This is a genomic window from Salmonirosea aquatica (genome assembly GCF_009296315.1).
Taxonomy (GTDB): domain Bacteria; phylum Bacteroidota; class Bacteroidia; order Cytophagales; family Spirosomataceae; genus Salmonirosea; species Salmonirosea aquatica.
The window spans coordinates 1,842,152-1,899,822 of record NZ_WHLY01000002.1 but is presented as its reverse complement, the minus strand read 5'-3'; the positions used below and the strand labels follow the sequence as shown (position 1 = coordinate 1,899,822).

General features: G+C 48.3%; 51 protein-coding genes and 1 pseudogene (2 of these 52 running past the window's edge). 23 read left to right on the top strand and 29 right to left on the bottom strand.

Translation table 11 applies throughout. The annotated features are described in order from the left end of the window. The 3 genes from GBK04_RS09020 to GBK04_RS09010 all read left to right on the top strand — a co-directional run. Window positions 1–709, top strand: the 3' portion of a protein-coding gene (locus GBK04_RS09020) for an OmpA family protein (protein ID WP_152758796.1). Its footprint begins 1,778 nt before the window's first position; the window shows 709 of its 2,487 coding nt (coding positions 1,779–2,487); its start codon lies beyond the left edge, outside the window; it ends in the stop codon at window positions 707–709. Between the two features lie 88 nt (window positions 710–797). Then, window positions 798–1,607, top strand: a complete 810-nt coding sequence (ispE, locus tag GBK04_RS09015) for a 4-(cytidine 5'-diphospho)-2-C-methyl-D-erythritol kinase (protein WP_152758794.1) — start codon at window positions 798–800, stop codon at window positions 1,605–1,607. An 87-nt stretch (window positions 1,608–1,694) separates the two neighbouring features. Next, window positions 1,695–2,312, top strand: coding sequence for a cytochrome c oxidase subunit 3 (locus tag GBK04_RS09010; RefSeq protein WP_152758793.1), 618 nt, complete (start codon window positions 1,695–1,697; stop codon window positions 2,310–2,312). A gap of 22 nt (window positions 2,313–2,334) precedes the next feature. Here the strand turns inward: GBK04_RS09010 and GBK04_RS09005 are convergent. Then, window positions 2,335–3,548 (bottom strand): annotated as a pseudogene (locus tag GBK04_RS09005) (TCR/Tet family MFS transporter). A 152-nt stretch (window positions 3,549–3,700) separates the two neighbouring features. Here GBK04_RS09005 and GBK04_RS09000 point away from each other — a divergent pair. Together GBK04_RS09000 and GBK04_RS08995 are read left to right on the top strand one after the other, a co-directional pair. Next, window positions 3,701–5,416: a GMC oxidoreductase gene (locus tag GBK04_RS09000; RefSeq protein ID WP_152758791.1), complete on the top strand. Its 1,716-nt coding sequence runs from the start codon at window positions 3,701–3,703 to the stop codon at window positions 5,414–5,416. 162 nt (window positions 5,417–5,578) lie between these two features. Continuing rightward, window positions 5,579–6,052 (top strand): Dps family protein, encoded by a 474-nt coding sequence (locus GBK04_RS08995; protein ID WP_152758789.1) that lies wholly within the window; start codon window positions 5,579–5,581, stop codon window positions 6,050–6,052. A gap of 77 nt (window positions 6,053–6,129) precedes the next feature. Here GBK04_RS08995 and GBK04_RS08990 read toward each other — a convergent pair whose 3' ends face one another. Then, a complete protein-coding gene (locus tag GBK04_RS08990; protein ID WP_152758788.1) occupies window positions 6,130–6,768 on the bottom strand; it encodes an NAD(P)-dependent oxidoreductase in 639 nt (212 codons plus the stop codon). A 267-nt stretch (window positions 6,769–7,035) separates the two neighbouring features. Here GBK04_RS08990 and treS point away from each other — a divergent pair, with 267 nt between their 5' ends. The 3 genes from treS (at window position 7,036) to GBK04_RS08975 (ending at window position 11,237) form a co-directional block, all read left to right on the top strand. Continuing rightward, window positions 7,036–10,377 (top strand): maltose alpha-D-glucosyltransferase, encoded by a 3,342-nt coding sequence (treS, locus tag GBK04_RS08985; RefSeq protein ID WP_152758786.1) that lies wholly within the window; start codon window positions 7,036–7,038, stop codon window positions 10,375–10,377. Window positions 10,378–10,488: 111 nt separating this feature from the next. Then, window positions 10,489–10,755, top strand: coding sequence for a UPF0175 family protein (locus GBK04_RS08980; RefSeq protein WP_152758784.1), 267 nt, complete (start codon window positions 10,489–10,491; stop codon window positions 10,753–10,755). Between the two features lie 41 nt (window positions 10,756–10,796). Further along, on the top strand, window positions 10,797–11,237 hold the full coding sequence (locus GBK04_RS08975; RefSeq protein ID WP_152758782.1) for a PIN domain-containing protein: 441 nt from the start codon (window positions 10,797–10,799) through the stop codon (window positions 11,235–11,237). Between the two features lie 196 nt (window positions 11,238–11,433). On the opposite strand, the gene GBK04_RS08970 is transcribed toward GBK04_RS08975, so the two are convergent. The 4 genes from GBK04_RS08970 to GBK04_RS08955 all read right to left on the bottom strand — a co-directional run bounded on the left by GBK04_RS08970 (window position 11,434) and on the right by GBK04_RS08955 (window position 15,858). Next, entirely contained in the window at window positions 11,434–12,708 is a 1,275-nt protein-coding gene (locus GBK04_RS08970; RefSeq protein WP_152758780.1) for an erythromycin esterase family protein, read from the bottom strand. Window positions 12,709–12,830: 122 nt separating this feature from the next. Further along, the gene (locus GBK04_RS08965) at window positions 12,831–13,301 is read right to left on the bottom strand and encodes a nuclear transport factor 2 family protein (RefSeq protein ID WP_152758778.1); all 471 of its coding nucleotides are present in this window, start codon (window positions 13,299–13,301) and stop codon (window positions 12,831–12,833) included. Between the two features lie 11 nt (window positions 13,302–13,312). Then, on the bottom strand, window positions 13,313–14,089 hold the full coding sequence (locus GBK04_RS08960; protein ID WP_152758777.1) for a hypothetical protein: 777 nt from the start codon (window positions 14,087–14,089) through the stop codon (window positions 13,313–13,315). A gap of 44 nt (window positions 14,090–14,133) precedes the next feature. After that, entirely contained in the window at window positions 14,134–15,858 is a 1,725-nt protein-coding gene (locus GBK04_RS08955) for an arylsulfatase (RefSeq protein WP_373330845.1), read from the bottom strand. Window positions 15,859–16,100: 242 nt separating this feature from the next. Between GBK04_RS08955 and GBK04_RS08950 the strand changes: the two genes are divergently transcribed. Continuing rightward, complete coding sequence (locus tag GBK04_RS08950) at window positions 16,101–16,742, top strand: hypothetical protein (RefSeq protein WP_152758774.1); 642 nt, start codon at window positions 16,101–16,103, stop codon at window positions 16,740–16,742. Window positions 16,743–16,897: 155 nt separating this feature from the next. On the opposite strand, the gene GBK04_RS08945 is transcribed toward GBK04_RS08950, so the two are convergent. The 10 genes from GBK04_RS08945 to GBK04_RS08900 all read right to left on the bottom strand — a co-directional run bounded on the left by GBK04_RS08945 (window position 16,898) and on the right by GBK04_RS08900 (window position 29,186). Beyond that, complete coding sequence (locus GBK04_RS08945; RefSeq protein ID WP_152758772.1) at window positions 16,898–19,516, bottom strand: valine--tRNA ligase; 2,619 nt, start codon at window positions 19,514–19,516, stop codon at window positions 16,898–16,900. A 179-nt stretch (window positions 19,517–19,695) separates the two neighbouring features. Further along, window positions 19,696–20,208, bottom strand: a complete 513-nt coding sequence (locus tag GBK04_RS08940; RefSeq protein ID WP_152758771.1) for a hypothetical protein — start codon at window positions 20,206–20,208, stop codon at window positions 19,696–19,698. Between the two features lie 106 nt (window positions 20,209–20,314). Beyond that, on the bottom strand, window positions 20,315–20,890 hold the full coding sequence (locus tag GBK04_RS08935; RefSeq protein ID WP_152758769.1) for a hypothetical protein: 576 nt from the start codon (window positions 20,888–20,890) through the stop codon (window positions 20,315–20,317). A 668-nt stretch (window positions 20,891–21,558) separates the two neighbouring features. After that, a complete protein-coding gene (locus tag GBK04_RS08930) occupies window positions 21,559–22,350 on the bottom strand; it encodes a PKD domain-containing protein (RefSeq protein WP_373330844.1) in 792 nt (263 codons plus the stop codon). A 142-nt stretch (window positions 22,351–22,492) separates the two neighbouring features. Then, window positions 22,493–23,077, bottom strand: a complete 585-nt coding sequence (locus GBK04_RS08925; protein WP_152758766.1) for a hypothetical protein — start codon at window positions 23,075–23,077, stop codon at window positions 22,493–22,495. A 249-nt stretch (window positions 23,078–23,326) separates the two neighbouring features. Continuing rightward, complete coding sequence (locus tag GBK04_RS08920; protein ID WP_152758764.1) at window positions 23,327–24,928, bottom strand: hypothetical protein; 1,602 nt, start codon at window positions 24,926–24,928, stop codon at window positions 23,327–23,329. Between the two features lie 40 nt (window positions 24,929–24,968). Beyond that, complete coding sequence (locus tag GBK04_RS08915; RefSeq protein ID WP_152758762.1) at window positions 24,969–25,751, bottom strand: hypothetical protein; 783 nt, start codon at window positions 25,749–25,751, stop codon at window positions 24,969–24,971. A gap of 1,189 nt (window positions 25,752–26,940) precedes the next feature. Then, entirely contained in the window at window positions 26,941–27,960 is a 1,020-nt protein-coding gene (locus tag GBK04_RS08910; RefSeq protein WP_152758760.1) for a tetratricopeptide repeat protein, read from the bottom strand. A gap of 241 nt (window positions 27,961–28,201) precedes the next feature. Then, the gene (locus GBK04_RS08905) at window positions 28,202–28,567 is read right to left on the bottom strand and encodes a hypothetical protein (protein ID WP_152758758.1); all 366 of its coding nucleotides are present in this window, start codon (window positions 28,565–28,567) and stop codon (window positions 28,202–28,204) included. 271 nt (window positions 28,568–28,838) lie between these two features. After that, complete coding sequence (locus GBK04_RS08900) at window positions 28,839–29,186, bottom strand: LytR/AlgR family response regulator transcription factor (protein WP_152758756.1); 348 nt, start codon at window positions 29,184–29,186, stop codon at window positions 28,839–28,841. Window positions 29,187–29,484: 298 nt separating this feature from the next. On the opposite strand from GBK04_RS08900, the gene GBK04_RS08895 reads away from it, so the two are divergent. Both GBK04_RS08895 and GBK04_RS08890 read left to right on the top strand, forming a co-directional pair. After that, window positions 29,485–31,230 (top strand): sensor histidine kinase, encoded by a 1,746-nt coding sequence (locus tag GBK04_RS08895; protein ID WP_152758754.1) that lies wholly within the window; start codon window positions 29,485–29,487, stop codon window positions 31,228–31,230. Between the two features lie 44 nt (window positions 31,231–31,274). After that, window positions 31,275–32,015, top strand: a complete 741-nt coding sequence (locus GBK04_RS08890; protein ID WP_152758752.1) for a response regulator transcription factor — start codon at window positions 31,275–31,277, stop codon at window positions 32,013–32,015. A gap of 133 nt (window positions 32,016–32,148) precedes the next feature. Here GBK04_RS08890 and GBK04_RS08885 read toward each other — a convergent pair whose 3' ends face one another. The 9 genes from GBK04_RS08885 to GBK04_RS08845 form a co-directional block, all read right to left on the bottom strand. Beyond that, on the bottom strand, window positions 32,149–35,565 hold the full coding sequence (locus GBK04_RS08885) for a PVC-type heme-binding CxxCH protein (RefSeq protein ID WP_373330843.1): 3,417 nt from the start codon (window positions 35,563–35,565) through the stop codon (window positions 32,149–32,151). Between the two features lie 100 nt (window positions 35,566–35,665). Then, window positions 35,666–36,991: an SGNH/GDSL hydrolase family protein gene (locus GBK04_RS08880; protein WP_373330842.1), complete on the bottom strand. Its 1,326-nt coding sequence runs from the start codon at window positions 36,989–36,991 to the stop codon at window positions 35,666–35,668. A 208-nt stretch (window positions 36,992–37,199) separates the two neighbouring features. Then, window positions 37,200–37,895 carry a YjjG family noncanonical pyrimidine nucleotidase gene (locus GBK04_RS08875; RefSeq protein WP_152758748.1) on the bottom strand — a complete coding sequence of 232 codons (696 nt, stop codon included), beginning with the start codon at window positions 37,893–37,895 and terminating at the stop codon, window positions 37,200–37,202. Window positions 37,896–37,917: 22 nt separating this feature from the next. Beyond that, window positions 37,918–39,210, bottom strand: a complete 1,293-nt coding sequence (locus tag GBK04_RS08870; RefSeq protein WP_152758746.1) for a sensor histidine kinase — start codon at window positions 39,208–39,210, stop codon at window positions 37,918–37,920. A 5-nt stretch (window positions 39,211–39,215) separates the two neighbouring features. Beyond that, window positions 39,216–39,533 carry a circadian clock KaiB family protein gene (locus tag GBK04_RS08865; protein WP_152758744.1) on the bottom strand — a complete coding sequence of 106 codons (318 nt, stop codon included), beginning with the start codon at window positions 39,531–39,533 and terminating at the stop codon, window positions 39,216–39,218. Next, window positions 39,530–39,829, bottom strand: coding sequence for a circadian clock KaiB family protein (locus tag GBK04_RS08860; protein ID WP_152758742.1), 300 nt, complete (start codon window positions 39,827–39,829; stop codon window positions 39,530–39,532). Before GBK04_RS08860 ends, GBK04_RS08865 begins: the two co-directional genes overlap by 4 nt. Before the next feature lie 28 nt (window positions 39,830–39,857). Then, window positions 39,858–41,561 (bottom strand): circadian clock protein KaiC, encoded by a 1,704-nt coding sequence (kaiC, locus tag GBK04_RS08855; protein WP_152758740.1) that lies wholly within the window; start codon window positions 41,559–41,561, stop codon window positions 39,858–39,860. Between the two features lie 115 nt (window positions 41,562–41,676). Next, entirely contained in the window at window positions 41,677–42,081 is a 405-nt protein-coding gene (locus GBK04_RS08850; protein ID WP_152758739.1) for a response regulator, read from the bottom strand. 197 nt (window positions 42,082–42,278) lie between these two features. Further along, entirely contained in the window at window positions 42,279–42,584 is a 306-nt protein-coding gene (locus GBK04_RS08845; protein WP_152758737.1) for a (2Fe-2S) ferredoxin domain-containing protein, read from the bottom strand. A gap of 394 nt (window positions 42,585–42,978) precedes the next feature. Here GBK04_RS08845 and GBK04_RS08840 point away from each other — a divergent pair, with 394 nt between their 5' ends. The 4 genes from GBK04_RS08840 to GBK04_RS08825 all read left to right on the top strand — a co-directional run bounded on the left by GBK04_RS08840 (window position 42,979) and on the right by GBK04_RS08825 (window position 45,662). Next, complete coding sequence (locus GBK04_RS08840) at window positions 42,979–43,578, top strand: RNA polymerase sigma factor (protein ID WP_152758735.1); 600 nt, start codon at window positions 42,979–42,981, stop codon at window positions 43,576–43,578. Further along, entirely contained in the window at window positions 43,553–43,801 is a 249-nt protein-coding gene (locus GBK04_RS08835) for a hypothetical protein (protein ID WP_152758733.1), read from the top strand. Before GBK04_RS08840 ends, GBK04_RS08835 begins: the two co-directional genes overlap by 26 nt. A gap of 138 nt (window positions 43,802–43,939) precedes the next feature. Next, the gene (nth, locus tag GBK04_RS08830; RefSeq protein ID WP_152758731.1) at window positions 43,940–44,593 is read left to right on the top strand and encodes an endonuclease III; all 654 of its coding nucleotides are present in this window, start codon (window positions 43,940–43,942) and stop codon (window positions 44,591–44,593) included. Between the two features lie 193 nt (window positions 44,594–44,786). Beyond that, complete coding sequence (locus tag GBK04_RS08825) at window positions 44,787–45,662, top strand: FKBP-type peptidyl-prolyl cis-trans isomerase (RefSeq protein WP_152758729.1); 876 nt, start codon at window positions 44,787–44,789, stop codon at window positions 45,660–45,662. 72 nt (window positions 45,663–45,734) lie between these two features. Here GBK04_RS08825 and GBK04_RS08820 read toward each other — a convergent pair whose 3' ends face one another. Continuing rightward, window positions 45,735–46,202 (bottom strand): DinB family protein, encoded by a 468-nt coding sequence (locus GBK04_RS08820; RefSeq protein WP_152758727.1) that lies wholly within the window; start codon window positions 46,200–46,202, stop codon window positions 45,735–45,737. Window positions 46,203–46,398: 196 nt separating this feature from the next. Here GBK04_RS08820 and dnaG point away from each other — a divergent pair, with 196 nt between their 5' ends. The 4 genes from dnaG (at window position 46,399) to GBK04_RS08800 (ending at window position 50,083) form a co-directional block, all read left to right on the top strand. Continuing rightward, entirely contained in the window at window positions 46,399–48,378 is a 1,980-nt protein-coding gene (gene dnaG / locus GBK04_RS08815) for a DNA primase (protein ID WP_152758725.1), read from the top strand. Between the two features lie 62 nt (window positions 48,379–48,440). Next, complete coding sequence (locus GBK04_RS08810; protein WP_152758724.1) at window positions 48,441–49,541, top strand: WD40/YVTN/BNR-like repeat-containing protein; 1,101 nt, start codon at window positions 48,441–48,443, stop codon at window positions 49,539–49,541. Window positions 49,542–49,598: 57 nt separating this feature from the next. After that, a complete protein-coding gene (locus GBK04_RS08805) occupies window positions 49,599–49,865 on the top strand; it encodes a type II toxin-antitoxin system HicB family antitoxin (protein WP_152758722.1) in 267 nt (88 codons plus the stop codon). 14 nt (window positions 49,866–49,879) lie between these two features. Further along, on the top strand, window positions 49,880–50,083 hold the full coding sequence (locus GBK04_RS08800) for a type II toxin-antitoxin system HicA family toxin (RefSeq protein WP_152758720.1): 204 nt from the start codon (window positions 49,880–49,882) through the stop codon (window positions 50,081–50,083). A gap of 65 nt (window positions 50,084–50,148) precedes the next feature. On the opposite strand, the gene GBK04_RS08795 is transcribed toward GBK04_RS08800, so the two are convergent. Continuing rightward, the gene (locus GBK04_RS08795) at window positions 50,149–51,156 is read right to left on the bottom strand and encodes a YpdA family putative bacillithiol disulfide reductase (protein ID WP_152758718.1); all 1,008 of its coding nucleotides are present in this window, start codon (window positions 51,154–51,156) and stop codon (window positions 50,149–50,151) included. Window positions 51,157–51,266: 110 nt separating this feature from the next. Between GBK04_RS08795 and GBK04_RS08790 the strand changes: the two genes are divergently transcribed. Together GBK04_RS08790 and GBK04_RS08785 are read left to right on the top strand one after the other, a co-directional pair. Next, a complete protein-coding gene (locus tag GBK04_RS08790; protein ID WP_373330841.1) occupies window positions 51,267–52,319 on the top strand; it encodes an aminodeoxychorismate synthase component I in 1,053 nt (350 codons plus the stop codon). Then, entirely contained in the window at window positions 52,261–52,872 is a 612-nt protein-coding gene (locus GBK04_RS08785; RefSeq protein WP_152758716.1) for an aminotransferase class IV family protein, read from the top strand. Before GBK04_RS08790 ends, GBK04_RS08785 begins: the two co-directional genes overlap by 59 nt. 6 nt (window positions 52,873–52,878) lie before the next feature. Here the strand turns inward: GBK04_RS08785 and GBK04_RS08780 are convergent, their stop codons facing one another. After that, complete coding sequence (locus GBK04_RS08780; RefSeq protein WP_152758714.1) at window positions 52,879–53,277, bottom strand: type II toxin-antitoxin system VapC family toxin; 399 nt, start codon at window positions 53,275–53,277, stop codon at window positions 52,879–52,881. Continuing rightward, window positions 53,277–53,495 (bottom strand): DUF2281 domain-containing protein, encoded by a 219-nt coding sequence (locus GBK04_RS08775; protein ID WP_152758712.1) that lies wholly within the window; start codon window positions 53,493–53,495, stop codon window positions 53,277–53,279. The genes GBK04_RS08780 and GBK04_RS08775 overlap by 1 nt, the downstream gene beginning before the upstream one ends. A 198-nt stretch (window positions 53,496–53,693) precedes the next feature. On the opposite strand from GBK04_RS08775, the gene priA reads away from it, so the two are divergent. Beyond that, the gene (priA, locus tag GBK04_RS08770) at window positions 53,694–56,201 is read left to right on the top strand and encodes a replication restart helicase PriA (protein WP_152758710.1); all 2,508 of its coding nucleotides are present in this window, start codon (window positions 53,694–53,696) and stop codon (window positions 56,199–56,201) included. A gap of 90 nt (window positions 56,202–56,291) precedes the next feature. After that, window positions 56,292–57,671, top strand: the 5' portion of a protein-coding gene (gene pyk, locus GBK04_RS08765; RefSeq protein WP_152758708.1) for a pyruvate kinase. It continues 57 nt past the right edge of the window; only the first 1,380 of its 1,437 coding nucleotides appear in the window; its start codon is at window positions 56,292–56,294; its stop codon lies beyond the right edge, outside the window.

Sequence of the window (57,671 nt, the reverse complement as noted above, 5' to 3'; positions counted from 1 at the left end):
CACTGCTCCAAGTGCGCCCTCGCGCATCACAATGGGCTCCGATGACGGCGACTGGGAAAGCGAAGATGCCATTACCGCTTCTACGCTGCGCGGTACCGTGACGGGCGAGGCGGACAAGAAACCGTTGGATGGCGTGCGAATCACACTGAAAAACGAATGTGACGGACAAATCAAACAAACCGTGACCGGTCCGTCCGGTCGGTTTCGGTTCGAACTTGTGGAAGGCTGCGATTATACACTGGTAGCCTCCAAACCGCTGTATGGTACCAATACCAGCGCAATCAGGAAAATTCCGGAAAAATCGATCCCAAAATTAGTTTCGGCTAACCTGATGATGATCAAGGCGGGGGACTTGGTGACGTTGGATAATATCAACTACGATTCGGGAAAATGGGAGGTAAGGCCGGATGCTGCCCGGGAACTGGACAAAATGGTGGCTACCATGCAAAAGTACCCCTCCCTGAGAATAGAGATCGGCTCCCATACGGATAGCCAGGGCGATGCAAAGACAAACCAAATCCTCTCGGAACGCCGGGCCAAAGCTGCCCTGAACTATATGGCTTCCAAGGGAATTGCCCGCAACCGGCTAACGGCCATTGGATACGGAGAAACCCAATTGCTCAATAATTGTAAAGACGGGGTACTATGTACTGAAGAAGAACACCAGCGCAACCGCCGTACCGAATTCAAAGTATTGTATATTAAATGAGTAAGTATAAGGGCATAAATTGGATTTCATGGCCAGTGCAAGCTGAAAAACTGCTAAGAATCGTTACCAATCGTCTGTTCACAAAATAATGGTTCTCTTTCCCAATGCTAAGATCAACATCGGGCTCAACATCCTGGAGAAGCGTTCCGATGGCTTTCACAACCTCGCCTCCTGCTTTTATCCCGTTGGTTGGGCCGATGCGCTGGAAATTTTGCCCGCCCAGCAAGTAATGTTCGAGGCCTCGGGCCTACCTATTCCGGGAGCGGAAGGAACCAATCTATGCCTGAGGGCCTATCATCTGCTGGCGGAGGAGTATGATCTGCCTCCGGTACACATCCACCTGCTCAAGGCTGTTCCGATCGGGGCCGGTCTGGGTGGAGGTTCGGCGGATGCCGCATTCACCATCAGGGCCCTGAACCAGCAATTCTCCCTGAATTTATCCACCGGGCAGCAGCAGGATTACGCCCGTACCCTCGGAAGCGACTGTGCTTTTTTTATTGAAAACAAACCGATGTACTGCTTCGGCAAGGGCGATCAATTTGAAGAAATTGCCCTGCGACTGACCGGGAAATGGGTCGTCCTGGTCAATCCGGGCCTGCATATCTCCACGGCCGAAGCTTACGCAGGCATAACGCCCCGAAAGCCTGACACGGATTTGCGGAAGCTCCTGCAGCAACCACTCGATCAGTGGAAAGGGCAGGTCGTAAATGATTTTGAAGAAAGCCTGTTTCCGAAGTACCCCGTTCTGGATGAATATAAGCAAAAGCTCTACGGTTTGGGGGCGCATTACGCCAGCATGAGCGGGTCGGGCTCTACGCTGTACGGAATATTCGATGAGCCGATCGATACCTCGAACAATTTCGGGAATTCCACCGTTTGGGAAGGAGAGCTTTCTTAGCCAGACAGGGTACCTATACAGAAAATCAGGTATGGTACGTTTTTAGTGCGACCCTCGCTTGGATAAGGAGTGAGAAAAAATATTGCCATGCCTACGAGACCGACCACCCGTTCCGGGGAAAATCTATTCACCAAGCGCCGTGAACCCCTGCACTTTTTGTTGTGGTTGGGCATTGTGGGCAGCGTACTCATTTTTACAGTACTGCTGGGGATTTACATCGTCCGCAAAGTAGGTCCCAATTGGTACGAAACACCCCTACCGGGCATTTTCTGGTTTAGCACGGTGGTTATCATCCTGAGCAGCATCAGCCTGCACGAGGCAAAAGAAGCTTTCCAAAAGGAGCGCTTCGCGCTTTATCGTATCTGCCTGGGTATTACGCTTTTTCTGGGGATGGCGTTTGTGGGCATGCAGGGCTATGGCTGGCTGCACATGATCGAGCAGGGTTTTCATCTGCGGGGCAATCCATCCGCAGGCTTTGTGTACCTACTTACCGGACTGCACGTTGTGCACATTCTGGGCGGGCTGATTTTTATGGGGGTACTTTTTCGGGAGGCTACCAAAAATCAATCGTACATTGACTCCTTCGTCTACAGTGTCAATCCGCCTAACCAGTTGAAGATAAAACTCATGACCACCTACTGGCACTTTGTGGATGTGCTGTGGCTGTATCTGTTTCTCTTCCTGCTCTACCACCACACGGCCTGAGATTTCGGAGATTTTTCTGGCACTACTGGCTGACTGGCCTAAAACTTCGCCAGGCCAGAATCGTACTGACCAGCGTCATGATCGCTCCCAGCAGCAGGGGTGCTCCCGGAAAGTACAGCGCCGTATCGTGCCGCGTGAAGTATGCAAACAACCCGGTCATCAACGGCGGGCCGATGATGGAGGTCACGCTCTGCAAGCTCGTGAGCCCACCCTGTAATTCACCCTGTTCATTGGCGGGTACCTCTGTCGAAATCAGTCCCTGAATGGCCGGGCCGGCGATACCCCCAGAATGTAAGGTACCATGAAGACGTACATCATCCATCCTTTTGAGGCAAAAGCGAATAGCGTAAAACCGATCGAATAGAGCAGGAGTCCTATATACACACTGCGCTCGCGGCCCAGTTTCGGAATAATGACCCGGATCAGGCCTCCCTGCACGATGGCACTCAACAGACCTACTGCACCCAGCGAGTAGCCTACCTGCGCCTCGTGCCAAGTGAATTTTTCCATCGTATAGTACGACCACACACTTTGTACCGCGTGCGAGGCGATGTACACCAATACCAGAGAGATGATCAGCCCCGATATGACCGGAAATTTGCGCAGATGCCGCAGGGAACCCGCCGGATTGGCGCGTTTCCAGCTGAATGGACGACGATTTTCGGGTTTGAGCGACTCGGGTAGGATAAAAAATCCGTACAGCCAGTTGAGCAACGAGAGCGCCGCCGCCGCGAGGAAGGGTACCCTCGAACCATACTGCCCCAGCAAACCCCCGATTACGGGGCCAATGATAAAGCCTAAGCCAAAGGCCGCGCCTAACAATCCGAAGTTCTGGGCGCGTTTCTCAGGAGTACTTACATCGGCGATGTAGGCAGCCCCCGTAGTGAAGCTGGCCCCCATGATGCCCGCGATGATTCGCCCGACGAATAACCAGGCAATAGTAGGTGCATAGGCCAGAAACAGATAATCCAGCCCAAAACCAAACAGAGAAGCCAACAGCACCGGACGCCGTCCGTACTGGTCGCTCAGTCCGCCAATGATGGGCGCGCACAGAAACTGCACGAAAGCGTAAGAAAAAAGCAGCCATCCCCCGTAGCGGGCGGCCTGGCTCATGGTACCCCCGATGAGTTCGGCAATGAGCGTGGGAAGTACCGGGATGATAATACCAATGCCCGTAATATCAATGAGAAGAGTAACGAAAATGAAGCCGAGGGCAGCGGAACGTTTGGCAGCCATATTTTAACAGAAATTTTCCAAAAGTACGGTTAATTCCCGGGCAACCGAACTGGAATCGCCGGGATTTTCAACTACTTCCGGATAACAAAAGTTTAGCCGACAATAGAGTAGCTTGTCTTTCCGTTGCCTTTTTTACAAAAAACATAGCAAGAATGTCTTTTCTGAATATAGATTCCGCTAAAGCGCGTACGTTCGACGCCATCGTCATAGGCACAGGCATCAGCGGAGGCTGGGCGGCCAAAGAACTTACCGAAAAAGGACTGCGTACCCTTGTGCTGGAACGGGGCCGCGATGTGAAGCACAATGTGGACTACCCCACCACCAACATGATGCCCTGGGAATTTGAGCATCTCGGCCAACCTACCCTGGCCCAGCGCCAGGAAAACCCAATCGCCAGCAAGCACTATATTTTCAGGGAGGACGCCATGCACTTCGTAATGAAGGATAAAGTGCATCCCTATGTGCAGGATAAGCCCTTCGACTGGATGCGTGGCTATCAGGTAGGCGGACGCTCACTACTGTGGGCGCGGCAAACCCAGCGTTGGTCCGACTACGATTTTGAAGGCCCCGCCCGCGATGGCTTCGCCATCGACTGGCCCATTCGCTATGCCGATCTGGCACCGTGGTACAGCTACGTGGAAAAATTTGCGGGGATAGCCGGCAACAAGGACGGCCTGCCCCAGCTACCCGACGGTGAGTTTCTGCCCGCCCATGAAATGAACTGCCTGGAGAAGCATTTCAGCGAGCAAATGGCGAAGCACTACAAGGGTACCCGTCCGGTTATTGTGGGTCGATGTGCGCACATCACCGAGCCGCAGCAAATCCACTACGACCAGGGTAGGGCCAAGTGTCAGCACCGTGTCATGTGCCAGCGAGGGTGTCCATTCGGGGGATATTTCAGTACCAATTCGTCTACGCTACCCTGGGCCATGAAAACCGGAAAAATGACCCTAATGCCTCAGTCGGTGGTGCATTCGATCATTTACGACGAGAAAAAACAGCGGGCCGTGGGGGTAAGGGTAGTGGATACGAATACTAAAGAAATGATGGAATACTATGCTAAGGTCATTTTTCTGAATGCTTCGGCCATCAATTCCAACCTGGTCCTGCTCAACTCAACTTCAAATCGCTTTCCCAGGGGCTTGGGCAACGACAGTGGTGTTCTGGGAAAGTACATCGGCTTCCACAACTACCGGGGCCGCGTGAGTGCGGAGTACGACGGTTTTCACGATTCCACTACTGACGGGCGCCGACCGACCGGCGGCTACGTACCCCGCTTCCGGAATGTTTTCAAGCAGGAAACCGATTTCCTGCGTGGCTACGCTACGTCGTTCGGATCTTCGAAAAATGGGAATTCCAACGCGGGCCTGTTGGGTGAAGATTTGAAGCAAAACCTGTTGGCGCCCGAGCGGGGCGGCTGGAACATAGGGGCCCAAATGATGGGCGAGACGTTGACCAAGGAGAGCAATTTTATCCAGCTGCACCCGACGTTGAAAGACGACTGGGATATTCCGCTGCTCCGTATGTCGGTTGATTTTGATGACAATGACCGCAAAATGGTGCAGGATTTCTACGAGCAATTCACCGAAATGTTCACGAAGGCCGGTTTTACCAACATCAAAACATCGGACACGATGCGAAACCCCGGCAGCGAAAACCACGAAATGGGCGGAGCCCGCATGGGATATGACCCCAAAACCTCGTTGCTCAACAAATGGAACCAGCTACACGCGGTACCCAATGTACTGGTGACCGACGGAGCCTGCATGGTGTCAACGGCTACCCAAAATCCATCACTTACCTACATGGCGATCACGGCACGGGCGGCTGACCACGCCGTGCAGGAAATGCGGAAGGGGAATCTGTAAAAGATTCTTAGTATGCAGGGAAGGGGCTGCTCTGGTTTAGGAAGTCTTTTAAGTGAATTTTAATTTGAAAGTATCAACATTTTGAGCTGGCTGGTGTTAAAATAAAAGAGCCCTAATAGCTTGTACATTTTCCATAATAACCATCTTTCCCCAACAAAAAGCATGAAAACAACAATTGGCATTACCGATAAAAACCGTCAGGCCGTAGCCGAGCATCTGCACGCCATCCTGGCCGACGAATTTGTACTATATACCAAAACCCGCAACGCGCACTGGAATGTGGAAGGTGCCGACTTCTATGACAAGCACCTGTTTTTTGAAAAACAGTACAACCAATTGGCTGATATGTTCGATCGGTTGGCCGAGCGTATTCGTTTCCTGGGACACTATACCCCGGCTACCCTGAAGCAGTTTCTGGAACTGACGCATCTGACCGAAATGATCCATGAAACCAACGACAGCCTGGGCTTCATCAAGGAACTCAACGAAGACCACAATACCATCATTACGGAGATGCGGAAAATCATCGTTCCCATTGCGGAAGAATATAAGGATCAGGGTACGAGCGATTTTATCACGGGCCTGATGGAGGAGCACGAAAAAATGGCCTGGATTCTGCGTTCACATTTAAGGTAGGTGTATTGCTATTGCTGCCGATATAGTACTAGTATTACGAAAACGGGCGGACTTTATGAGTCCGCCCGTTTTCATTTTCAACTATTAGCTACAAAAGGCGCTTTCCGAACATAGGTACCTTTAGAGAGCTGGTCGACCACAAACCGCGCTAGGGCTCCGGCACTTACTCCGTCGCCGGGACAGTCTTCCAGACTCACATTCACGTCTTCGGCACTATCCGTCAAATGAATCCAGGGTAGCCTGACCAAGGTCCAATCTACGGTACTTTCCGCCAAGAGTTGGTACTCAACCTGTTTATCGGCGGTAGTATTAGGATAGTTGGTTTTCATCCACTCGGTAGCTGCCTGTACGCTGGGATTTTTTTGATCAAGCGGCGTATCCACGTTCAGGCCTGTAAGCAAAATGTATCGGCAAATCTGCTGTTCCTGCATGGCCTGCAGTACATTCCGGGTAGCCTGGCTGAAAATTGAGACCTCCCCCACAGGTTGCCCCAGCGCACTGATGACCGCCTGGCAGTCCTTGGTCAGGGCCCGCACATCTTCATAGTTGCGGGCGTCTCCCGCTACTAACTCGATAAGTGGCGTATTGATCTGAAAATTTTCGGGACTTCGGAGCAGAAGTCTGAGGGGAAAGCCCTGACGAAGTAGTTCTTGAACGAGGTAGGTACCTGCCTTGCCCGTTCCGCCAAGGACGGCAATTTTTATTTTTTGTTCCATTTGTCTCTTTGTAAACAGTAGATAATAGCTTTTTGCCCCGCGCCTGCATCGCAAGGCACGGGTTAGGGCAGCGGGTGCTGCCGCGCTGAATCTATATTTTACAAGGAGATTTTAATGAGACAAATATAGAGGGTGGTGGCTGAATAGCCTCAATTTGATCAAAAAACTAGGGTACTCTATCCGTTTTTTCCTACCTTGTTTACCGAGCCCGATGAGATTGGCACAGCTTTTTCGCAAAAAAATCAATCAAAAACCTGAAAACGAAGCATGGCTAAGAAGAACAACCCACTCATAGACGACAATTTGCATTGGTATAAGGATGCCATCATTTACGAACTCCATATCAAAGCCTTTCGCGATGGAAATGGCGACGGCATCGGCGATTTTCAGGGCATCATGGAAAAGCTGGACTACCTCGAAGATCTCGGTGTGACGGCCATCTGGCTGTTGCCTTTCTATCCCTCTCCTCTGCGCGACGATGGCTACGACATTGCCGACTATTATACCATCAATCCGTCCTATGGCGACATCGAGCAGTTACAGGCTTTCATCGACGAAGCCCATAACCGCAATCTGAAAGTCATCATCGAGTTGGTTATCAACCATACTTCCGACCAGCACCCGTGGTTCCAGCGGGCGCGACGGGCGCCCAAGGGGTCACCCGAGCGCGAATTCTACGTCTGGACCGACGATTCGAACCAATATAAGGACGTGCGTATCATTTTTCTGGACACCGAAACCTCCAACTGGACCTGGGACCCGGTGGCGCAGCAGCATTACTGGCACCGCTTCTTCCACCATCAGCCCGATCTTAATTATGACAGTCCGTTGGTGCAGGAAGAGATTTTCAAGATTCTCGACTATTGGTGCAAGACGGGCGTCGACGGTTTCCGGCTCGACGCGGTACCCTACCTGTTCGAGCGTGAAGGTACCAACGGCGAGAATCTGCCCGAAACCCACGCTTTTCTAAAAAAGATCCGGGCCCACGTGGACAAATACTATCCCGGCACGGCGCTGCTGGCCGAAGCCAATATGTGGCCCGAAGACTCGGCTTCGTACTTTGGCGACGGCGACGAATGCCACATGAATTACCATTTTCCGGTGATGCCGCGCATGTACATGGCGCTGCAAATGGAAGACCGCTACCCGATTATCGACATATTCGACCAGACGCCCGACATCCCACCCCTGGGCCAGTGGGCCATGTTTCTGCGCAACCACGACGAGCTGACGCTGGAAATGGTCACTGACGAAGAACGCGACTACATGTACAAAGCCTACGCCAAAGATCCCAAGGCGCGCATCAACCTGGGTATCCGCCATCGACTGGCCCCATTACTCGACAACAACCGCCGCAAGATCGAGCTGATGAACTGCCTGTTGTTTTCGCTCAATGGTACCCCGGTGATCTACTACGGCGACGAGATCGGTATGGGCGACAATTTCTACCTTGGCGACCGCGACGGCGTACGTACCCCCATGCAGTGGTCGCCCGACCGCAATGCGGGTTTCTCGGACACCAATCCGCAGAAACTGTACCTACCTGTGATCCTGGACCCGGAGTATCACTACGAAGCCGTGAACGTGGAAACACAGCGGCGCAATACGTCCTCGCTCCTGTGGTTCATGAAGCGGATGATCACGATGCGCAAAAAGTTCAAGGCATTCAGTCGGGGCGACATGGAGTTTATCTCGGTGAGCAACCCCAAAATCCTGGCCTTCACCCGTACCTACGAAGATGAAACCATTCTGGTAGTCGTGAATCTCTCGCGCTACACGCAACCCGCCGAACTGGACTTGTCCGACTATAAGGGGTACCTGCCCGTGGATGTATTTAGTAAAAATCGCTTTCCGGTCATTCGGGAAGACAATCCCTACTTCTTCACGCTGGGCTCGCACGGCTACCAGTGGTTTTTGCTGGAGAAAGCGCACCCCGAAGTGGACGAGTCACAGCCCCGGCAATCCTTTACGCTAACGAGTTGGGATGGTTTATTATCAAAAGCTTCGATCAGAACCCTGGAAAACCGAATTCTGCCCCGGTACCTCCAGAGTGTAGGATGGTACATTGGCAAAGACCGGACGGTTATCAGTGTGGAAATCGTGGAACGGGCCGAACTGGATTTGATCGGCGACCGTAAAGCCTGTTTGCTGCTGCTGGAGGTACAATATGAAAGCGGACTGGCCGAAACCTACCAACTTCCCGTAGCATTTGTAACGGGCGACGCCCTGCGTAAGATCAGCGAGAATTGTCCGCCTGCCATCATCGCCAATCTCAAAATCGGTAGCGAAGAGGGCCTATTCGTGGATGCCTACTATACCGTGGAAATGCACCGGACGCTCTTGACGCATTTTGTGAAAGGTACCCCCATCAAATGGAAAGGCGGCAGCCTAAATTTTGCGACTCGTGATGCCCGCGAACTACCCGCACCGGAAGATATGAAAACGCGCATGCACGGTACCTGGCACGAAACCATCATTACTTACAACGACGCCTACGCCCTCAAACTGTATCGACGCGTGGAGAAAACAATCAATCCTGATGCCGAGATCACGAAGATGCTGAGCGGAACCGGGCGCGCCAGCGAATTTGGGGCGGATTTCGAACAAATGCTACCCTATGCGGGTAGCCTGGATTGGAAGATCGGGAAAGAGACAATCACGCTGGGAATTATGCAGGAAACCGCCGAAAGCAATGTCAACGGTTGGGACTTCATGCTCGAGCGGCTCAATAATTACTATGAGCGAATCTTATCGCTGGAATCGAATGAATGGCCCGCGCAATTGCCCAAACGCGACATATTTACTCCCGTAGCCTACGAGGATATCCCCGACGGTTTCCGTGACCTCCTCGGTGGTCCCATCATTGAAGGTACCCGGCTGTTGGGCACGCGCCTGGGCGAACTGCACAAGGCGCTGGCAGCCGACGATTCTGCTGCCTTCGGTTCGGAGGGATTTTCGCTGCATTACCAGCGGTCTCTGTATTCGGCCTTACAGTCGCTGGTACGGGAAACCTACCAGAATCAGGCCCAAAACATGAAGAAACTCACAGAAGAGGTACGGCAGGAGGCCAAAGAAATCCTGGCTCGCAAAGCTGAGGTACTTACGTTGCTGAAAAGGATTTACGAGAAAAAACTGGATGTGGTCAAAATACGCATCCACGGCGATTTTAATCTGGAAAAGGTGCTTTTTTCGGGTAAAGACGTTACGATCACCGAGTTTGGGGGAGACCCGCTCCGGAGTTTTAGCGAACGCCGCCTGAAGCGCTCGCCCCTGCGCGACGTAGCGGCCATGATCCACTCGTTCAACTACGCCGCTTACGCAGGCCTGCTGCTGAGCAACCAGATCCGCAAGGAAGATATTCCCAAACTGACCCCCCTGGCCGAACTATGGATTCAGAATGTGTCTGGGCTGTTTATGAGTGCGTACCTCGAAACGGTACAAGACAGTGCCTTCATTCCCGACGACGAGCACGATCTGGGCGTGCTGCTGCAAACGTTCCTGCTGGAAAAAGCGATCTTTGACCTCAACCACGAACTGAACGACCGTCCCGACTGGGCCATGGTACCCCTACGGATCATTAAGTCTATTTTGGGCGAAGTGGAGGTGTAGGCATATGCATTTATATTCACAAAACCTCTTAGGCAGCATTTCGGTCATGTGAACCCATAGCAGAAATGCTGCCTTTCAGGTATCTTTGGAAAGATACAAAAGAAATAAAGTATGAAAAGTATAACGATTCCCGTCGAAGTCCCGACTGATGTGTTGATTGCTTTGAATGAATCTGAGCAGGACTTGAAAACACACTTTCAGACAGCTATAGCGATAATGCTATTTCAAGAGGGAAAACTGACGTTGGGCAAAGCTATTCAACTGGCAGGAGTGAGTCGTTTTGAGTTTGAGAAATCACTGGCGAAAAGCAAAATTTCGATTTCAGATTTGAGCTTTGAACAAATCATGTCCGACGTGGATACATTGAGGGATTTATAGCCTGTGAAGATTGTAATTGCTGATACCGGCGCCTTGGTCTCGTGGGCCAGATACACCTCATCGAAAAGCTTTTCGGAGAGTTCTACATTGCGCAGGCAGTTTGGGAAGAGTTAAAGAATTACGAAAATCCAAAATTCGATAATGAAATTCTGCAGGATCTTGAAAAGCATGTTATAAAGACCAAATCTGAGAATTATTTGTCTGTGGTAATGGACTATGGTGAATCCGAGTCGGTGATTCTGTGTAAGGAATTGCAGGCAGACTACTTGCTGATCGATGATAATAAGGCCCGGACTATCGCCGAAGCACTGGAAATACGGTGCATTGGTTCGGTTGGACTATTGATAAAGGCAAAACAACTGGGGCTTGTAGAGAAATTAAAACCTATATTCACCGATTGGCTGGAAAATGGGAGGTACTTTTCGAAACGATTTCTCAATAGTATCTTGAAAGAGGTTGAAGAAGAACCCTTTCCGGATTAAATATCGAGTTGAGAAGAAGGATTTGGTCGACTGCTCATACTTTTATTCACTAAGGTACCCTTGCGGATTATCAAGTCTATTTTGGATGAAGTGGAGGTGTAGAGTAAAGATAAGTACTGCTTCTTGATGAAAAGGCCTCATTGTCAAGAAGCAGTACTTTTAAAATTCAGATCTGATCGCTGGTTGAACGTACCTACTACCTGGATATTGGTAAGACAGTAGAGGGATACACCCGGTCGAAATAAACGATACTGTCGAAACTGCCCGGTAGGCTGACGGTACGCCAGTAAACCTGACTTCTTTTTTGATTGTATGTTGCCCCGCTGCTTCTGATTATTACGTCGTTTTTGCTGTTGACAGGCTGAATGAAACGTACCCTATCGCTCAAATGAGCAAGACTTATACTATCTGCTTCGAGAAATAATACATCATGTGCTTTAAAAGAACGTACTGTGTCTGGCGAAGCGGATACGGCCATGATCTGACCCTCTCCAAAATCAACTCCGAGGGTATAGACCTCATCAGCCAAGGCCTCTTTCAAGTAGGTGCCTAGCCCTCCATCGTTAGCTACGTGTCCGTTGTGCGCTGACACCACAAAGCCCATATCCTTCCTTTCAAGGTTCAAAATCCACTTTACATTTTCTGCCATATAGAGATCCCGTTTGAAATCTCTGGGATGGGTGTACATATGGGAACATAGTCGGATGTTTTCCAATACCCTTGTGGCCAGCTGCCATTCTTGGCTTTCAGATTTAGAAGCAGCCTTTTTCTTAACTGCTTCCAGGTGTTTTTGGAGGTCTTCAAGCTGTGCTTCGGTATATACATTATGACGCCATTCAGGAAGTTTGTTAGGTGTCATGGTTGGCAGAAAACTCGACAGACTATCGGCGTAGCTTTTGTCTGTTTTCGAGAAATACTTTTTGATGAAGTCAAATCCGGCATCGACATCCTGTACATCTATCCCGTAAATATGGACGTGTTCATGCGGCTCTTTCGACGCATTATAAGCCCTCATCCATAGCATTAGATCCTTAAACTCTTCTGTACGATGCATAAATGGCATCTTATTCAATCCAGAGGCCAGAGAATCCATAGGAGTACATCCGCTCACAAAATCGTCCAGTTTCAGAACACTGTTGAAATTTGCTTCAATGAGTAAACACTTTACCCTATTCAGACCGACAAGCTCCTTGAACAGGTCATATTTGAAAAGATACACATTGGCCGCTCCGTGGGTAGGTTCGCCGATAAGCAGTAGCTTTTTCTTTTCTAGAACACTGAGTAGGGGATCGAGATTTTTATTCAATCCAAAGGGAACGGATTCACCAAGATCAGTGATGCGAAAGTTCGGGCTTTCCTTCTGCCCCACCAGTTCAGTGACGGTAGTCTGTGCGAGGGTACCTTGAGAAAGAATACAGGTGAAAACGCAACCCATAATTATTCTCCTACCCAAGCTAATGGATTTGGTCATAAGGAAAAATGTTTTTGATCGAACTTATAGAACGGGTATGCTAATGCCTTAGCATCAGAACGATAACGTACTCATCTTCCTTATCCTGTATTCGATATATCTTCAAAAACAATAGTTTGATTTCAGCCCTTCCGCGCACGATACTTCGCCAATTGCTGCCTGGCACGTTGCCGGATTTTGTTTTTTAGAAACGGCGTCCAGCCCAGCAGGTACCCCGGTAAACCCAACGCCTGCCGGGACCACTTCCATAGGTCGAACTGGTCGGTGTGGCGGACGATCAGGCCGTCCTGAAACTCAAAGCTGGCCGTGATACGGTTCACTACCTTGCGGCCCGTTTGGCTGAAGGTATAGTGGGCCACCCAGTCGGCCGAGCCGGTTGTGTCATGGGCCTGGACGTTGTCAAACGTCAGCGACAGTTGGCCTTTGCTGTTTTCGATCAGCATCCGCCACATCGCTTTGGCTTCGTCACCGTGCAGTTCGCCGAATACCGGATCGGTAAAAACTACGTTGGGGGCATAGCAGCGCACCATACCCTCAGCGTCGGCGCGGGCGAAGGATTCATAGAATTCCCGGATGAGGGCTTCGTTCTTCATGAATTTTGGGGTTAAAAGGGGTATTTGATGCCAGCAGGCAGCGGCTCCACGGCTACCTTCATCCATTGTCCATCTACCTTGATCACCACAATATTGTTGTCCTTGTCGTAGAACATCGTACCGTTACCGCTACCCTTCAATTCTTTAAAATTGACGTGTTTGGCATCTTCGGCGTACTCTTTTTCGGAGTCGGCCGTCACTTCGGTCTCTCGCAGATTTTCTTTCCCGATATTCCCGAGCGTCAACGCGTTGGTTAAGCGAAGCGAGCCGTAGAAAATGGCCTTATCGCGGCCAAAAAGAAACGAGTGCTGCCGTACATCGGAGCCCAGTTTGAACCAGTTGTAGGCGGGCTCGGAATGGTTATATACTGTACTATAATAGTAGAGTTCGGCCACAGGGCGCTCTTCTTCCTCGTGCTTGTTGACCAGCATCGTAATACGCGATTTGTCGTCGCGGGCGTAGCCCTCGAATACGTGGTAGCCCCAGCGCTTGCGGTTACGTTCGTTCTCGTTGCCGCGCACCTGAATCATGTAGGGGGTACTTAGGATACCATTCACCGTGGTGTACATGGGTGTCACTTTCGGGTTGAAGCCAAAATTATAGCCTCTTTCCTGCCATCGCTGCCAGGTGGTATCCACATCGGAAGCCAGTTCCAGGCGTTGGGCGGTTGAGTTTTCCGAGCCGGGAATCAGCCGGACATAGGTGTCATTTTGAGGGGAGTTGGGGATGGCTTGTCCAAGGACGAGATGGACGGCCAGCAGTAGGCTGACTACAAGTAGTTGTTTCATAGGAGTTGCGCAATGAATCATTGAATTAGGTGGGTAGATATACACTACTTTATTTTTTCTATCTCTACCCAAAATGGGAATATTTTTCGGGAGCCTACGGAGTAGTACGGAATCAAATCGCCCTCCATGTCAGGTAGGTGAACGTCTTTCATTTCGATAAGATCATTAGGGGTACCTGGCTGTTTTATCTGGTTGATAAAGGGCTTGGTTTCCAGGATCATTTGGCCATTTCCCGGTACGGGTTCGATGAATTTGAACCGGATGGTGTAGCGTCCTTCGTGCACGCGAACTCGCCACAAGCCATAGATTTCTTCCTGCGCCCAGATGCCGAGGTCCCCGTCGGCGTCATTGCGATTCAGAATCACCGGATTTTCCTGGGGGGTACCAACCTCGATCCGGGGCGGGTGCAGCATGTTTTCGGAATTGACCAGTTCCTGAAATAAGCCATCTAGTTCGATTTTTAATTGCCGGGCTACTGCTGTTTTTTCATTCACCAGATTTTTCTGCTCATAAGGGTCTTTTTCAAGATCGAACAGCTCAAACCGGGTTATTTCGGCGTTGTAGTCGGTATGACCTACCAGTTTATAAGGCGCTTTTTGTAGCGCCACATTATTATACAACTCCGGATAGCGCCGCGACCAATAAAAGAATAAGGAACGATTGGCCCAGGGTACCGATTTCCCCTCGATAAGCGGCAGAAGACTATGCCCGTCGATTTTGCAGTCTTTGGGCAAGGGTACCTTGCATAGCTCGGCCAGCGTAGGCAGCACATCGATGTGCGCTGCCGGGGTGTCGATGTCCTTGTTGCCCACGAAGCGGGTGGGGTACCTTACATAGAAGGGTACCCTGACTCCGCCCTGGTACACGCTACCTTTACGCCCGCGCATACCTGCCACGTAACGTACCTGTTGAGGACCGTTGTCGGTCATGAAAATCACGAGGGTATTTTCCGTCAGATTTAGCTCGTCTAGCTTTTGGAACAATTTACCCAGGTTATCGTCGATATTTTCTACCATCGCGTACACCTTGCGGGCATCCTCCTTGTTGGCTTCGCTCATCTTGACAAAGGGCCGGTCGTCTTTTTCAAAACCCGAGGCCGGGTCAATATTCTTGTAATGCTGATAATAGGCGTCGGGTACCTGCAGCGGCGTATGCGGGGCATTGAAGGACAAATAGCAGAAGAAGGGTCTCTTCTGGTTTTTCTCGATAAAATCAAGGGCACCAGCGGCAAAAATATCGGAGCAATAGCCCTGGTAAGCCTGCTGCTTGCCGTTATGCCACAGGGTAGGATTAAAATAACTACTGTCGCCCTTGAAGTAGGTGGTCACGTCACCGACCTGCCCCATGCCGCCCGACAGGTGAATCAGCGACTCATCGAAACCCTGGTCATTGGGTCGGCTGGGGTAGTTGTCGCCCAGGTGCCATTTTCCGAAAATCCCGGTGGTGTAGTTCGCCTGCTTCAGCATCTCGGCGATTGTGATTTCCGTGGGCGCCATCATCGCGCCGCCGTTGTAAGTATCCCGTACCCCGGTGCGCAGTGAGTACCGCCCGGTCATCAGGCTCGAGCGCGTAGGCGCACAGACGGGCGACACATAGAACCGATTGAAGCGAACGCTTTCTTTGGCAAACTTGTCGATGACGGGCGTTCTGACGTGCGGGTTACCCGTAATGCCCAGGTCTCCGTATCCCTGGTCATCGGTGATGACCAGGATGACGTTGGGTGGCGGCTGGGCCTGTGCCGATAGGATTGAGCAAGGAAAAAGAAACACGGAAGCTAACCTGAGAAAATGGAGCCGCATGAGTGAGGGATTTGCTGAAAGACTTGTAATCAGAAAGCAAAAGGGTACGACCCAAATGGCTCTACTGATTTCCGGCGTTTCAGGGCCATAAAAAGAATCTGGGTAACTAACCTTTACCTCTTAAAGTCAAGAAAAACCTTTTATAGTATTAAAATTAACAACATCTGGATTCAGGATTATATCTTTGCAGCTTAACATTAAATCAATTTCTTATGAAAAAAATGGCTCGTATTTTTTCAGTGCTGATGGTAGGGTCTTTGGCAGTTATGCTGATTACTACCGGGCTTTATGCGGCAGGTAGCCCGCTCGGGGCGGATATACAGGATTATGTGGGTACCTACACCGTGTCAGGATTGCCTTTTGAAAAGGTTGTGGTTTCGGACAAAGCTGGAAAACTGCATTATGTGGCGGGCGAATACGAGGGCGATTTTACGGAAATCAGTGGCAAGGCTGATACGTACAGTGCCAACGGAGAAGCTACCGTGACTTTTATGCGAAATGCTGCCGGGAAAGTGGACAAAATGAAGCTGGAGATTCAGGGCGAATCTTACGAAGGCATGAGGAGCATGGAAGAAATGGCCGGTTCAAGTGTGGCCCTAACCGACTATGTGGGTAAATACAAAATGGAGAACCTACCTTTTGAGTTTATTGTCTTGTCGATGAAGGATAACCAGCTTTACATCACGGCGGGCGATAATGAAGGCACGCTGACTGCAATGCCCAACCAAATGGATGCTTTCGATGCGGGTGGGCAGGCTACCATTAAATTTACGCGGGACGACCAGAAGAAAATCAATAAGATAGTAGTCGAGGCACAGGGACAGGTTTTTGAAGGTACCCCGGTGACGCAATAAGTAGTGAAAGCTGAAAGCTATTAGCTAATGGCCAATAGCTTTCATAAGATTTTAACAGGTTGAATAGCCAAGTTACTATTGGTTCAGTAGGTTGTTATCAAAAATGCCGGAACGGGAAACGTTCCGGCATTTTTGGTTTAGATATATCGCTTGGCTTATCCGAGGCGTATTAAAGCTTCCTTAATCGTGGCAATCTTGGCTTCTGCATCAGCCTGTTTCTGGCGTTCTTTCTCTACAATATCGCCTTTGGCGTTTTGCACAAAACGTTCGTTGGAAAGTTTTTTCAAAACAGAATCCAGGAAACCTTCAGTGTATTTTAGCTCAGCGAGTAATGTTTCGCGCTCGGCTTCCACGTCAATTTCCCCGGCCAGATTGATGAAAAACTCATCCGACCGTACTAGGAATGACATGCCCTCCACCTGCTCTTTCACATAGGTAATATCCGCAACATTGGCCAGTTTGCGCACCAAATGATCCAGCCGGAGGTACCTTGCTTCCGAATCGGTACGAATGGCCAGGGGCAGCTCCGTTTTGGGACTAAGTCCTTTGCTATTACGCAGATTCCGAATCGCCGAAACGACTTCAAAAAGTACCTCAAAATCGGCCAGTAGTTCCGGATTGGTTGCACCAGGCTGCGGGAACGGAGCCAGACAAATCGTTTCCTTCTCGGCGCGTTCGCCGATGTTCTGCCAGATTTCCTCCGTGATGAAGGGCATGAACGGATGGGTGAGCCGCATCAGTTTATCGAAGAAATCGAGGGTGGCCGCGTAGGTAGCCGCGTCGATCGGCCGCTGGTACTCGGGCTTGATCATTTCGAGGTACTGCGCGCAGAAATCATCCCAAATCAGCTTATACACCGCATTTAGCGCGTCCGAAATACGGAACTTAGTAAAAAGGTCGAGTACCTCGGTCAGGGTTTGGTTGAACTTGGCTTCGAACCAGTCGATGGCCAGTTGGTTACGGGCTGGCAAATCCGACGCTACCTCCCAGCCCTGCGTCAGCCGGAAAGCGTTCCAGATTTTGTTACAGAAATTCCGCCCCTGTTCCACCAGTTTTTCGTCGTAGGGTAGGTCGTTTCCGGCGGGCGAACTGAACAACATCCCTGTCCGTACCCCGTCCGCCCCGTACTTTTCGATGAGTTCGATGGGATCGGGCGAATTGCCAAGCTGCTTTGACATTTTGCGGCCCAGCTTATCGCGGACGATGCCCGTCAGGTATACGTTCTTGAACGGGTAGGTACCCCGGTACTCGTAGCCCGAGATGATCATCCGCGCCACCCAGAAGAACAGAATCTCCGGTGCCGTGACCAGGTCATTGGTCGGGTAGTAGTAGTTTACGTCGGCGTTGTTGGGCTCCTTAATGCCATTAAAAACCGAAATCGGCCACAGCCAGGACGAAAACCAGGTATCGAGTACGTCCTCATCCTGCCGCAGGTCTTCTTCGGTGAGAGCAAAAAGCTGGTACTCGTGCTGGGCTTTGCGCAGCGCCTCGCGCTTGCTTTTGGCTACGATTAGGGTACCGTCGTTGAGGTAGTAGGCCGGAATCCGGTGGCCCCACCACAGTTGACGGCTGATGTTCCAGTCGCGGACATTCTCCATCCAGTGGCGGTAGGTGTTCTTGAATTTGGGTGGAATGAGCTGGATGGTATCGTTCATCACACTTTCCAGCGCGGGTTTGCTCAGCCGTTCCATTTTCAGAAACCACTGCTCGGACAGGCGCGGCTCGATCACGGCGTCGGTGCGCTCCGAATGACCCACGTTGGATTTGTATTCCTCCACCTTCACCAGATTCCCGGCGGCTTCCAGCATCTTCGTGATTTTCTTGCGGGCCACAAAACGGTCTTCCCCCACCAGAATCTGCGCTTTTTCGTTGAGGGTACCGTCCTCGGCCAGCAGATCGATGATGGGGAGGTTGTGCTTTTTGCCCAGCTCATAATCGTTGGTATCATGGGCGGGCGTCACTTTCAGACAGCCCGTTCCGAACTCCATTTCCACATATTCATCGGCGATGATCGGGATAGAGCGATTGATCAGCGGGATGATGGCTTTTTTACCAATCAGATGCTGGTACCTTGCATCATTCGGATTGACGCAGATGGCAACGTCGGCCATAATCGTTTCAGGGCGGGTAGTGGCAATCGTCACGCTGCCTTTCTGCCCTTCCAGATCGTAGCGAAGGTACACGAGTTTTTGCTGTACCTCCTTCATATTGACCTCTTCGTCCGACACGGTGGTACGGGCCTGCGGGTCCCAGTTGACCATGCGGTGGCCCCGGTAGATGTCGCCTTTTTCGTAGAGATCGATGAACACGTCGATGACCGAATCGTACAAATCCGGCTCCATCGTGAAGCGGGTACGGTCCCAGTCGCAGGAAGCACCCAGCTTGCGGAGTTGCTTAAGAATAATGCCGCCGTATTTATGCGTCCACTCCCAGCAGTACTCCAAAAACTCATCCCGGCTCAGATCGCGCTTGTTGATGCCGCGCTCTTTAAGCATCGCTACTACCTTGGCCTCGGTCGCGATGGAGGCGTGGTCGGTACCGGGTACCCAGCAGGCTTCCTTGCCTTCCATGCGGGCCTTCCGGACCAGAATATCCTGGATGGTATTGTTGAGCATGTGGCCCATGTGCAGCACACCCGTGACGTTGGGTGGCGGAATCACGATGGTGTAGGGTACCTTGTCGGGATTGGGCTGCGAATTGAAATAGCGGTTTTCGATCCAGTACTGGTACCACTTGTCTTCTATCTCCTGCGGTGAGTAGGTCTTGGAAATCATAAGGCTTTGCTGATCCTGAATGGCCCGGTGGGCCGATTTTGAGGGGCAAAGATAAGGAAAAGGCGTCCATTCTCTATTGCCTGATTTTCGTGAGTGTACCCGCTTTTAATGGAAACACGCGATACTAATGGTGTTTTCCAATTGGGAGCGTCCTTGGCTGAAGAAGACACAGAAATAGGTCAAATGCTTCGCTCCCTGATAACCCCTACGACATAATTAGTCACTCGGGAAGTACGGTAGGGTTGTACGACGGAACATACCAAAATTGAAATATCAGAAAACTCTGATGAATTGTACTGTTCGGCTTGCTCATCATCGACGAAGGGTACCCGCTTGGTCCATGTAAACCCGAGCGAGTGCAATTCGGCCAGTAAATTTTCCTGGAAACCGAATCTGTCGTGAAGAAGCATAATTGCCGTCTTATCAGGCTTCAATATAATAACCCCCACGGTTCCTCCGTAAAGGTTGAGGGCAGTAGCGTGCAAATCAATGGACGGGTCGGTGCAGTAGGTGAGTTCCAGTCCCTTGTAAGTGTCCCTTTCTTTCAAATGGAAGCCCCTTCCCTCGAAAAAAGTACCAAAACAAGTACCCCTGTCGCATTCGGTGATTGAAATCAGATCCTTGATGGTAATATTCTGACCGTAAGCGATGGTAGATAGGAATGAAAGGCAAGAAAGGAGGAAGAATTTCATGGAATATCAATCTTTCACGGGTCGTCTTTCAGTATGCAGCTTCCCTTTGGAAGATCCCGCATAACGCACACAGAACATTTCGAACAACATAGATCGTTGCACAAATTTAATCCAGGCATGTTTTTTCCATGAGGTCTATTACTTTACCTCTCTTTTCGTCTAATGAACTATAATTTACGAAATCGTAATCGAATACGGAAAATCCCAAGTCACAATCGTAAGAACCGTTACCCGACATAGTTAACAAAAGGTTATCTCGCACTTCGTAAGGGAGCTGATTTTCCCAGCTTGCACCACTTGCGTCAACCATTTTTGTGAAGTAGAATATTTTTAAAACTGATTCAGGGTAGTCTCTTTTTACTTTTCTGACAATAGTTCCCGCGTTTTCTTTCAGTTTTTTCCAATTTTCGCCATTTTGCTTTTCTAAGAATATTCTTTTTTCTGAACCATACGGATAAGAATCAATTACCTTTTTTATAGTAAAATTTTGAGCATATACGTAGTAATAGATTCCGGGTCTAAACTCGCCAGATACTAATATTTCACCTAATGATTGCTTCTTTTTATATACGAAATGGTGAATTTCAAGAAACTTTGCTGGTGGAAAACTCTGATCTGATTGTGCGAAAATAGCATTACCAAAAAGCGAAAACAATAATAAAATACTCACAAAAATTTTCATAAGTGTATTACATTTGACGTGTACAAATATTTTGATGAAATTCTTACTTTTCTAAAAATAGCCGTCAGGCTTCTTTACCCGTACCCCCACAGCTACTACATCGGACTATACCGCTCTTACAAGCTACATTATAGCAAGGCACTTTTCCTGTTCCTTTACACTGAGTGTTACTGCACTCTATTCTCCCACGGTTGTTGCACTTCTTGCAGGGGAAATCAGCATAGTGATTTCCCCATACCCACACATATTCATAATTGCCATTGTACGACATATACCGATAGCCATTTTCCTCTTCCTGCGGGAAATAAGCCTGGATTTTGCCATTACCGTTACATTTTTGGCACGTGCCATTCCCGTTACCACCACAGGAGGGACAGGTGATAGTATTGGTGCCGTAACAATAGCCGCAAAGTACTTCGCCTACACCTTTGCATTCTGTACAGGCGTGTCTCTCCTCGCCCTGCTGAGGTAGATATGTTTCCTCAGAACTGTTCGTATCTTGAGCCTCACCATTTTCATCGATGACCTGCGAGTGCTCCGAAGAATACTCATCATCTGAGCCTGAGTTGCAGCCTGTCAAATGGATGCAAACCCATATAACCAGTAGAAACAGAATTTTAGAATTAGGTAGGGTCATTAGGTAGATGAGTATAAGCCGAAAGTAGTCCTCAATTAAAACTGTGGTACTTAGTGGCCCCACTTACAAAATTGACATAGGTCTCAGGCCACTCGTGCCTTCCTCCACCCGCTCTTGCCGATAGCTTATGCCTTCCGGGTTCTCCTTTGTAGGTGACAGACCGATAATCGTCAGGATTAGGCAATGACTCAACGCTGCCCTTTATGTTGCCAATGAAAACATCGTCAACGTAAACCTCGATTTGACCTACGTAAGTATTGGTGGTATAGAAGACATAGGTGGTCAGAGGAATAGAACTAACTTCGATCGTGGCAATAATACTCTTGCTCTTTTCACCATTCGAGGCGGTAAGTGTGACGTTGTATTTTCCGTTTTTATCATAGGTATGGATTGGGTTCGGAGTCCGGTCGTATGTACCATCCCCAAATTCCCACTGATACGTTTTTGCGTTTTCTGAGCTATCCTTAAAGGTTACAGTGCCTGAGTCGCCAATCGAATAGCTAAAATCAGGCTCAGGTACCTTGATAACCACATTTTTGACTTCTATCGCCAGCAGGCTTGTCGATGTATCTATTCCGTTTGAAGCACTGAGCCTTACCTCATACTTCCCATTCTCAGCAAACTGATGGGCGGGATTGCTTTCCTCGCTATATGTACTGTCTCCGAACTCCCAGCGAAAGCTCTCCGCATTTGTCGATTCGTTTTTGAAGACGATAATACCCTGTTCTTGGGTTTTATACTTGAACTGTGAAACTGGGCTAGAATCACAAGCGGTCAAGTACATCAATAATATACAGCATGATAAGAGAGAAATGTTTTTCATATATACTGCAAAAAATGCTAGACAGATCATCCAAATTTATTGACACACTTAGGATAAGTTGAATAAATAGTCTTGCAAAGATCTAAGAGAGTAGAATCAATATAAATACCAAAAAAAATAAAATAGATCAAAATAGTAAAATCTATTTTATTTCTATCACCCTTATCTTGTCGAAATTTCTTTTAATATCAATGTCTTTTAAGAAGTCTCTTAAACCTTCACTTGAATGTACTTTATCTGATGGACTAACAACCTTATCGTTAATTACAGTTGCTTCCGGGGAATACCACCAAGTATCCATTGTATTTTTTGAAATAAACTCTATCTTTGAAATGAAATATAATTTTTTTGTTTTAGATTTTTTTATATCTTCAACAGTTTCCAATTCCCAATATAGAGAATTTTCTATTTGTGTGCATCGACAAATAATTTCCCCATATTCTTCTTTAAATTTGAGTGTAGATGGATAGAAATACTTGCCATCAGTAAACACACTTTTCATAAGTGTATTTACTCCATTTTTTTCAAAAACCATTTTTACACTTTCAGGTTCAAGTCCTTCCGCTCCTGAAGCGTTTGTCCATGTCTTATCATATAGCTCATTTGGGCAAGCAATCTCATAACCTCGTGCAATCGAAAAATCTGAACTAGTTGGACCAAAACAACTAGTCAAAAAAGTGCCGCTCAAGAAAATAAATAAGTAATTAAAAAGTTTGCTAATTGCCATAATATTTTTATTTCAATAAATTAATTGATTAGATAAGACTTCGATAACTTAACCCGTCAGCTCTGAGCTAATAAGTGCTAGTAGACTTTCAATATAATAGAAAGTTTTCAGTCACTTATAGATCCACGATGAAGCTTGTAAAGATTATTTGGTGTTAATGATTTGTCTGTCAATTGATTAAGTACAGAAAAACTTTATGAATAAAATCATCCATCAATAATATTAAATTGAAAGTAATATGAAAGATTACTACAAGAATATGGTAGCAGTTAGACCTAGAGTTGCATATACTCCTGCAATACTGATTTTTTCTACACCAGATATATTGCTGGTCTTTTTATCGTACTCAAATTGATATAGATCAGTTACTGGCGATTTATTCAATCCTGGTAAGCCGAACAGCCCCCCATTGACCGATACTACCACAGCGCGTCGTAATGGAAAATGGCGCGGCCTGGAAAGAGGTAAAAGACGGAACCCGAGGCTAAATCGGAGATAGGGTATAATGTCGTTGCCATTTGTTAGTTCAAGGTTTTCAACATCAGATATATTTTCGATAGCATTCCATTGCGAAGCGACCCCGTTGGCGAGGTACCTCACTTGGCGGGTATTTACCTGGACGGTGTTCATTAAGTACTTCTGGGCTCCTAGTTCGTACGAGAAAAAATTCTTGTCGTAAGTTCTGATACCTCGTAGGCCCAAGGTTACGTGTTGAGTATTGATATCCAGCGTTCCTTTATTTTCGAGCATGACCAGTCGATTACCTAATCTGTACCCGACAATGTAGTTTTCATCCGGTGAGTACACCTCTATACTGTTTTGTCCGTAGCCAACTACCCCATAAAATCTTTTGTAATTTTCTCGGTTTTTCGTTAGAATACTCTTTGTAAAAGGTATGAAAACCCGGCCTTCAAAATTTTGAATACTTTTCTTCTGCCGTACGTCTATTTTGACAACATCCATTGAATCCTTAGGATTTAGTACGACGAGTGTACTTTGTTTCGAATACTCGAACCCCATTCCTGGCATTTTTTCGTAGGAAAGATGTCTATTTGAAGCATTTTTCCATAAATCATACGTCACTATATGTCCTTCTTGGAATTTTTTATCATACCTAGCTATCCTTGCATTGAGAATAGATATGTTGCTTTCGTATCCTTTTTTATTTGAAAGTACTTCTGGACAAATAATAAAAGGAAATAATATTGCAGCTTTCATATATTCATAGCGATCTTTCTCTCTTTCTAATCGTGCCAGTGATTTTGATTTTTGTTCAGAGTAAGGTAAACTTTGAAGTACTTCAATATTTTGATCTATACTTTTTAAATTGGAAATCAAAAGATTTTCATCATTACAACTGTAATCATAGTACTTATTAGTCATCCCCGCCCAAATAATTTTTCCCAGTTTTTTCATCCATGTAATATCCTCATAATCTTCTGCTTCTCTTTCCTTCGCAGTATTAGTTTTACGCAAAGCCATCGGAATACATTCACACTCTACATAGTCCAGAGAACGTTGCCATCTATTTCTCTCGTTTAACGCTTTTTGTTTATCGTTATAATATGCAGCTTTATCGTAAATAACAATAACGTCATGATTTTTTGCCGAGTGGTTGTTTATATCATATGATCGAGATTTGCTGCCTCCAGGAGGTATCGTAACTGGTTCTGATTGCCGCTTATTTCCTTTCGCGTACACTGAATAAGAATATTCAGTATCGGTATTTTGGAAAATAAGACTCTTATTTGAACCGAATGTTGTTTTGACCACATATACTTGTGCGCTCAAAACATTTGTATTGATAACCATTATACCGATCACTAATAGTAATTTTCCCCAATTCTTCATACGAGTGTCATAAAAATTATATAGTAGGCGGGGGTCATTGCTAGTTTATCTTCACGCAATGGCACTGTCCCAGTCTTTTTTTTAATTGTGTTTCTATTGTCGACGATCCACATCCCCAAAAATCCTTATAGGTGATGGACGTACTAGTCACTATCCATTGGAATCGATCATAGGTGACACCAGTAAATGTGCTACCAGAAATATCTTTGCACACTTTTCCATTAGCATCCGGAGCGTTAGTATATCCTGGCTGACATACATTATTGCAATTGCCATCAGCTGTCACAGCGGCCCAATAGCTTACGACCGGCTTATTCAAGAGTGAAACCCATTCTTGGCCATTGTGTACCTGCAAATCAGATCCTGCCCATCTAATATTTCCTGCTCCTATACCTCCAAATGTTACTCCACCCGACATTCTGACTTCCCCATTTACGACTGTCAATGCACCGCCACCAAACCGGAGGCTAGTTGGAGTTATCGAAATTTGTTGTTTTTCAGTTCCGTCAGATGACAATGTTTTTAACATAAATGATAAATCTCTTTGTAAAGAGTTTATGTAAAATATGTTAAAATTATTATCCATTTTAAATTCAACTTGTGGCGTTGCATATTTTGCAAAAACTAATGCATTATACTGCTCCCCAGAATTGTCGAGCATTAATTGATTGCCATTTTCACCCTTTACACTCAATTTAATAAGATTAGGGGGCTCTGTATTTATACCAACAGTTTTTTCTCCTATCTGCAATTGAGCATTCACTGTCAACACAGTAGTTATTATAATAAAAAATACTCCAATGTAATTTTTAAACACTATCATATAATAGTTTTTTTTGGATCAATATATTTTTATACTTATTCCAAGCCCTCGCCATTGCAATAGGTGCAGGTGATACTACCCGTTCCATTGCATCCAAAATTAGTACATGCCAACTTGCCCGACTTGCTGCATTTTGAACACGGGAAATCAGCATAGTGGCTTCCCCAAACATAAACGTACTCGGTTTGGCCGTTATAGGTTAGGTACCGATAGCCATTTTCAAGATTCTGAGGAAAATAAGCCTGTGTTTTTGTCAATCCATTACACTTAGTACAGGTGACCTTGCCTTTTCCGTAGCAAGTGTTACAACTTTGTGTGCCAGTTCCAGAACAATACGAACAAGTTTGATTACCAGCACAATAGTAGAGTAACAGGGCTATTGCCACTAACATCCAAATACTATATCCAGAATCTTTGTCGTTTTCTTTAGACATGGCTCTTGTCTATTTTCGTGAATATTAATATTTCTCCTTAGGTTTAGACATTTTTCAATCGTTTAGTGCTTTATTCATTATTTTTAATAATTTCTCTTCTGCAAAAGCTTTTACCATTATTGCATATAAGGTGCTATATTGAGTAGTTCCATCTTTTCTTAACTTAATCTTTTTTCTATCCGCATACTTCTGCGTAGTAACCTTGACAGATGATTTTATTACTTGTCATTATCGCTATTGAAATACATTTTTTTATTTGAATTATTCGGCCATAACCTAATAGTATTGTCAAATTATATTGAAATAATAGTTTGCGCAATTAGCTTTTTCTTTAAAAATAAAGTTCTCTGAATATGAACAAAACTATCTACAGTATATAATATTCTAAACTTACTATAATTGTATTTATTAATCTCGATACGATTACTAATATTACGGAATATACACGTATAATAGTACAAATTTATTTTTGAAGTTATCCAATCCGCATTTTCATTGTATTTAGGTTTTAATGCGAATGAAATATTAATTGAACTACTAAAAGGTATCAAAATATTTATTTTGATACCTTTTAGTAATATTTAATTGATTATATTTTGAGGATAGAAAAAAATTCATGGTCGAATTAGTTCGGAAATATAAATTAATGTTTAATAGAATGTATTTATCATCACAAAAAAAGTTTATGTGTGTATGTATATCAAATTTACTGTACAATCCATGAGAAGAAGTAATACCCTATATTATATCAACTACTAATTACAATATTTTTTATACATATCGAAAGCATTTGAATCACCTAAATTCATAGCTTTTTTAATGTTTAAACAACCTTCGGTTTTCTCATTATTATTAAAACAAGTAATTCCATAACCAAAATATAAACTTGAAGCATTTGGGAATTTATTTATTCCAAACTTAAAAATTGATTTTGCACCGGAAATATTTTCCATTTCAAAATATAAAAAACCAAGGGCTTCTATGGGTTTATATTCTTCTGGAAAAAGCTCAATGCATTTTTTCAATATTTGCTCATATTTTGAATTTTGTCCCTGGTTTTTAGATAGAAACGCATAATTAAGCATTATAGGAAGTGTTAAACTACCTTTTTTAATTGCACTTTCAAAATCATTTTCTGCTAAATCAAGTTGATTATTATCTATATAAAACTTAGCTCGATTACCCAAAGACTCGCCTGTATTATCCACTAATATTGATTGATTAAAGAATTTGAGTGCTTCTTCGTTTTGGCCCAGTTCCTGTTTTGCACGAGCCATGTGTAGAAGATATCCGGGAAAAATATTATTTCCCGTTTTTGTATCTATAAATGATTTATTTGCAATATAATAATCATCATAAGCATCTTCGAATAAACCCAACTCAAAACTTAGATGCCCAAACTTCGAGTTGATCCCAAACCCTAAGCTTTCTCTTCTATTAATATTCTTTTTAATAAACTTCATATCCTTGAAAGCGTTTTCATTTTCTTTTAATTCTAACAAAATCTCAAATCTCAGAATATATGCAGATATGCTATCAGGTTTCGAGTTTATTGCTCTGTTAGAATAGTTAAGGGCCAGAGGATAGTTGATCGCTTCTGATAAATAATGATTTCCTAACAATACATTGCAATTATAATCATTTGAATCTTTTTCAAAAATTGAAATACAACATTTTTTTAACATTAATAATTCTTTAAATTCTTTGCAATCTGATTGTGCACTTAAATTTAGGTTAAGTGTTGTAAAAATAAACACTGTTATTGTATATTTCATGATATTTCTATATGTTAACTATGGGGAATTTGATATGATATATTGCAATTCATTATTTTGAAACATTTCATAAATAGATTACTTATCTTGTCAATTGGAGTAGCAGATTTTTCTCTAAAAATAATTTTACTGTTATTTTCAATTATCAATGTAACTGGAAAAGAATTATAAACAATAAGTAATTCTTCAACTTTATTGTCCGAGTATTTTAATTTATTAACCCTTCTATTCTTAGTTTTTTTCATGTATCGGTAATTTCATTAATCAAGTTGGATGCTTTATTTTTTAAATACTTTCCATTTAAGTCAAATCTTGAATTGTAATCATTTTTATCAAGTATTTTATTTGTTGTCGATAAATACACACCTACTTGTAGATTATATTTTAGCTGCCAGGAATTTATAGAATCCTGAATACTGTTCATTTGAACTACCCCAGATCCTATCCATGGCTGGGTTCCAATTAGAAGAGTTAACTCTTTTCTTGAAAATATCTCTTGATTACTTTGCATATTTCCATCAAAATCAGGGCACTTTGTATCAGGGAATATTTTCTGAGCTAAGCAACTGTTGTATCTTACAAACAGAAAATTTATTGTTGTAAACAATTGATTTCCTCATCGTCATTGATTGTTTAGTTGATTTTGTAAATCTTCTTTATTTGATAATCTAATCCTGTTATTTTATTAAATTCGAGAACACCAAACCATACAACTATCGAATAATGCCCCTATTCCACCCCTCCACCCCCAACGACTCCCGTACATACTCCCGCCTCCTCCGCGAGGATTGGCAGCACTAGACCATTGCGCAGCGTGACTTCATGCTCTTCATAGTCATTGATAGAATCCCGGTTAACCAGTGTCAAATGATTGATTCTCAGAAATCGGTTTTCCCTTCTTCACGCAACAACCTCCGCACGTAGCTCCGCCTTCGCCGCGCGATGGGTAGAACAAAGCCATTACAGAGTATTACATTATCCTCGTTGAATTGAATTACAGCCCCCTTATTCACCAAAGCTGAGCGGCTGACTCGCAGGAAATTCGCTTCCCCGAGGCGCTCATGCAGTATGCGCATGGTGATAGAAAGTGTCAACATAGGCCGCCGTGCGAAATGAACATGGGTGTAGTTTCGGTCGCCTTCGCAGAAGACGATCTCAGCGGGAGACACTTTGGTATAGCCTCCAATGTGGATGCTAGATTCCTGGGAAATGCGTGGACAATTCATATGGTGGAGGTGTAGAGGTATTCGAGCGTATAGGCCTTATAGTTATTAATTGGATATATGGGAGTGTTTCAATAGAATCAATTCTTTATCCCCTAAAAAACACCAATCCTCCCCACACAAAAAACCGCCACTTTCCCAATCCCGGCAATCCCTTTCTGAAATACGGCAATGCCTTTCCGAAGGCCATCAGGGCACCTCAGCGGAAGTAGGTTTACCTTCGTTTGATAACTTTTCTTTTGAACCGAGCTTATTTTTCCCTACGTTTGGAGGGCTGACTTAACCCAACTCATTCCTAATCATGCGCTTATCCGCGTCCTTAAAGTTCCTGCTGGGAATAGGCCTAGCTGTCTTGGTTACGAAGCAAAGTGCGGCTCAGGAGCCCGATTACCTGCCTCTGCAACCCGATAAGGTCGAGTGGGCGGATCAGGTAGGTCGCCATGCCAAGGTGAGGAAAGACAGCAACCTGCTGGCCGAATACCATTACCTCTACGGAAAAATCTACGAAGCATCCGGTAACTTCCTAGTGGCAAAGCGCCACTATTTGCAATCGTTGCGCATTCAGGAAGCACAGGGTAATTTGTTTGCCATTGTCAGACTGTATTGCCGCCTATCCACTGCTGAGAAGATTCAACTTCACAAAGCGGAAGCATTACGGCATGCACGGCTTGGGCTAAGAATCGCTGAGCAGAATAAAAATGATGAATTATTAAAGTTAGCTTATGGTCAAATGGTTACATTGTATACTGATTACAATCACATACCAAAGGATAAAATACTGACAACTGATGCTTCTGAGGCCAATTCTGACAGCTTGTTGAAGTATCTTAACAAGTATGAACCCATAGCTCGTCGAATAGGGAAATCAGCTGATATCATGGGTTTAGATACTAGATTAGGGTGGGAAATGCTCAAAAAGAGTGATAGGAGGGCAATTGCCTACCTTAAAGAAGCGCTGGATATCAGTATTGAGCTTGGAAAACCGTACGAGCAAGTAGCTCGTTTACTGAATTTATCTGATGCCTATCTTGCCTTTGACCAATCTGAGGAATCCTACGAAATTTTGCAGCGGGCAAAAAAAAAGTACAATACGCTTTATCCTGACAGCCGGGTCATATCACTTGGAATTGAAAGTACCTATGCAAGGTACTACGAAGCCGTTGGGAATTGGAAGGCGGCTTTGGAGCATACAAAAAAGCTGCATGAGCTGGAAAAACGGGATTATGTCGCTGATCACGAGGGTGCTGTAACTCGACTTGGGATAGAGTTTGAAAATGAGAAGAAGGAAACGCAACTCGCAAGCCAGCGCAAAGAATTAGCTCTCAAAAACGAGAACATCCAAACGCAGCGATGGCTGTTGTTCGCGGTATCGGCGCTGCTGCTACTGGCGGTGGGCGGCATTGCCGTATATTACCGGCTCTTCCGCCAGAAGGCCCGCATGAGTCGCCAGAACGCGCAGTTGGTGCAGGAGCAGAACCACCGCGTCAAGAATAATCTACAGGTCGTATCGGGCCTCCTGCAATTACAGGCCAACCGCCTGAGCGACGAATCGGCTATTGCGGCTTTGGAAGACACTCAGTCGCGCCTGAAGGTGATGGCGGCCTTGCAGAAAAAACTCTACGAAAACGATCGGTTGACGCCCATCAAAGCGGTGGATTTCATACAAGAACTAGTCGACATGGCTTTGACGTCTTTTGGTTGCTCTCCTATTGTTCCACACTACGAGATCCCGGAGACGATCGAGCTCCCGCTCGACTACGCCTTGCCCGTAGGGCTAATCGTCAACGAACTCACTACCAATGCCTGCAAGTACGCCTTTGCCGACCATGCTGACCCCGAACTGACGGTCAGGATGTGGATGCAAGAGGGTACCTTACACCTACTGCTGGCCGATAATGGCGGCGGATTCAAACCGCCCTCGCCAGTCAGAGGCGGAAGGCAGTCACTAGGCATGAAGATCATCGATTTGCAGGTAAAGCAACTAAGAGGTAAATCCAGCTTCGACACCACCGAAGGTACCATGTTCCAAATGCACTTCGAAGTTTAGCACCCTGCCCCTTTTTTAAGTCCCTCATAACTCACCATTCAACCATGATCCCGCTCAAAGTTCTCATCATCGAAGATGACCTGATCGAAGCTGCCGATATGCAGGAAAGTCTGGAAAGCGAAGGCCGCTTCGTTACGACCATCGCCAGCAACACGCAGGAAGTCAAGCGAGCCCTGAAACGGCAGATCCCTGATTTGGTTTTGGTGGACATCCGGCTGGAAGGTTCGACGCATAATGGGATCGAAATCGTGGAAGAAGTGCTCAATGCCTACTCGCTTCCTATCGTTTACCTCACTTCAAGTACCGAAAAGCCTTACATGGAAGCAGCCCGGAAAACGCAGCCTGCCGCCTTCATGTTCAAGCCTTTCCGCAGCAACGAACTCGCTATTCAGTTAGAATTGGCCTATCTCAACCGGGGTATTCAGCCGGATTCCTATGCCGCTGAAAGTCTGTTTCTTCCGACCGATCAGGGTAGGAGTCATATCAGAATTATGAAAAAAGACGTGGTGTACATGTCAGCGAGTGGGTCTTATGTAGAGGTACACCTTCGAAAAGGGGCCAGTACCGAAAAGATTGTATTTTCGATGAATCTGGGGCATCTCGACCAGTATTTTCCGGACAACCAGTTCTACCGCGTTTCGCGCTCGCTGATGGTCAATCTCGATTTCGTGGAGCGGGTAGAAAGGAACCGTCTTTTCGTAACTTCCACATCGACACCAATCCTTTTTCCCGAATCCAAACACCGCGATTTACTGCGGAAGTTGGCCGTGGTCAAGACACCGTAGTGATCGATAAAAAGCCCAAACTTTCGAAATTCAAGAGGCCTGGACTTATATCTCCTGCGGCGATTAAATCCTGGAAATCATAAGGCTTTGCTGACCTGAACAGCTCGGCGAGTTCTTCAAAAGCGAATACTCTCTACCGCCCCATGCGGAGCCGCGTCTGCGCCGAACTCCCTTTTCCCTCGCGCAACTCTACTTTCACGGACGATTCTTTGAAAAGTTTACGGTCAATGCCTAGTGTGATTGTGTGAATGCCCTTCGGAAGTTCTGCTGCCAAGCCCTCATCAGTCAGGGGAATAGGTTTTTGGTCGGCCCAGGCCGTAATACCAGCAGTGGCGTTAAGTGCCAGGGTTAACTTTCCGGGAGTCAGTACCTCCACTTCGAACCGGACGATGCTGTACCTTTTGCCGGGCGACACCTCAATAATGGATAATTCGTCCAAGGGCAACTCGCCAGACACTTTGCTGTAAATGGGCTGAAAGGGTACATTGGATTTTGTGAAATAGGTCAACCCCTCGCTACTGATTTTTTTCGCAAGATCGGCTTGCGGGGAAGCGGTTTCCCAACGGCGCACGAAGCGTTCGTTAGGTACCCGAAAATCACCCGACTGCCCGAGTTTAGAAAGAAAACCAACCAGATTATCAAATTCCTCTTTTTCCAGACTGGCCGTCAACCCGGCGGGCATGAGCGAGCCAGGGACCTTCTCGATGCCCTCAATCTGGCTTTTGGGTATGGACACTTCCAGGCCCGTCACATCGCGCATGACGATCTCGGTGTTGCCGTTGCTGACCAGGTACCCCATGGCCTCGGTGCCGTCTTTTTTGGCAAAGCGCTGCAATTCGTAGCCTTCTTTGATGGAAGCTGTGGGATAAAGAATGGAGCGAATGATGGTCTCGACGGGCGAACTGGTACCCAAGCTACTCAAATCCGGGCCGATCAATCCCCCCGCCCCGCCAATGGCGTGGCAGGTAAAGCAACTTGATTTTCGGTAGATCCGTTCACCCGCTTCGGGGTCGGACGATTGCTTGATCTGGCGCGCTACGGCAATGATTTCCAGGTCGGTGAGTTGCTGTGGCATTCGTTCCGGGGGGAGCTTACCACCGGAGGCTTCCAGAGCCCGCTTAAGTAGTTTTACCTCGTCGTCGTTTTGTCGGTTGGAAGGTACCCGACTCTGCACCAGTTGTCTTCCGGCCAGTGCCTGGGCAGGGGGTACTTTATTGTTCAAAATTTCCTCACCCAGGGCTCGCATGGCTTGCTTGTTACTCAGAAAAGAGGCATACAGCGGCGTAGCGTCCGCCTCCTCAGGTAATGTCCGTAGTAGGTCTGCCCCACGTCGTGCCGCCTCGGATGCATTGAGAGGTACCAGTCGGGCAGTAGCCAAGAGGCGAAGGTCGACCTGGTTTGGGGCTGATGCCAACTCGACAAAAATCTTTTCAGCGACATTTTTATCCTGCATGGCCAGCGCGTCCAGAGCGGCCTGTTGCCTGATTTGGTCCTTTCCTTTGGCAATACCAAGTAGCTGATCATTTATTCCATCGAGTTTCCAGCGGCCTAGCAACCGGATTGCGCTGGCGGCTACGGTCGGGTCAGAGCTTTCGATGAATGTAACGATCCGGTTCAGATCGCCCGCCGGCTTCATATTTCGCTGGCTGGAGGCTGCTTCCAGCGCAGTGAGTTGATCGCTGGTACGTTGGACGCTCTTGCTCTTGATGGTCTGGTCAAGAAGAATGCCTAGGTCTGCCGAGGTACCGTAGCGCGCCAGGGAATTGAGAACGTCCTTTTGGTACTGTTCAGGTACCTGATCTTTCTGGTAAAGCTGTACCAACTGCGCTACCGCATCGCGATTGCTGACCGATTTCAGGGCATAGGTAGTTTTTAAGGGAGTACCGAAAAACTCCGGTTCGGTTTTTAGCCGCTTAGTCCAGAGCGGCTCCAGGTCACGGGTTGTCTGCCAGAGGGCGAAATCCAGAAATTCGTCCATGGGTTGTTCCAGCACGGCCAATGCGGTACGCGCGGCTTCGGCGGTGTTCAGTGTTCGCAGTGCAATCACCGCTTCCAACCTTACTTGGGGATGCGGGTCTTGCACGGCTTTTTCCAGGAGCGCAGGGAGATTACTGATTTTATCAGACCACAATTGCAATGTCCGCAGGGCGGCGGCTCGTGCGTGGGGACTCTTGGCGCTGGCGAGCTGCAAAAAGAGCGGCTCGTTCACGATATTTAGCGTTTGGTGCAGCCATAATGCTTCCAGCAGCTGGTGCTCGTAGTCGGGATCGCTTTTATCAAGATTGATAATCCATTTTTTTAGAGCGGGTACTACTTCGTCGGCTCCGCGTAATTTCAACGTCTGCTTGGCCTGGGTGCGTGTCCATTCTTCGGGTACCTTGAGGGCATCCAAGAGTTCAAGGGTACTAGCTTTTGTCAAATTTGGTTTCCTGACCAAAGGTCGCCCCTTGGCCGTGATCCGCCAGATACGTCCGTGTTCGTGATCTCGACGCGGATCGTAGAAATCGACCTCGCCGTGCTGGATGATGGGGTTGTACCAGTCCGCCACATAGATCGCACCGTCCGGTCCAACGTTGATATCCACCGGACGAAACGCTACGTCATCGGTCCAGAGTAAATCCTCGACCTGCTGCGAAGCATAGCCGCTACCCTGCTCAGTGAGTTGAAAGCGGTTGATGCGGTTGGCTCGGAAATCGTTGGTAAGCAGGGTACCCTGCCACGAGTCCGGCAAATGTCGTCCGGAAACTACTTCGATCCCACTGTGCTTGGGCTGACCGGGATTCAGCCCCCGGATGATTCGCTCAGCTCCCGGTGCGGTGACGAAGGTAGCTCCCGGAAAGGCGTAGTTGATGCCTTCGCCGCCAGCACCGTCGGTCATGAATGACTGTCCCCAGCGGTTGAACTGCAAACCCCAGGGATTGATAAGCCCCCGGGCGTACACGTCGAGTTCCAGGCTTTCGGGCCGCAGCCGCCATGCGCCGCCCCCTTCCAGCCGCTTGATGCCGGACGGCGTTTCAACGTGACTGTAGATGTATATGGCTTGGTTGAAGTACATCGAGCCTTCGGGTCCCCAGCGGAAGGTGTGGATCAGGTGATGGGTGTCGGCTACTCCAAAGCCCGTCAGTATCCGGCGCTTTTTGTCGGCCTTACCATCCCCATCTGTATCCATGAAGTGCAGGATTTCGGTGGAATTAGCTACGTACACCCCTCCGTCGCCGGGCAGAATTCCCGTGGGCGTCATCAGGCCCTCGGCGAAGATGGTAGACTTATCCGCTTTGCCATCGCCGTCGGTGTCTTCCAGTATGTAGATTTTATCGTTGGCTTCTTCACCCGTCTTCACGTGCGGATAAGCCGTGCTACTGATCACCCACAATCGCCCGTCGGCGTCCCAGTTCATCTGCACGGGATTGATGAGCATCGGCTCGGCGGCGAAGAGTGATACCTCGAAGCCGTCCTGGATTTTGAAGGAGGCCAGTTCGTCCTCCGGATCGGGGCCGGGATTGAACCGCCGATCGTCCTGATTGACCGAGGCCGTTAGGAGTAGGACCAAGGGCAAAATGCCGATTTTGCAAAGCAGTTTTGGTAAGCTATCTATTTTCATAACTCTATACTATCCAGTTTATCAAGTACCTGATCTTATTTACAGCATTCTACCTCAATCGACTAAGCCGATAGGTATGCGGCAGGGGCATCCTGTGCAGAGAAATCTGTCCTTCCAGCCAGGTAACAATCAAGCCGAGTTCTTTCAGTCCCTCCGCGTGTCGCCCCTGTTCGTAGGAGCGGAACCCCAGGATATAAGTCCGGTTGTGTGGTCGGTACTGGTGGAAAAACAGTTCGTTCTTTTTCACGATCATCGTACGAAGCTGGCTCGCCTGCGCAAACGAGGGCCCTTGCCGGATGGGGACGCCGTCGGCCCACTCCTTTGCAGAAGCCGTAACGATCTGCTCGTCATCAGCAGCTAAGGTATAGTACCCCTTTTTTAATCCAGTGATCCGAAGCACGCGTTCTGAATTGACTGAGGCTCCCTTTTCTGTGGGAAGCGGCAGGGGAAGGTACCTTTCTTCTACGGTGAAGGTAAGTTCAGCGTTCTTCGGATCTGTTTTCAGGATTTTGAACGTAGCCGACGAGGCAGCATTTTGTTTGGAAAGGTCAATGGTAGCAACTTCCTGACGGGGAGGCAAACCCAGGCCGTTTTCGAGCGCCATAGCCAAATGGAAGTACCCGGTTTCGTTCAGGTGAATGTCGTTGTCGGTAAGGGAGAATTTCTTTTGGAGCTCGTGAATAGGTTTAAAGATATCGACAAAGTAGGTACCTCGTTCGGCCGCTGTGGTGGCCAGAGCCGAAGCGTAGCGTTCGAGCTCAGCATTTCGCCTGGTTGTGTTTTCAGAGCCATGTGTAGAGAGCGACGGAATCGGGGAAAGCAATACGGTCTTTGCCCCTAACTCCTGGATCTTGTCGAGCAATTTGTTCAATCCCTCGTTGAAGCGAGCCAAGCCCGCTTCGCCTTCCTGTGCCTCAATTCCGCCATAGGCAACGAAAACCACCGTCGGTTGGGCTTCTGTGATTTGCTTCATCAGCAATTCGTAAGGTGTAGGAGGATTGGTAAAATAGCTGCGGGCATCACCAAAAACGGTATCGCCCGACCAGCCGATGTTGCGGAATGTAACGGTACGATCAGGCCAGCGGGTGGTCAGGGCCAGTTCGAGGTAGCCGTAGAGCAGGTCATTCTCCATCAGTGAATTACCCAGAAATACAACCCGATCACCATTTTTGAGGGTGAAAGGCTCAACGGAGGTTTGGGATACGGGGGTAGCCAGGCCTTGAGCAAACGAAGCTGTACGCAGCAAAGCCAGGAGTAGTATGAATCCGTATCTCCAGATAGCCGGTTTCTTGTTCATGTGGTTTTTAGGAATGGAAGAATACCGGTAAAAGACCAATAGACCCGGAATATTGGCCTGATCGAAAACTTTTTTCACTTCGGGGGAAATTCTGGGACTTTGTATAGCCGGGTGGATGTATTTATACTATCCACGGATGCTGTTGACCCAGCCTGGGCAAGAAATTGAGGAGTGACTGAGAAGCCCTCATAACGCCACTTATTACAATGCATAAGTTTAAAGGAAAACAGTGGCGTAGTAAATACAAAGAAGCGCGGCTCGGTTAACGCGGACGAGTCGTCCTGCCTTAGAGAATCTCCATTAACTCCCGCAGGTGGCGGATCTCGTGAGTGGGGGCTTCATCGAAGGGGGTACCTGCTGGGTTATAGTACACGGCATCCATGCCGAAATTCCGGGCACCTACAATGTCGGCCTCCCAATTGTCCCCGATCATCAGGCACTCGTGGCAGCGCGCGCCAGCGCACGCGATGGCATACTCAAAAATGCGCCGATCCGGCTTACGCGACTGGGCTTTCTCATTGGTGATGAGGTGGGTGAAGTAGTCGAAAATACCCGCGCTCTGCATTTTTGTTCCTTGTACCACATCAAAACCATTCGTCAGGATATGTAAAAGGTACCCTTTGTCGCGGGCGTAGTTCAACACTTCCAGCGCTCCGTCCATCAGATAGGATTTGGTGGGAAGCAAGTTGATGTAGGTTTCTTCCATCGGTCGGAAATCCGTTTCCAACGGCGCGCCGAGTTCCTCCATGACCAATCTAAACCGATGCTCCCGGATATGACCGTGCGGGATTTCGCCCCGCTCTAATTCCCGCCAGAGTTGGTAGTTGATACGCAGGTAGGTACTGATAAATTTGTCCAAATCCGCTACGCCCAGCTCAGCCATTCGGAAAGTATGATATACCTCCGCCAGTGATTCAGCAGAACTGCGTTCAAAATCCCACAGGGTATGGTCAAGGTCGAAGAAAAGGTGCTTGTATTTCAAAGAGTATAGGTAGGTAAGGGGTTTACGCGCTTTTTTGCCGCAGGGGCAGAGTGATCATAAACTGAGAGCCTTGTCCTTCCTGGCTGGTAGCGCGAATGGTACCGTTATGTTTGTCGATGATTTTTTTGGTGATGGCTAGGCCAATGCCCGAGCCTTCGTATTTGTCTTTTGTATTGAGCCTTTCAAAAAGAGAAAATATCTTGTCCCGGTACTGGTCATTGAAGCCGATACCGTTGTCCGAAATGGTGATGCAGCACGTGGGCGTCTGAGGTGTCGATTCCGGTGAAGGCTGGTTATGGTCTGGACCCCCACCCGTAATCGTGATGACAGGAGCGTTGTTAGGCTTACTGAATTTGATTGAATTGCTGATCAGGTTTTGGAACACCTGCTTCATCTGCCCCCGGTTAGCTTCTATTTCCGGTAGGTTTTGAACCAAAATCGTAGCCTTTTTCTCTTTAATCAGGATTTCGTAATCCTCTATGACTTCATTGACTACTTCCCGCAGATTTGTGAGTGTAAAGGGACTGACATTCGTGGAAAGCCGTGAATAGCCCAGAATATCCACGATCATCGATCGCATCCGTTCCGACGAAGCAATGATTTTGTCCAGGTAGGTGGCACTTTCCGTCGAGAACTCGTGCTTGTGCTTATCCCGCAGCAGGGTCGAGAAAATCAGGATCTTGCGCAGTGGTTCCTGCAAGTCATGGGAAGCTACCGAGGCAAACTGCTGCAGGTCGTGGTTGCTGGTTTCCAGCTCTGCATTGATGATCTCGAGCTTGCGATTATTCTGCTTCAGAAGATGCTGAATTTCCTTCTGGAAAGTAAGGTCTGTAATAATGACACTCAAAGCGCTTCCTTCGTCCAGCAGCAGTGTGGTAACCGAAAGTTGGCAGGGTACCCTTGTGGTACCATTGAGTATACTGATTTCGGTTTTGCAATCTTCGGACCAACCACGCTTGAATATGTTCCGGTAGGTTTCAAGGCAGTCGGCAGGAATCAGCAATTCAAAATGCAAGCCGATGATTTTGGAAAGAGGTAGCCCCACCACGGAAGCAAACATGGTATTGCAGTAGACGATGAGCCCCTGTTCGTTGAGGGTCACGGCGCCTTCGTTCATTTTTTCGATAAAAACCCGGTAGTTCTGATCAGCTGTTTTGAGAGTGTAAAGTTGATGTTCCTCGTTAGGCCCTTTCACTACGATCGCATCCACTTGTCCCGTGCGGATCGCATCGATGGTCTCCGCGGCTTCCTCGAGTTGCTCGCGTAAATCTTCGTTTTCTTTTACGAGTTGTTCGTATGTCTTGAAAGTATTCATCGGGACTATGGAGTTATGCCGAGGCCTTTGAGTACTTTTTCCGTGTCGGACATATCCCCGATCAACCGGCGTTCCGGCAGGGGATGGATTTTTATCAGTAGCGGTAGAGCAATAATTTGTTCCTGCTCGGCAACTTCTTTCTGTTGATGGATATCAATGATATCGAGTGAATATTGATCTTTAATATGTGCCTCACATAGTTCTTTCAGATTAGCAACAGCGTGGCGTGAATTGACCGAAGCCCCCGCGATGAATAAGCGTAGTACATAATGACGCCCTTTGTCGTCATCTTCGCATAGCGCTATCTCCGGGGTGTGGCTCATTCCAATTGTTTAATAGGGCGTATGTTCAATCCTACCAGAACTTTTTCTTCGTTAGAAAGATCGCCAATGATTTTCCGAATAGGTTCGGGTACTTTTTTTACCAATGTGGGAATCGCCAGAATCTGATCTCCCTCGGCCAGTTGCGGTTGCACCAGCAAGTCAATCACTTCAATCACATATTGATCTTTCAGGTGTTGTTCGCAGTACTTTTTCAGATTTTTCAGAGCAGTCACAGACTTGGCAGTCTTGCCGGCTATGTAGAGTCGCAACTCCCAAAGTTCTTTGTTGTCTTCCATTTTATTGATAATCAGTGGCTAAGGGTACCTACTTCCGGCTGTCACGGTTACGGGCAATCTCTTTTCGATTTTTTTCCATTACATCTTTTTTGAGTTCTTCCTCGATATAAGTTTTATTGAGTTCCTCTCTTACCGACTCAAACTCTTCCTTCATGGTAGCGATTTTTGCTTCCAGTACCATGCGTTTCCGCTCGATTTCCCGATCCTTCCGTGACACGGCGTTATCCCATAGCACAACTCCTGTTTTCTCCAGCAATTGTTGTGCCTCCCGAGATGACCCCGTAAGTACTCCCTCGGGGCCAATGAATACATCCACCAGGCTTAGGCCACTATCCGAAATCACGAACTCGCGTATCTGGTTGGAGTGCTTCATCCCACGCGATTTCATTACGTACAAGCCCCGGTTTCGTTCGCCATTGGACTCAATGTCACGCACCAACAGCCAGGCGTCTACGAGCGAGGATATGCTCTCATCGGTTTGTTCAGTGGCAGTATCGGTGAGGGAAAGCGCGGTAAACATTACAGTTATATTGGTATTCTGCAAAAAATCGATCAACCGAATCAGCAGGCTCTTGACTTCGCTGACCGAACCCACCGTCACCAGATTGGTGATAGGATCAAGGATTACCACACTGGGTTTGAAGCGGGTCACCTCCTTTACGATGGATAGCAGGTGTAGTTCCAGTCCATGAAACGTAGGCCGGGCAGCCTGGAATTCGAGTATTCCCTTGTCAATGTGGCTTTGCAGGTTCATGCCGATGGAGCTCATGTTCCGGATGATCTGCTGGGGCGACTCCTCAAAGGCAAAGTACATGCACCGTCCACCGTCACGGCAGGTTTGGTCGGCAAAACTACCCGCGATACTGGTTTTACCGGTTCCCGCAGTTCCCGAAACCAGTACGCTACCGCCCCGAAAAAAACCTTCTCCGCCCAGCATCTGGTCGAGGGCTGTAATGCCCGACGAGATGCGCTGGCTCGATACCTCATGAGAAAGCATGAGCGAGGTCACAGGCAGCACCGAAAAGCCTTCCTTGTCGATCAGGAAAGGGTACTCATTGGTACCATGCACCGAACCCCGGTACTTGATGATCCTCAGAATACGGGTCGAAATCTTATTGTTGATCCGATGGTCGAGCAGGATTACGCAGTCAGAAACATACTCCTCTAGCCCTTGCCGGGTCAGGGTACCATCCCCCTTTTCACCGGTTATGACAGTAGTTACGCCTTTTTCTTTCAGCCACTCGAAGAGCCGTCGTAGTTCGGCCCGCAAAATAGCCTGGTTGTTGAGCCCAGAAAAAAGGCTCTCGATGGTATCTAGTACCACGCGCTTGGCTCCAATGCTGTCAATGGCATAGCCCAGACGAATAAATAGGCCATTGAGGTCATATTCGCCGGTTTCTTCAATTTCGCTCCGGTCAATATGCACATGGTCGAGCCGAATCAACTTATCTTTTTGTAATTGTTCGAGATCGAATCCCAGCGAGGCTACATTGACCGTGAGTTCTTCGGTATGTTCCTCAAAAGCCATGAACACGCCCGGCTCATTGAACTCCAAAGCACCATGCACCAGGAATTCCATGGAGAAAATGGTTTTGCCCGAGCCCGCTGCTCCGCATATCAAGGTAGGGCGTCCCTTGGGGAGTCCGCCTTCGGTAATTTCATCCAGCCCTTTTATGCCCGAGGGAGCCTTTGGTAAAGTGGGTAGGGGTGATTTGGGTGTTTTACGATCCATTAGCAAACGGAGTGTCTAAAAACAGGATGTTTGGATTTTATGTTTCAACAAGATAGGGTACTTACTAAAGAACCCCGAGCCTTTCAAAAAGTTTAGGGTAAGATCTTCTCACCACCTAGCTTTGAGAAAGGTAGCTGGTGGTCAACTGGTGACCCAGATGGTTGAACCCTTCGAAAGAACTGGGTTTTGTGACAAAATTGTCGACACCTGCCTGATAGGCGGTTTCGATGAGAGAAGGACTGGAAGAGGTGGAAATCATCACGATGGGGGTGGTGGCCATCCGGGGGTCAGAACGGAGGGCAGAAATGGTTTCAAGGCCGTTCATTTTGGGCATATTCATGTCCAGCAAGATCAATGCCGCCTCAATGTTTTCCTGCTGACGAATCAAACCAAGCAGTTCGAGTCCATCTTCGGCCTCAATAATTTCCACCTGTGCCCCTGCATCCCGAATAGCCTGCCGAATAAAGAACCGATCGTCCTGATCATCATCTACCAGATAAAGGGTCTTTACGCTATTCATGTAGGAAACTGCACATTAGAAGTCAATCGTGGTTTCGGGAGCAATCTCTGATAGGAAGTGTTCAGTGAGTAAAGTAAAGTCCGTCCGAAAGCTGATAAAACCAAACGGGGTAAAAATACAAAGGCAAACTGAAAAGTTTCAGGTGTATTCATAAAAAACCGGTCGGTACACTACTTAGACGGAGCTAAGTACACCCGTTAAACCTCCAGCCGAAGCCGTTCGACGGGCTGATTATTGACCAGATGACTTTCCACGATCTCTTCGACATCCGAAAGCTGCACATTGCCATAGAAAACGCCCTCAGGGTACACCACTACAGCGGGGCCTTTGGCGCACATGTCGAGGCAGCCCGTACGTTGAGCGCGCATGGTGGGAACCAGGTTCCGATCTTTCATGCTCTGTTTGAAAGCCTCCACCAGCTCCATGCCGTGGGCTTCGCCGCAACATTTTTTGGGAGCTTCTTTCTGATTGGTGCAGATAAAAACGTGTTTCTGATACTTCATTGGGTATTTTTTGAAAATGGAATGGTAAAACTATCACTTTGGAACGAAAACTGCTGTTAAATTCATGAACTAATTTTTATGGGACCGGGTTTGAATAGTCCCGGCATTATCTGTTAAGTGCTATTTTTTCTCAAAATGGCCTTATGTTTAAAAAAAAATATAAATTACGCAACCTTTTTGCTCTCCTGCGCGTAAATAATTTGTTAACAGGCGTTAACGCTAGGTGAAATTTAAAAAAAGCGGAAGAAACGTTTGTAAAATAGTTGTTAAACGTATTACTTTGATCCACATTTGAAATCCAGCAGAATGCGAAAGCTTCTAGGCACTCACCCAAAACAGAAAGGAGGTACAATATAGATACACGGCTCTACGTTAACTAAATCGAATAAATACAATGCACAAAGTTCAGGTTAGCGACAGTGAGCTGGTATCGCTGTACATCCGTGGAGACGAAAAAGCCTTTGAGAAGCTGGTTCAACGCCACAAGTCCAGAATATATACCACTATTTATTTAATTGTCAAGGACCAATACGTTGCCGAAGATTTGATGCAGGATACCTTCATCAAAGCGGTGGACACGATTAAGTCCGGTCGGTATAATGAGGAGGGTAAATTTTTGCCATGGATTATCCGAATCGCTCACAACCTCGCTATTGATTATTTTAGACGCGATAAACGCTACCCCAATGTAGTGTTTGAGGATGGAAGTAACGTGTTCAATACACTGGACTTCTCGGAGGATTCGGTTGAATCCATCCAAATCCGCCAAGAAACTCATGAGCAGCTGCGGGAGATGATCCAACGGTTGCCGGACGTACAAAGGCAAGTTCTGATCATGCGCCACTATGAGGACATGAGTTTTCAGGAAATTGCCGATGCCACAGGTGTGAGTATCAATACGGCACTGGGGAGAATGCGTTACGCGTTGATTAATTTGCGCAAGCAATTCAGCCAACGTACTCCGCAATATGACAAAAACGTTTACCTACGATGATGTAGTCCGGTATCTTTATGCCGAAACATCCCCTCAAGAAAATGATGACATCGTTGAGGCATTAGCCTCCGATTTCGACATGCTGGCTTTCTATCTGGATTCCCTGGAATTACAGGCCCAAATGGATCGCATCGTTCGGACGCCCTCCAGCCGGGCCACCGAAAATATCCTTCTTTATTCACGACAGTACCCCATGAACCAACCGGCCGATTTGCCCGTATAGGCATCCTAGCCGGTTGGCTTTTTTTGTGAAGGCTAGTGGTCTCTTCCATTTTTGAGAAGAGACCACTAGCCGTTTTTTGTATTAGAGGTCACAGGCTTGCAAACCACGACCCAACTCTCTTGCTTCAGAACACTACCTATGCTAAAAAAAGAACGATTCCGGCTTTTGATCGAATACTTCAGTACCCATTTTCCCGAACCGGAAACCGAACTCCATTACCGTAATCCCTACGAACTGCTGATTTCGGTGATTTTGTCGGCGCAGTGTACCGACAAGCGCGTCAATATGGTGACACCAGCCCTGTTTGAGCGCTTTCCCGATCCGGCTACTCTGGCGGCCTCCACCGCCGAGGAAGTTTTCACCTACATCCGGTCGGTTTCATATCCTAACAACAAAAGCAAGCATCTGGTAGGTACGGGGCGAATGCTGGTGGAGGAGTTCAACTCCGAGGTACCACCGCAGGTGGACGCCCTGCAACGCCTGCCGGGGGTAGGTCGTAAAACGGCTAACGTGATTGCCTCCGTGATATTCAACCAACCTACCCTAGCGGTGGACACGCACGTGTTTCGCGTGTCGCACCGTATCGGGCTGGCGCCGATGACGGCTACCACGCCCCTGGCGGTGGAAAAATGCCTCATGGCGTATATTCCCAAAGCGCTCGTTCCCAAATCCCACCACTGGCTTATCCTGCACGGACGGTACGTGTGCGTGGCTCGTAGCCCCAAGTGTCACGAATGTCAACTGACGCATCTTTGCAAATATTTTGAAAAGCTCCAGCAGCAGAAAATCTGAGAGCTGGCTTTTTTTTACCCATTTTCCAACCTTTCTGCGCCGGACAGGCTCACTAAGGAAAGGTGAAATTCCCGACGAAAGAATTTTTCCTGATTCCCTGCGTTATTTTTAACACTTTCCGCGTAGGGGTCAATTGAAGTGCCGACCGAGGGAACAAATTGAAATGTATAGTAGTAACAATTAAACTGTAAGTATGAAGCGTAAAATAAGTGGGTATTGTTTGATGATGATGGCGGTGTTGGGAATAGCAGCATGCCAGGATAAGTTAGACAATACCGATGAGGACCAATTGACTAAGAATGAAGAAAGCATTCAAAACTACCTCACTGCCAACAATTTGTCGGCAACCCGTGATACATCGGGGCTTTATTTCGTCAAAAAAGAGACTAACCCACAGGGGGTGAAGCCCAACCTGGGCGACGAGGTTTCGGTGTATTACCAGATGTACACCCTGGATGGTACCCTGATTGACAGCACCGAGACTGTAGCTAAAAAGCCGCTGAAGTTCCCTTTGGGAGTGAATTATCTGCTTCCAGGCATGGAACGGGGTATTAGCCTGATGCGTACGGGTGAAAAAATGACTGTATTGCTGCCTTTTTATCTGGCTTTCGGTAACGTTGGCTACCAGAAAGTCCCGGCTTACTCACCCATTCGCGTAGAGATGCAACTGGCCGATGTGCGGACGGAGGCCCGACAGATTGCCGATTATATAAAAAATAAAGATTACTTCGTGTCTGAAACCACGCCGAGTGGTATTACCATTGTCCGGCAGAATACCGTGGCGGGCGATACGCTGGGTAAAGGTAAAAGCGTAAGCGTGACCTACGTAGGTAAAAACCTGGCGGGTACCCAGTTCGATAGTGGTACCTTCCAGTTCGTGACCGGCACGGGAGCCGCGGTAAAAGGGTTTGATGAAGGGGTACGTCGCCTGCACAAAGGCGAAAAGGCCATTCTGATTTTTCCCTCTTCGCTAGGTTACGGAGCGGCAGGTGCAAAAAACCAACAGACAGGTGCTTATGTGGTGCTTCCCTATGCTCCCCTGGCGTTTGAGGTAGAAGTGACGCAATAGTTTTTTCCTGAATCAACTATTCATTACAACAAAAAGCCCCCGGCAGGCCGGGGGCTTTTTGTTGTCCAATCCTTACACAGAAGTCGTCAGAATTCTTTTCAGCGCCAGAATATAGCCAAAGTGAAAACCCTCATGGAACAGCACAAAGCGGATGGCTTCTTCGATGGTGGTCAGCTCGACGCCGTAGCGTGTCGTGAAGGACGAATAGTTAGAAAACACCTGCGCCGCATAATCGGCTTCCAGTTGGGCAGTGGTTGAAATCATTAATTGTTTTATGGTTTCAACCTCGGCGGGTTCTACTACTTTTTCGGGCTTGGTCCCTGGCCGGTAGGGCGAGAAGTACCTGTCGTCGATCGTGATTTCCAACCCTGACCGCAGATAACATAACCCCTGCTGCGCCGAAACCAGATGCGCCAGGTTCCAGATGATGTTGTTGTTGAAGCCCGCCGGAATTTCATTCAACTGCTCATTGGAAAGGTTTTTGACTTGGTCAAGGATGGACAGCCTGACTGTCTTGATATTTTTTATTTCCTGCTTCATTGATGTAGGTAGGGTTTGGTAGCTATAGGCAACAAAGATAATGGGATGTTTTCTTCGAATTAAATCAAAAGAGACCGATTAACGGAAAAGCTACAATAAAAATCTATCTTACTTTCCGGCAGAGTACGGCAGTCGAGGGCAAAAAATCCGGGGAGCCTTCTAACTTTGTAAAAGCAGAAAAGAATCAAGGTACCCTATGCGCATCAATCCCGAAACGGTTGACCGGATCAAACAGGCCGCTGACATTGTAGAGGTGGTGGGCGACTACGTGTCGCTCAAAAAGCGCGGCTCCAACTACACGGCCTGCTGCCCGTTCCACAACGAAAAAACGCCCTCCTTCAACGTCAACCCTGCCCGGCAGATCTTCAAGTGCTTCGGTTGCGGGGCCGCGGGTGACGCTGTGAAATTCGTCATGGATATTGACGGCATCGGCTACGGCGAAGCCCTGCGCCACTTGGCGCAAAAGTACAGTATCGAGGTACAGGAAGAAAAGCTGACCGACGAGCAGGAGCAGCGTCAGAACGAGCGCGAAAGCCTGTACATTATCCTCAATTTTGCCAAGAACTTCTTTCAGGAACAACTGAATGCTACCGAAGAAGGCCAAGCCATCGGCCTGAGCTACCTCAAAGAACGGGGCTTCAACGATACCATCCGCAAAAAATTCGAGCTGGGCTATAGCCCCGACGTATGGGACGCTCTCACGCAGGCGGCCATCGCCAAGGGCTATAATGCAGATCTGCTGGAAAAGGCCGGGCTACTCATCCGCCGTGAGGGTAGCAACTCGGGTGGCTACGACCGGTTCCGGGGTAGGGTCATATTTCCTATTCATAACGTAGCGGGTAAGGTGATTGCTTTCGGCGCCCGGATTCTTAAAACAGATCCGAACGCTAAGGGGCATCAACCTAAGTACCTCAACTCACCCGAAACCGATGTCTACCATAAGAGTGATGTCCTTTACGGGATCTACCAGGCCAAGAATACCATCCGCCAACTGGACGTATGCTACCTGGTGGAAGGCTACACCGACGTGGTCTCGCTGCATCAGGCGGGCATCGAGAACGTGGTGGCTTCCTCAGGTACCTCCCTGACGGTGGAGCAGATTCGGCTCATCGGCCGCTTTACACCCAACGTCACGATTTTGTACGATGGTGACCCGGCGGGGATCAAAGCGGCCCTGCGCGGCCTCGACCTGGTGCTGGAAGAGGGTCTGAATGTAAGCATCGTGACATTTCCCAACGGCGAAGATCCCGACAGCTACGTACAGCGGGTAGGGGCGGAGGCATTTAAAAAGCATTTGCAGTCGGCGGCGCGGGACTTCATTACCTTCAAAACCCAGACGCTGCTCGAAGACGCGGGCGATGACCCGTTCCGTAAAGCCGCCGTGATTACGGATGTGGTGGGAAGTATTGTCAAAATTCCCGACGCGATCAAGCGGCAGATTTTCTTCCGCCGCACTGCCGAAATGATGCGTGTGGACGAGCAAATGCTCATTACGGAAGGAAACAAAATTCTGCGCAAAGAGAAAGCCGATCAGGCCAAAGCGCAGGAACATAGGGGTACCTCATCGCCCCCGCCGGCAAGTCCTCACGACTTGTTTGTGGGTTCGGAGCCGGACGCTGCTCCTTCACCCTTCGCCACTCCTGATCAACTGGCGCAACGCGACCCTGTGACGCTTCACGAGCAAGAGTGTATCCGCCTGCTGGTGAATTTTGGGCGGATCGAACTGGAACCCAACATATCGCTCTGCCATTACATGCTCAGCGAACTGTCGGGCATCGAGTTTCATCATCCTATGTACCAGCATTTGTTGACAGTTTTTCGGGAAGCGTTCAACCGGGGCGAAGTTCCTGATACGGACTACTTTCTCAATCATCCTGATCCAGACATCAAAAGCGAGACGATCGATCTGGTGACGTCGCGCTACCAGTTGAGCGACCAGTGGAAAGAAAAGTACGAGATCATCGTCCCTACCGAACTTGACAAACTACACGAGCTGGCTTTCTCCAATATCCTTCGCCTGAAAAAGGGTTATAACGAGGTGATTATGAAAGAAATAAACGAAGGCTTGCAAAAAACAAATGACCCGGACGAAACGGATAGCCTGTTGATGCGGTTCATGGTCCACAAGAAAATTGAAAAAGAAATTGCCCAACTGCTCGGTACGGTGGTGTCGTAGCAAAGCAAAAATAAAGCAAGCGACAGAACAAGGTACCTTACTCTCAATTCTCTGAAACAACCATGCGCTTATCAATTCACTCAGGTTGGATACTTTGCGGCTTACTGTGCATTACGCACGCAACTTTTGCCCAGTGGAAAGTCCTGAAACTCGACACTCAGGCCAATTTCCGGGCCGTACACGCGCCCCAGCCCAACGTGTGCTGGATCGGGGGCAGCGGCGGTACCGTCCTGCGCACCACCGATGGCGGCGAGGTATGGGATATCATGAAGGTACCCCAAGCCGATTCGTTGGATTTTCGGGGTATCTACGGCTTCGACCGCGAAACGGCCGTAGCCATGAGCGCGGGCGTAGCCGAGGAGGGCAAGGCGCGTATCTATCGCACCGAAGATGGTGGCGACTCTTGGCAGTTAGTTTATCAGACAACGCAGAAAGGCGTTTTTCTGGACGGTATTTCTTTCTGGAACAATAAGGAAGGCATCAGTTTCGGTGACCCGATTGAGGGGCATTTTTTTATCCTAACCACCGACGACGGTGGCCGTACCTGGCAGGAGCTTCCGTTGGAAAACCGTCCCGTAGCTCAGGAAAAGGAAGCGGCCTTTGCGGCCAGTAATAGTTCGTTGCTTACGGTTGGGAACCATCAAGCCTTCATCGGAACGGGCGGGGCTCCGATGGCTCGGGTACTGCGCTCCGAGGATAACGGACGTACCTGGCAGGCTTCGGAAACTTCCTTGCCGGCTGGTCCGACGAGTGGAATATTTGGTTTGCAGTTCTGGTCCAACAAGCATGGTGTTGCCGTGGGAGGCGATTATAAGGATGTAGATAAAAAATCGGCCAACGTGCTGCTAACCCGCGACGGCGGCGCAACCTGGCAACTTACTGACAGTATGGTACCTCCCGGCCTGAAAGAAGCTGTGGGGTTGTATCATTCGCAGTTTGTGAAATATGCCGGCGGGCAGCGCCCTACTCGGCATCGCTACCGGCTCGTGGCCGTGGGGGCCTCCGGCAGCGGCTACTCCACGGATTTTGGCAAAAGCTGGTCGCTGCTTGGCAAAGAACCCTTCCACGCTACCAGCTTCGCCGGGCCCACCGGCTACGCCGTAGGTGGCAAGGGATTAATCGGGAAATTGGAGAAATTCCCTAAAAAGCGGAAGAAGCGATAGAAGGCTAAGCGTTTTTTTTTATATTGGAATCTTGCTTTAACACAAAATTTTACAAATATGGCTGATCGAACTTACAGGGTTGTTATCAATAAAGATGAAGATGGAACCTATGTCGCTGAGATTCCTACGCTGAGACACTGTGTTTCTTATGGCTCTACTATGGAAGAAGCGATGCAAAACATTCGAGAGGCATTAGAGGGGGTTTTACTTGTCATGGAAGAAGAAGGCTTACCAATTCCTGATGATAACAATGTCGTTGAATACTCTATTAACGTACCTGCTTCATTATTCTCTCGCTCAGCTTCTGACTTTGCTACCTCCTGACCTCCTGACGTATAATGAATCAATCTCCCAAAAACTTGATTAGGGTCATGGAATCAAAAGGGTGGATAGTAAAGAGGATTAGCGGTAGTCACCATATCTTGTACCATCCCGAAAGGAAGCAAACAATGCCAATTCCGGTACATGGCAATAAAGATATTCCGAGTGGCCTTTTTAAGGCCATTCTCAAAAAAACAGATACAAATTCGAATGAATTATAGTCCTATGGGGTTGTGAATAATCACAAATTCTCTTACTATAAACGCATTGGCTTCCAACGCCAAAACTAAATCCGTTCAATCAACTCCTTCACCACCCGTACTTCGCGGCCTGAGAGGTGGTCGGCGATGGCGGCGGCGTGGTCGCGGCCATTTTCGATAAATACTTTTTCGGTAAATACGCCCGCCATTACGGTACCGCATAAGTACAGGCCGGGCACGTTGGTTTCGAAGGTTTCGCGGTCGTACACAGGTACCTTGCTTGCCGGGTCGAGTTCCACGCCGCAGCGGTGCAGCAGGTGTTCGTCGGGAATGTACCCTACCAGCAGAAAAACAAAATTGGCGGGTAGCCACTCCTGCTCACCCGTCACGGTGTTTTCGATTAAAATCCGATCGGCTTCGATGGCTTTGGCGATGCTGTTGAAACGGGTATTGATCTTGCCTTCTTTTACCCGGTTTTTCACATCGGGTACCAACCAGTACTTGACCGTCCGGCGGAAGTCCTCTTCTTTGTGGACAATCGTAATATTCACATCGTGGCGGTAGAGTTCCAAAGCCGCCTCGACGGCCGAATTGGAGCCGCCCACAATCACCACATTCGTGTAAGAATACCGGAAAGGCTCATCATAATAATGCGACACGTGCGGCAGGTCTTCACCCGGAATATTCAGCAGCCGGGGTATGTCGAAATAGCCTGTGGCCAGTACGACGTTTTTGGCGTGAAAAGTTTCGCCGGTGGTCGTGTACACGAAAAAAGTACCATCGTCCTGTTTCTCTGCTCGATCTACTTCTACAAACAATTTAAAATTGAGGTGATAGTAGCCGGCCACCTTGCGATAGTACTGCAGGGCCTCGTCGCGGTTGGCCTTCACGCCCGAAATAGGGAAGGGGATACCACCGATTTCGATATTCTCGGCGGTGGAGAAAAAACGCATCCGTTTCGGATAGCGCCGGATGGACTCGGTGACGCTGCCTTTTTCCAGAATCAGATGATCCAGTCCGCTTTTGGCAGCTTCTATTCCCATCGCCAGGCCGCAGGGCCCGCCACCGATGATAATTACGTCGTGTAGGTGCATGAATTTTTTCTAAAAATACACCTACCCAACACCCGGTGCGGTCGAATGGTTTCTGAACTTTGCGCGAAACCGGGCTGTTTAAACAGCATCTTGTAAACCGACCGGGTACCTTGTCTGATTCTATATTACATCCAAACGATCTGTTTGTAAAGTGTCTCAACGACTGGGGGCGCAAGGGTACCCCGTTTGTGTTTCTGATCGATTTTTTGGGAAAAGAGCCCCGCGCTTGGCGGCTGAATGAAGCCGACCCGGCGGAACTTCGCTTCGACCTGAATGGCATTACTAATGAGGCACCCCTCGTTTCTTCATCAGAGGTACCCCCTTATTATTTTCACAAAAATCCCATATCGCTGGACCAATATCGCTCACGCTTTGAGCAGGTAGTGAAGAACATTCAACGGGGCAATTCCTTTTTGGTCAACCTGTCGGCACCTACCCCCATCGAAACCAACCTCTCGCTTTCCGAAATTTACCAACATAGCCGCGCGCCGTACCGTTTTTGGCTGCGGGATCGGTTCGTGTGTTTTTCGCCCGAGATTTTTGTCCGGATTCAGAAAAACCGTATTGCATCTTTTCCGATGAAGGGTACCATTTCGGCGGAGGTACCCCAGGCGGAGCGCATCATTCTGGTCGATGCTAAGGAAGCCGCTGAGCACGCCACCATTGTGGATCTGATTCGGAACGACCTGAGCCGCGTTGCCGATAAAGTGTGGGTGGAGCGCTACAGGTACCTCGATCGCATTGCCACCAATCAGGGTACCCTATTACAAGTCAGCTCAGAAATTGCGGGACTATTGCCCGACGATTTTGCCGGCGCTTACGGTGATTTACTGCTAAAACTCCTGCCGGCCGGTTCCATCAGCGGCGCGCCCAAACCTGCTACGCTGAAAATAATCCGGGAAGCCGAAGGCTACGAACGCGGCTACTATACGGGCGTCATGGGCGCTTTCGATGGTGAGGTTTTTGAAAGTGCGGTTATGATTCGATACATCGAGCAGCAACGCGACGGGCTTGTCTTTAAAAGTGGCGGCGGCATCACCGCCCGCAGCCGGACCGAAACCGAATACCAGGAAATGATCGATAAAGTGTACCTACCCTTCGCACATGAACCTACCTACCCCGTGCTTCGAGACGATTTGCGTGCAGCAGCGCCAGTTCAGTGATTTAATGCCCTACCACCAGGCGCGCCTCAACCGCACCCGGCGGGAATTGTACGGTATCGCCGAGCCACTGAATTTGCGCGATATTCTCGAAATCCCAGATACAGTGGATGCAGGAAAACACAAATGCCGCGTAACCTACGGACCGGATATCGTAAACATTGAATGGGAAAGGTATTTGCCGCGTTCAATCAGCCGCTTGCAATTGGTGGAGGATAATACCATCGAGTACGCCTATAAATACAAAAACCGTGACCACCTGAATCAGCTCCACGCCCAACGCGGCGACTGCGACGATGTACTGATTGTCAAAAATGGCCTGATCACCGACACCTCCTACGCCAACGTCGCTTTGTTCGATGGCTCGTCCTGGTACACACCCAAGGTACCCCTCCTTCCTGGTACGCAGCGAGCCCGTTTGCTGGATGAAAGGGTACTTATTCCGAGGGAAATCAGGGTAGATGATCTATCTCGGTACAGCGAAGTGAAGTTGTTTAATGCGATGGTAAGTTGGGAAGAAGGAGCGCAGTTAGCAGTAGAGAAAACGATCAGGTAGGGTAAGTTACGTTTCTATTAGTGCAATCTGAGCAGTGTAGAGTTTGAAATTTTTGTCAGCCGAAATGATGGGAATATTTTCGGCAAGAGCCGTAGCGATGAGTAGCCTGTCGAAAGGGTCACGGTGGTCGGTAAAAAGTGGAATCTGATCGTAGGCGGCTATATGCTCTACATTCACCGGCAATAATGCGAAACCATCCCGCAAGAGTTGTTGCACAATAATAAGAGTCGGCCACGAGAGTTTAGGAAGCTTGCCAATTTTCTGCTTGATGACTATTTCAAAGAGACAAATATGGGGAATCAAAACGTCATTATCAGGATCGGTCAGCAGGGTACGAACTTTATCGCTAATTGATTCATCAAGCAATAACCTGATCAGGATTTGTGTATCAACGATTAACCTCATCACACATAATCTTTAAGATCATCGAGCGGTTCGTTGAAATCTTCCGGAATGCTTCCCCCTAAACTTTTTAGACCACCCAGTGTCCGCTTTTTCTTTCGAAAAGAGTGTGTTGTCTCTTCTAAAAAAGTCACCAACACCTCTGCTTTCTCCACATCAGGCGCGGGTTCCAGCAGGGTGAGTTTTCCGTTTTCGTAAATACCTTTTATGGCCGTATACATAGCGTATGCTCTTGTTTAAATTGTTCAGTTTTGACTCATCTCCTAACTCCCTGAATCCACAGCAAGTTATCCAATTTTATCCAGAAAATAAAAGGCCTCGTCGGCAGCAAGCGCAAGCTCCGTGCCCGGTGCAACAGGTACCATCTACTCAAAAGTTTGTACCTTGCACCCTGACCTGAAACAGAGGTAGTACCCCCCATGTACGTACAGAATTCCCTCCCTTTTGAAGAAGAAACCACGGTTTTTGCGGACCTGATCCTACCCGTTCCCATCCCGAAATTGTTTACCTATCGGGTTTCGCGGGCCATGAACGGTTTGATTAAGGTAGGAGCGCGGGTGATTGTGCAGTTTGGCAAAAACCGCGTCATTACCGCCGTAGTAGGTAAGCTACATAACACACCACCCACTAATTATCAGGCCAAGTACATCCTCGAACTCCTCGATGAAGAGCCGCTTGTGATGGCCAGCCAACTGGAACTGTTCCGCTGGATGGCCGAGTACTACCTATGTACCATTGGTGAAGTCATGAACGTGGCCCTACCGTCGGGCCTGAAAATCACCAGCCAATCCAAGGTACAGTATAATCCCGACTTCGATTACGCCGAACTGCTTACCGAAGAAGAGGTAGGTCTGCTGGAAGAAATAAAAAAGCATCAGGCCCTCTCTTACGAAGAAGTCGCCCGGCTGGTAGAGGATACCAACGTCAACGCGGTGATTAAGTCGTTGGTGGGCAAGCGGGCGGTCATCCTGTTTGAACAGGTCAAGGAAAAGTACAAGCCCAAGATCGCCCGCAAGGTGCGGCTCACTCCCGCCTACGCTTCAGGAGCGGCGCTGAATGTTCTGATGAAAGAACTGGAAAAACAGCCCAAACAGCAGGAGGTACTTTTAAGGTACCTCAGCTTCGTGCCTGTGCAGAACAATCCGGCTCTGAACCAGAAAGGACTGGATAAGGCGGTCTTCACCCAAGAGGAGAATTCGCTTTCATCCTCCCTAAATACGCTGATGAAGCACGGGATATTCGAGCCATTCGAAATTACCGTGTCGCGCTTTGCTGACATTCCCGATACGCCTACTGTAGAAATCAAACTGAGTGCAAGCCAGCAGGGAGCCGTGCGGCAGATTCAGGAGCATTTTCAGGACAAGGAGGTGGTGTTGCTGCACGGCATCACGGGCAGCGGCAAGACCGAGGTCTACATTCACATGATCCGGCAGGCCCTCGAAAGCGGCACGCAGGTACTGTTTCTATTACCTGAAATCGCCCTAACGACCCAGATCGTGGTGCGCCTGCGCAAGGTGTTTGGTGACAAGATGGGTATCTACCACTCCAAATTTTCGGACAATGAGCGGGTGGAAGTCTGGAAGGGCATCATCGAGGGGAAATTCCAGTTCGTGGTGGGCGTACGTTCGGCCGTGTTTCTGCCCTTTACCAATCTCGGCCTTATTATCGTGGACGAAGAGCACGAAACTTCCTACAAGCAATTCGATCCCGCGCCGCGCTATCATGCCCGCGATGTGGCCGTCGTGATGGCTTACATGCACCACGGCAAGGTACTGCTCGGCTCGGCTACCCCTTCGCTGGAAAGCTACTACCACGCCCAACAGGGGCGCTACGGGCTGGTGGAAATGTTTGAACGCTACGGCGATGCGGCCTTGCCGGAGTTTCTGCTGATCGATATAAAACTCGAGAAAAAGCAGCGTAAGATGAAGAATGAATTCTCGTCGGTGCTACTGGACTACATGCAGTATAATCTCGAACACGACGAACAGACGATCCTCTTCCAAAACCGACGTGGCTACTCGCCTTATATTCAATGCGAAGAGTGCAACTGGATCGCTGAATGTAACAATTGCGACGTCAGCCTGACCTACCACATGAAGGTGGCCGAATTGCGCTGCCATTACTGCGGGCACAAGGAGCAGGTACCCCGTACTTGTCCCAATTGCGGTTCGCCGAAGGTGAAGACGATGGGCTTCGGGACCGAAAAAATTGAGGATGAACTGCACCTAATTTATCCCAACGCCCGCGTGCAGCGCATGGATATGGACACGACCCGCGCCAAAAACGCCTATCAGCAAATTATTCAGGATTTTGAGAATGAGCAGATCGACATTCTGGTAGGTACCCAAATGGTGAGCAAGGGGCTGGATTTTGGTAATGTGAGCGTAGTAGGCATCTTCGACGCCGACCGCATGATCCATTTTCCGGAGTTTCGCGCTTCGGAGCGGGCGTTCCAGATGCTGACGCAGGTAAGCGGACGCGCGGGCCGCCGCGCCGGACGGCCCGGTAAGGTGCTGATCCAGACCCACAATCCTGCCCAGGAAATTCTGAGCTGGGTGATCCAGAACGATTACCGGCGGATGTACGATACTGAGATCAGCGAACGCGAGCAGTATAATTATCCGCCTTTCACGCGCCTCATCAAGCTGATTGTGAAGCATACCGACCGTGATACCGCGCAGCGGGCCGCCGCCCAACTGGCCGAAAAACTGCTGGCCGAACTCGGCCCCAGTCGGGTACTTGGGCCCGAGCCACCGCTGGTGGAGCGCGTCCGAAATCAGTTTTTGTTTGAGATTCTCATCAAACTTGAACGGGAAAAGATTAATTTTAAGGCCGCAAAGTCATTCATCCAGGACAAAGTCACCGATATTTTGACCGATAAAACCCTGAAAAATATCAATGTCGTGGTGGATGTAGACAGCATGTAATTCAATTGAAAGTTGAAAATTGCTTACTGTGTAAGTTTTGTCACTCCTACTGATTTTCAACTTTCCCTTTTCAATATTCAATTAGCAAAAATGTCTTCCAAGAAAACCAAGATTGTTGCCACCGTTGGCCCTACTTCCGAAAGTAAAGATCAGTTGCTGGCCCTGGCCCATGCCGGAGTCAATGTGTTCCGCCTTAATTTCTCCCATGGTACCCACGCCGACCATCTCGAACGCCTGAACCGCATTCGGGAAATCAATGATGAGTATGGCCTGAATCTGTGCGTATTGCAGGATTTGCAGGGCCCCAAAATTCGTATTGGCAATGTGGCTGAAAAAGACGGGGTACTCATCACGTCGGGTCACAAGCTGATTCTGACGAATGTGGAAGTACTGGGTACGGCCGAAAAAGTGAGTACCCCTTACGACGGCATGTACAACGACGTGCAGATTGGCGACCGCATCCTGATGGATGATGGCAAGCTGGAAGTGAAAGTGACAGGCATCGATAAAAGCGATGTGATAACCGAGGTAGTATACGGCGGTTATCTCAAATCCAAGAAGGGGGTCAACCTACCCAACACGCAGGTATCGATGCCTTCCGTCACCGAGAAAGACTACGAAGATCTGGAATTCGGGCTGGAACACGATGTGGAGTGGATCGCGCTGTCGTTCGTGCGCCGGGCTTCGGACATTCAGGAGGTAAAGGATTATATCAAGTCCAAAGGCAAGGATACCCGTGTGGTGGCCAAAATCGAGAAGCCTGAGGCCATTACTAATATCGACGAAATTATCGCCGTTACGGACGGTATCATGGTAGCGCGCGGGGACCTGGGCGTGGAACTGCCCGCCGAAGAGGTACCTATGATCCAGAAAATGATTGTCGAGAAATGCAACAAGGCGGGCAAGCCGGTGATTGTGGCTACCCAGATGCTGGAAAGTATGATCGAAAGCCCGCGCCCGACCCGTGCGGAGGTCAACGACGTAGCCAACTCGGTGCTTGACGGTGCCGATGCAGTGATGCTCAGCGCCGAAACTGCCTCGGGCAGGTACCCTGTATTAGCCGTGGAGAACATGACCAAGACCATCGAGCAGGTGGAAAAAAGCGGCGACATCTACTTTAAGTACCACGCCCACGTGAACGAAAAACCTGGAGCAGATAAACTGAACGACAACGTGGTGATGAGTGCCTGCCGCCTGGCCCGGGACACCAACGCAAGAGCTATCATTGGCATTACGCGTTCGGGCTACACCGCCCAGCGTCTGTCGCACCACCGCCCCAAAGCCAACTTGCTGGTTTTTACATCCAACCGTCGCCTGATGACTACGCTGGGACTTTACTGGGGTACCAAGGCCATCTTTTACGAAGGTGAAGAAACATCCTCCACGGATGACCTGATCGACGACATCAAGCAATTCCTCGTCGAGCGCGGCGAACTGGCTTCCGGTGATGTGTTTATCAATACGCTGAGT

Bases quoted from the DNA above. Each gene is read 5' to 3' on its own strand.
- ispE (WP_152758794.1), top strand. From the start codon at position 798: ATGGTTCTCTTTCCCAATGCTAAGATCAACATCGGGCTCAACATCCTG.
- GBK04_RS09010 (WP_152758793.1), top strand. From the start codon at position 1,695: ATGCCTACGAGACCGACCACCCGTTCCGGGGAAAATCTATTCACCAAG.
- GBK04_RS09000 (WP_152758791.1), top strand. From the start codon at position 3,701: ATGTCTTTTCTGAATATAGATTCCGCTAAAGCGCGTACGTTCGACGCC.
- GBK04_RS08995 (WP_152758789.1), top strand. From the start codon at position 5,579: ATGAAAACAACAATTGGCATTACCGATAAAAACCGTCAGGCCGTAGCC.
- GBK04_RS08990 (WP_152758788.1), bottom strand. From the start codon at position 6,768: ATGGAACAAAAAATAAAAATTGCCGTCCTTGGCGGAACGGGCAAGGCA.
- treS (WP_152758786.1), top strand. From the start codon at position 7,036: ATGGCTAAGAAGAACAACCCACTCATAGACGACAATTTGCATTGGTAT.
- GBK04_RS08980 (WP_152758784.1), top strand. From the start codon at position 10,489: ATGAAAAGTATAACGATTCCCGTCGAAGTCCCGACTGATGTGTTGATT.
- GBK04_RS08970 (WP_152758780.1), bottom strand. From the start codon at position 12,708: ATGACCAAATCCATTAGCTTGGGTAGGAGAATAATTATGGGTTGCGTT.
- GBK04_RS08965 (WP_152758778.1), bottom strand. From the start codon at position 13,301: ATGAAGAACGAAGCCCTCATCCGGGAATTCTATGAATCCTTCGCCCGC.
- GBK04_RS08960 (WP_152758777.1), bottom strand. From the start codon at position 14,089: ATGAAACAACTACTTGTAGTCAGCCTACTGCTGGCCGTCCATCTCGTC.
- GBK04_RS08950 (WP_152758774.1), top strand. From the start codon at position 16,101: ATGAAAAAAATGGCTCGTATTTTTTCAGTGCTGATGGTAGGGTCTTTG.
- GBK04_RS08945 (WP_152758772.1), bottom strand. From the start codon at position 19,516: ATGATTTCCAAGACCTACTCACCGCAGGAGATAGAAGACAAGTGGTAC.
- GBK04_RS08940 (WP_152758771.1), bottom strand. From the start codon at position 20,208: ATGAAATTCTTCCTCCTTTCTTGCCTTTCATTCCTATCTACCATCGCT.
- GBK04_RS08935 (WP_152758769.1), bottom strand. From the start codon at position 20,890: ATGAAAATTTTTGTGAGTATTTTATTATTGTTTTCGCTTTTTGGTAAT.
- GBK04_RS08930 (WP_373330844.1), bottom strand. From the start codon at position 22,350: ATGAAAAACATTTCTCTCTTATCATGCTGTATATTATTGATGTACTTG.
- GBK04_RS08925 (WP_152758766.1), bottom strand. From the start codon at position 23,077: ATGGCAATTAGCAAACTTTTTAATTACTTATTTATTTTCTTGAGCGGC.
- GBK04_RS08920 (WP_152758764.1), bottom strand. From the start codon at position 24,928: ATGAAGAATTGGGGAAAATTACTATTAGTGATCGGTATAATGGTTATC.
- GBK04_RS08915 (WP_152758762.1), bottom strand. From the start codon at position 25,751: ATGATAGTGTTTAAAAATTACATTGGAGTATTTTTTATTATAATAACT.
- GBK04_RS08910 (WP_152758760.1), bottom strand. From the start codon at position 27,960: ATGAAATATACAATAACAGTGTTTATTTTTACAACACTTAACCTAAAT.
- GBK04_RS08900 (WP_152758756.1), bottom strand. From the start codon at position 29,186: ATGAATTGTCCACGCATTTCCCAGGAATCTAGCATCCACATTGGAGGC.
- GBK04_RS08895 (WP_152758754.1), top strand. From the start codon at position 29,485: ATGCGCTTATCCGCGTCCTTAAAGTTCCTGCTGGGAATAGGCCTAGCT.
- GBK04_RS08890 (WP_152758752.1), top strand. From the start codon at position 31,275: ATGATCCCGCTCAAAGTTCTCATCATCGAAGATGACCTGATCGAAGCT.
- GBK04_RS08870 (WP_152758746.1), bottom strand. From the start codon at position 39,210: ATGAATACTTTCAAGACATACGAACAACTCGTAAAAGAAAACGAAGAT.
- GBK04_RS08865 (WP_152758744.1), bottom strand. From the start codon at position 39,533: ATGAGCCACACCCCGGAGATAGCGCTATGCGAAGATGACGACAAAGGG.
- GBK04_RS08860 (WP_152758742.1), bottom strand. From the start codon at position 39,829: ATGGAAGACAACAAAGAACTTTGGGAGTTGCGACTCTACATAGCCGGC.
- kaiC (WP_152758740.1), bottom strand. From the start codon at position 41,561: ATGGATCGTAAAACACCCAAATCACCCCTACCCACTTTACCAAAGGCT.
- GBK04_RS08850 (WP_152758739.1), bottom strand. From the start codon at position 42,081: ATGAATAGCGTAAAGACCCTTTATCTGGTAGATGATGATCAGGACGAT.
- GBK04_RS08845 (WP_152758737.1), bottom strand. From the start codon at position 42,584: ATGAAGTATCAGAAACACGTTTTTATCTGCACCAATCAGAAAGAAGCT.
- GBK04_RS08840 (WP_152758735.1), top strand. From the start codon at position 42,979: ATGCACAAAGTTCAGGTTAGCGACAGTGAGCTGGTATCGCTGTACATC.
- GBK04_RS08835 (WP_152758733.1), top strand. From the start codon at position 43,553: ATGACAAAAACGTTTACCTACGATGATGTAGTCCGGTATCTTTATGCC.
- nth (WP_152758731.1), top strand. From the start codon at position 43,940: ATGCTAAAAAAAGAACGATTCCGGCTTTTGATCGAATACTTCAGTACC.
- GBK04_RS08825 (WP_152758729.1), top strand. From the start codon at position 44,787: ATGAAGCGTAAAATAAGTGGGTATTGTTTGATGATGATGGCGGTGTTG.
- GBK04_RS08820 (WP_152758727.1), bottom strand. From the start codon at position 46,202: ATGAAGCAGGAAATAAAAAATATCAAGACAGTCAGGCTGTCCATCCTT.
- dnaG (WP_152758725.1), top strand. From the start codon at position 46,399: ATGCGCATCAATCCCGAAACGGTTGACCGGATCAAACAGGCCGCTGAC.
- GBK04_RS08810 (WP_152758724.1), top strand. From the start codon at position 48,441: ATGCGCTTATCAATTCACTCAGGTTGGATACTTTGCGGCTTACTGTGC.
- GBK04_RS08805 (WP_152758722.1), top strand. From the start codon at position 49,599: ATGGCTGATCGAACTTACAGGGTTGTTATCAATAAAGATGAAGATGGA.
- GBK04_RS08800 (WP_152758720.1), top strand. From the start codon at position 49,880: ATGAATCAATCTCCCAAAAACTTGATTAGGGTCATGGAATCAAAAGGG.
- GBK04_RS08795 (WP_152758718.1), bottom strand. From the start codon at position 51,156: ATGCACCTACACGACGTAATTATCATCGGTGGCGGGCCCTGCGGCCTG.
- GBK04_RS08785 (WP_152758716.1), top strand. From the start codon at position 52,261: ATGAACCTACCTACCCCGTGCTTCGAGACGATTTGCGTGCAGCAGCGC.
- GBK04_RS08780 (WP_152758714.1), bottom strand. From the start codon at position 53,277: ATGAGGTTAATCGTTGATACACAAATCCTGATCAGGTTATTGCTTGAT.
- GBK04_RS08775 (WP_152758712.1), bottom strand. From the start codon at position 53,495: ATGTATACGGCCATAAAAGGTATTTACGAAAACGGAAAACTCACCCTG.
- priA (WP_152758710.1), top strand. From the start codon at position 53,694: ATGTACGTACAGAATTCCCTCCCTTTTGAAGAAGAAACCACGGTTTTT.